Source organism: Pseudomonas sp. Hz4, assembly GCF_054898165.1.
Map to the genome: position 1 here is coordinate 113792 of NZ_CM142719.1, position 57671 is coordinate 171462.

45 protein-coding genes and 2 pseudogenes (2 of these 47 running past the window's edge) are annotated in these 57671 nt (G+C 59.8%); 27 read left to right on the top strand and 20 right to left on the bottom strand.

Features of this window, described 5'->3' with window-relative positions:
• The 6 genes from ACYZTR_RS00520 to ACYZTR_RS00545 form a co-directional block, all read left to right on the top strand.
• A protein-coding gene (locus tag ACYZTR_RS00520; RefSeq protein ID WP_461975555.1) for an asparaginase crosses the window boundary here: on the top strand, positions 1-852 show its 3' portion. It extends 153 nt beyond the left edge of the window; the window shows 852 of its 1005 coding nt (coding positions 154-1005); its start codon lies beyond the left edge, outside the window; its stop codon occupies positions 850-852.
• 162 nt (positions 853-1014) lie between these two features.
• On the top strand, positions 1015-2007 hold the full coding sequence (locus ACYZTR_RS00525) for an AraC family transcriptional regulator (RefSeq protein WP_461975557.1): 993 nt from the start codon (positions 1015-1017) through the stop codon (positions 2005-2007).
• A gap of 269 nt (positions 2008-2276) precedes the next feature.
• On the top strand, positions 2277-3308 hold the full coding sequence (locus tag ACYZTR_RS00530) for a histone deacetylase family protein (RefSeq protein ID WP_461975559.1): 1032 nt from the start codon (positions 2277-2279) through the stop codon (positions 3306-3308).
• 12 nt (positions 3309-3320) lie between these two features.
• A complete protein-coding gene (locus tag ACYZTR_RS00535; protein WP_461975561.1) occupies positions 3321-4436 on the top strand; it encodes a polyamine ABC transporter substrate-binding protein in 1116 nt (371 codons plus the stop codon).
• A 151-nt stretch (positions 4437-4587) separates the two neighbouring features.
• Positions 4588-9156 (top strand): dermonecrotic toxin domain-containing protein, encoded by a 4569-nt coding sequence (locus tag ACYZTR_RS00540; protein ID WP_461975563.1) that lies wholly within the window; start codon positions 4588-4590, stop codon positions 9154-9156.
• 143 nt (positions 9157-9299) lie between these two features.
• The gene (locus ACYZTR_RS00545; RefSeq protein ID WP_461975565.1) at positions 9300-13892 is read left to right on the top strand and encodes a dermonecrotic toxin domain-containing protein; all 4593 of its coding nucleotides are present in this window, start codon (positions 9300-9302) and stop codon (positions 13890-13892) included.
• 14 nt (positions 13893-13906) lie between these two features.
• Here the strand turns inward: ACYZTR_RS00545 and pdxR are convergent, their stop codons facing one another.
• Complete coding sequence (pdxR, locus tag ACYZTR_RS00550; RefSeq protein WP_461975567.1) at positions 13907-15457, bottom strand: MocR-like pyridoxine biosynthesis transcription factor PdxR; 1551 nt, start codon at positions 15455-15457, stop codon at positions 13907-13909.
• 90 nt (positions 15458-15547) lie between these two features.
• On the opposite strand from pdxR, the gene ACYZTR_RS00555 reads away from it, so the two are divergent.
• From ACYZTR_RS00555 to ACYZTR_RS00570, 4 genes are all read left to right on the top strand, one after another.
• Positions 15548-16171, top strand: coding sequence for an FMN-binding negative transcriptional regulator (locus tag ACYZTR_RS00555; RefSeq protein ID WP_461975569.1), 624 nt, complete (start codon positions 15548-15550; stop codon positions 16169-16171).
• Positions 16172-16180: 9 nt separating this feature from the next.
• Entirely contained in the window at positions 16181-16627 is a 447-nt protein-coding gene (locus ACYZTR_RS00560; protein ID WP_461975571.1) for a GNAT family N-acetyltransferase, read from the top strand.
• Between the two features lie 17 nt (positions 16628-16644).
• The gene (locus tag ACYZTR_RS00565) at positions 16645-17316 is read left to right on the top strand and encodes a GNAT family N-acetyltransferase (RefSeq protein WP_461975573.1); all 672 of its coding nucleotides are present in this window, start codon (positions 16645-16647) and stop codon (positions 17314-17316) included.
• A 346-nt stretch (positions 17317-17662) separates the two neighbouring features.
• Positions 17663-19945 carry an autotransporter outer membrane beta-barrel domain-containing protein gene (locus ACYZTR_RS00570; RefSeq protein WP_461975575.1) on the top strand — a complete coding sequence of 761 codons (2283 nt, stop codon included), beginning with the start codon at positions 17663-17665 and terminating at the stop codon, positions 19943-19945.
• Between the two features lie 135 nt (positions 19946-20080).
• Here ACYZTR_RS00570 and oadA read toward each other — a convergent pair whose 3' ends face one another.
• Both oadA and ACYZTR_RS00580 read right to left on the bottom strand, forming a co-directional pair.
• Positions 20081-21904: a sodium-extruding oxaloacetate decarboxylase subunit alpha gene (oadA, locus tag ACYZTR_RS00575; RefSeq protein ID WP_461975577.1), complete on the bottom strand. Its 1824-nt coding sequence runs from the start codon at positions 21902-21904 to the stop codon at positions 20081-20083.
• 11 nt (positions 21905-21915) lie between these two features.
• On the bottom strand, positions 21916-23331 hold the full coding sequence (locus tag ACYZTR_RS00580; protein WP_461975579.1) for an acetyl-CoA carboxylase biotin carboxylase subunit: 1416 nt from the start codon (positions 23329-23331) through the stop codon (positions 21916-21918).
• 189 nt (positions 23332-23520) lie between these two features.
• Between ACYZTR_RS00580 and ACYZTR_RS00585 the strand changes: the two genes are divergently transcribed.
• Complete coding sequence (locus ACYZTR_RS00585; protein ID WP_461975581.1) at positions 23521-24483, top strand: LysR family transcriptional regulator; 963 nt, start codon at positions 23521-23523, stop codon at positions 24481-24483.
• On the opposite strand, the gene ACYZTR_RS00590 is transcribed toward ACYZTR_RS00585, so the two are convergent.
• From ACYZTR_RS00590 to ACYZTR_RS00600, 3 genes are all read right to left on the bottom strand, one after another.
• The gene (locus ACYZTR_RS00590) at positions 24425-24637 is read right to left on the bottom strand and encodes a PA3496 family putative envelope integrity protein (RefSeq protein WP_282376361.1); all 213 of its coding nucleotides are present in this window, start codon (positions 24635-24637) and stop codon (positions 24425-24427) included. The genes ACYZTR_RS00585 and ACYZTR_RS00590 overlap by 59 nt on opposite strands.
• A gap of 235 nt (positions 24638-24872) precedes the next feature.
• Positions 24873-25739, bottom strand: coding sequence for a transcriptional regulator HexR (gene hexR, locus ACYZTR_RS00595; RefSeq protein WP_008156648.1), 867 nt, complete (start codon positions 25737-25739; stop codon positions 24873-24875).
• Positions 25740-25874: 135 nt separating this feature from the next.
• Positions 25875-28748: an EAL domain-containing protein gene (locus tag ACYZTR_RS00600; protein ID WP_461979911.1), complete on the bottom strand. Its 2874-nt coding sequence runs from the start codon at positions 28746-28748 to the stop codon at positions 25875-25877.
• A gap of 258 nt (positions 28749-29006) precedes the next feature.
• Here ACYZTR_RS00600 and uvrD point away from each other — a divergent pair, with 258 nt between their 5' ends.
• From uvrD to ACYZTR_RS00620, 4 genes are all read left to right on the top strand, one after another.
• Positions 29007-31190, top strand: a complete 2184-nt coding sequence (gene uvrD, locus ACYZTR_RS00605; protein WP_461975583.1) for a DNA helicase II — start codon at positions 29007-29009, stop codon at positions 31188-31190.
• A 229-nt stretch (positions 31191-31419) separates the two neighbouring features.
• Entirely contained in the window at positions 31420-32295 is an 876-nt protein-coding gene (locus tag ACYZTR_RS00610; protein WP_461975585.1) for a Tim44 domain-containing protein, read from the top strand.
• A gap of 136 nt (positions 32296-32431) precedes the next feature.
• A complete protein-coding gene (locus ACYZTR_RS00615) occupies positions 32432-32839 on the top strand; it encodes an SMI1/KNR4 family protein (protein ID WP_461975587.1) in 408 nt (135 codons plus the stop codon).
• A 184-nt stretch (positions 32840-33023) separates the two neighbouring features.
• A complete protein-coding gene (locus ACYZTR_RS00620; RefSeq protein ID WP_461975589.1) occupies positions 33024-33506 on the top strand; it encodes an acyl-CoA thioesterase in 483 nt (160 codons plus the stop codon).
• A 145-nt stretch (positions 33507-33651) separates the two neighbouring features.
• Here ACYZTR_RS00620 and pdxY read toward each other — a convergent pair whose 3' ends face one another.
• Positions 33652-34524, bottom strand: a complete 873-nt coding sequence (pdxY, locus tag ACYZTR_RS00625; RefSeq protein ID WP_461975591.1) for a pyridoxal kinase PdxY — start codon at positions 34522-34524, stop codon at positions 33652-33654.
• Positions 34525-34643: 119 nt separating this feature from the next.
• Here pdxY and ACYZTR_RS00630 point away from each other — a divergent pair, with 119 nt between their 5' ends.
• Entirely contained in the window at positions 34644-35057 is a 414-nt protein-coding gene (locus ACYZTR_RS00630) for a DUF3301 domain-containing protein (RefSeq protein WP_461975593.1), read from the top strand.
• Between the two features lies 1 nt (position 35058).
• Here the strand turns inward: ACYZTR_RS00630 and ACYZTR_RS00635 are convergent, their stop codons facing one another.
• Positions 35059-36030 carry a CobW family GTP-binding protein gene (locus ACYZTR_RS00635; RefSeq protein ID WP_461975595.1) on the bottom strand — a complete coding sequence of 324 codons (972 nt, stop codon included), beginning with the start codon at positions 36028-36030 and terminating at the stop codon, positions 35059-35061.
• 27 nt (positions 36031-36057) lie between these two features.
• On the opposite strand from ACYZTR_RS00635, the gene ACYZTR_RS00640 reads away from it, so the two are divergent.
• Positions 36058-36414 (top strand): NADH:ubiquinone oxidoreductase, encoded by a 357-nt coding sequence (locus tag ACYZTR_RS00640; RefSeq protein WP_461975597.1) that lies wholly within the window; start codon positions 36058-36060, stop codon positions 36412-36414.
• A gap of 3 nt (positions 36415-36417) precedes the next feature.
• Here the strand turns inward: ACYZTR_RS00640 and ACYZTR_RS00645 are convergent, their stop codons facing one another.
• Positions 36418-36804, bottom strand: coding sequence for a DUF1826 domain-containing protein (locus tag ACYZTR_RS00645; protein ID WP_461975599.1), 387 nt, complete (start codon positions 36802-36804; stop codon positions 36418-36420).
• Positions 36804-38012 carry a zinc metallochaperone GTPase ZigA gene (zigA, locus tag ACYZTR_RS00650; protein WP_461975601.1) on the bottom strand — a complete coding sequence of 403 codons (1209 nt, stop codon included), beginning with the start codon at positions 38010-38012 and terminating at the stop codon, positions 36804-36806. The genes ACYZTR_RS00645 and zigA overlap by 1 nt, the downstream gene beginning before the upstream one ends.
• A gap of 112 nt (positions 38013-38124) precedes the next feature.
• Between zigA and folE2 the strand changes: the two genes are divergently transcribed.
• The 7 genes and pseudogenes from folE2 to ACYZTR_RS00685 all read left to right on the top strand — a co-directional run bounded on the left by folE2 (position 38125) and on the right by ACYZTR_RS00685 (position 43089).
• A complete protein-coding gene (folE2, locus tag ACYZTR_RS00655) occupies positions 38125-39021 on the top strand; it encodes a GTP cyclohydrolase FolE2 (protein ID WP_461975603.1) in 897 nt (298 codons plus the stop codon).
• Positions 39018-39686: a metal ABC transporter ATP-binding protein gene (locus tag ACYZTR_RS00660; RefSeq protein WP_461975605.1), complete on the top strand. Its 669-nt coding sequence runs from the start codon at positions 39018-39020 to the stop codon at positions 39684-39686. Before folE2 ends, ACYZTR_RS00660 begins: the two co-directional genes overlap by 4 nt.
• Positions 39686-40552, top strand: a complete 867-nt coding sequence (locus ACYZTR_RS00665) for a metal ABC transporter permease (protein WP_461975607.1) — start codon at positions 39686-39688, stop codon at positions 40550-40552. Before ACYZTR_RS00660 ends, ACYZTR_RS00665 begins: the two co-directional genes overlap by 1 nt.
• Positions 40553-40563: 11 nt before the next feature.
• Positions 40564-41439 carry a metal ABC transporter substrate-binding protein gene (locus tag ACYZTR_RS00670; RefSeq protein WP_461975609.1) on the top strand — a complete coding sequence of 292 codons (876 nt, stop codon included), beginning with the start codon at positions 40564-40566 and terminating at the stop codon, positions 41437-41439.
• Positions 41436-41996: a gamma carbonic anhydrase family protein gene (locus ACYZTR_RS00675; RefSeq protein WP_461975611.1), complete on the top strand. Its 561-nt coding sequence runs from the start codon at positions 41436-41438 to the stop codon at positions 41994-41996. The genes ACYZTR_RS00670 and ACYZTR_RS00675 overlap by 4 nt, the downstream gene beginning before the upstream one ends.
• Before the next feature lie 80 nt (positions 41997-42076).
• A pseudogene (locus tag ACYZTR_RS00680) lies at positions 42077-42190 on the top strand (hypothetical protein); the annotation flags it as partial.
• Positions 42191-42207: 17 nt separating this feature from the next.
• Positions 42208-43089 carry a His/Gly/Thr/Pro-type tRNA ligase C-terminal domain-containing protein gene (locus ACYZTR_RS00685; RefSeq protein ID WP_461975613.1) on the top strand — a complete coding sequence of 294 codons (882 nt, stop codon included), beginning with the start codon at positions 42208-42210 and terminating at the stop codon, positions 43087-43089.
• 24 nt (positions 43090-43113) lie between these two features.
• Here the strand turns inward: ACYZTR_RS00685 and ACYZTR_RS00690 are convergent, their stop codons facing one another.
• Entirely contained in the window at positions 43114-43635 is a 522-nt protein-coding gene (locus ACYZTR_RS00690) for a DUF3617 domain-containing protein (protein WP_461975615.1), read from the bottom strand.
• Between the two features lie 131 nt (positions 43636-43766).
• Between ACYZTR_RS00690 and cls the strand changes: the two genes are divergently transcribed.
• Positions 43767-45206, top strand: coding sequence for a cardiolipin synthase (gene cls / locus ACYZTR_RS00695; RefSeq protein ID WP_461975617.1), 1440 nt, complete (start codon positions 43767-43769; stop codon positions 45204-45206).
• Positions 45207-45209: 3 nt separating this feature from the next.
• Here the strand turns inward: cls and cfaB are convergent, their stop codons facing one another.
• The 5 genes from cfaB to hflK (ACYZTR_RS00720) all read right to left on the bottom strand — a co-directional run bounded on the left by cfaB (position 45210) and on the right by hflK (ACYZTR_RS00720) (position 52566).
• Positions 45210-46394, bottom strand: a complete 1185-nt coding sequence (cfaB, locus tag ACYZTR_RS00700) for a C17 cyclopropane fatty acid synthase CfaB (protein ID WP_461975619.1) — start codon at positions 46392-46394, stop codon at positions 45210-45212.
• 220 nt (positions 46395-46614) lie between these two features.
• On the bottom strand, positions 46615-48525 hold the full coding sequence (locus tag ACYZTR_RS00705) for a heavy metal translocating P-type ATPase (protein ID WP_461975621.1): 1911 nt from the start codon (positions 48523-48525) through the stop codon (positions 46615-46617).
• The gene (gene hflK / locus ACYZTR_RS00710) at positions 48522-49580 is read right to left on the bottom strand and encodes a protease modulator HflK (RefSeq protein ID WP_461975623.1); all 1059 of its coding nucleotides are present in this window, start codon (positions 49578-49580) and stop codon (positions 48522-48524) included. Before hflK (ACYZTR_RS00710) ends, ACYZTR_RS00705 begins: the two co-directional genes overlap by 4 nt.
• Positions 49577-50611 carry a protease modulator HflC gene (gene hflC / locus ACYZTR_RS00715; protein WP_461975625.1) on the bottom strand — a complete coding sequence of 345 codons (1035 nt, stop codon included), beginning with the start codon at positions 50609-50611 and terminating at the stop codon, positions 49577-49579. The genes hflK (ACYZTR_RS00710) and hflC overlap by 4 nt, the downstream gene beginning before the upstream one ends.
• On the bottom strand, positions 50608-52566 hold the full coding sequence (gene hflK / locus ACYZTR_RS00720) for a protease modulator HflK (RefSeq protein ID WP_461979913.1): 1959 nt from the start codon (positions 52564-52566) through the stop codon (positions 50608-50610). Before hflK (ACYZTR_RS00720) ends, hflC begins: the two co-directional genes overlap by 4 nt.
• Positions 52567-52779: 213 nt before the next feature.
• Here hflK (ACYZTR_RS00720) and ACYZTR_RS00725 point away from each other — a divergent pair.
• Positions 52780-52878, top strand: a pseudogene (locus ACYZTR_RS00725) (FAD-dependent oxidoreductase); the annotation flags it as partial.
• Between the two features lie 165 nt (positions 52879-53043).
• Here the strand turns inward: ACYZTR_RS00725 and ACYZTR_RS00730 are convergent.
• Positions 53044-53517: an Lrp/AsnC family transcriptional regulator gene (locus ACYZTR_RS00730; protein ID WP_046053936.1), complete on the bottom strand. Its 474-nt coding sequence runs from the start codon at positions 53515-53517 to the stop codon at positions 53044-53046.
• Between the two features lie 144 nt (positions 53518-53661).
• Here ACYZTR_RS00730 and ACYZTR_RS00735 point away from each other — a divergent pair, with 144 nt between their 5' ends.
• Positions 53662-54291: a LysE family translocator gene (locus ACYZTR_RS00735; protein WP_461975627.1), complete on the top strand. Its 630-nt coding sequence runs from the start codon at positions 53662-53664 to the stop codon at positions 54289-54291.
• Positions 54292-54294: 3 nt separating this feature from the next.
• Here the strand turns inward: ACYZTR_RS00735 and ACYZTR_RS00740 are convergent, their stop codons facing one another.
• The 3 genes in view from ACYZTR_RS00740 to ACYZTR_RS00750 are tightly spaced (at most 51 nt apart) and all read right to left on the bottom strand, a layout consistent with a single transcriptional unit that may run on beyond the window.
• Positions 54295-56412, bottom strand: a complete 2118-nt coding sequence (locus ACYZTR_RS00740; RefSeq protein WP_461975629.1) for a hypothetical protein — start codon at positions 56410-56412, stop codon at positions 54295-54297.
• On the bottom strand, positions 56399-57592 hold the full coding sequence (locus ACYZTR_RS00745; RefSeq protein ID WP_461975631.1) for a DUF3142 domain-containing protein: 1194 nt from the start codon (positions 57590-57592) through the stop codon (positions 56399-56401). The genes ACYZTR_RS00740 and ACYZTR_RS00745 overlap by 14 nt, the downstream gene beginning before the upstream one ends.
• A 51-nt stretch (positions 57593-57643) precedes the next feature.
• Positions 57644-57671, bottom strand: partial view of a 2Fe-2S iron-sulfur cluster-binding protein gene (locus ACYZTR_RS00750; RefSeq protein WP_461975633.1) — the end only. 2003 nt of this gene lie beyond the right edge of the window; the window shows 28 of its 2031 coding nt (coding positions 2004-2031); its start codon lies off the right edge, out of view; it ends in the stop codon at positions 57644-57646.

Genomic DNA, 57671 nt, shown 5'->3' on the forward strand with positions numbered 1-57671 from the left:
GTGCCGCAGTGGCGCTTTCGCGAGATGTCGCCGCTGATCGACAGCGCCAACATGAGCCCGGCTTACTGGCGGCAACTGCGGGAAGCGGTGGTCGACGCCGTTGATGTGCAGGGCTGCGACAGCGTGCTGATCTTGCACGGCACGGACACCCTCGCCTACAGCGCTGCAGCCATGAGCTTTCAGTTGCTCGGCCTGCAGGCCCGCGTGGTGTTCACCGGTTCCATGCTACCGGCGGGTGTAGCCGACAGCGATGCCTGGGAAAACCTCGGCGGCGCGCTGGTCGCCCTCGGCCAAGGTTTGGCGCCAGGCGTGCATTTGTACTTCCACGGCGAGCTGCTGGACCCGACTCGTTGCGCGAAGGTTCGCAGTTTCGGTCGTCATCCGTTCAAGCGACTGGAGCGTCAGGGCGGCGGCGTGAAAGCGACTTCGCTACCCGCGCCACTGAACTACAACCAGAACAAGCAACTGGCGAAAATCGCTGTGCTGCCGTTGTTTCCCGGCATTGGCGCCGAGCAACTTGATGGCGTGCTGAACAGCGGCATTCAGGGGCTGGTTCTGGAGTGCTACGGCAGCGGTACCGGGCCGAGCGATAACCCCGAGTTTCTCGCCAGCCTGGAACGGGCACGGGACAAGGGTGTTGTGGTTGTGGCAGTTACGCAGTGCCATGAAGGCGGCGTTGAGCTGGATGTTTACGAGGCCGGTAGCCGGTTGCGCGGTGCAGGCGTGCTTTCGGGCGGCGGTATGACCCGTGAAGCGGCGTTCGGCAAGTTGCATGGCTTGCTGGGTGCCGGGCTCGACAGCGCTGAAGTGCGGCGCCTTGTAGAACTGGACCTCTGCGGCGAACTCAGCTGACCCAACACCAATCCCTGTGGGAGCGAGCCTGCTCGCGAGCGGTATGTCAGACACATTAATGTTGGATGTGCCGACCTCTTCGCGAGCAGGCTCGCTCCCACTGGATCTTCACTGGGCACACAACTTGCTCCTTTTCCAGCCACCCCAAGGCTGGAACACCCCATGCTCCACTCCCACCTCACCACCCTCAACGCCGTCTCTCTGGTGCTCAACGCCTTCAAGGCCGAGGGTCTGCCCAGCGAAGCACTGCTCGCGGGAAGCGGCATCAGCGCGGCGGATCTGAGCCGGGCGGACACGCGCATCACCACGAACCAGGAGATGCAGGTCTGCGCCAATGCCGTCGCCCTCAAACGCGATATCGGCCTGGAACTTGGCCGGCGGATGCACGTTTCGTCCTACGGTATGCTCGGTTATGCGCTGCTCACCAGTGCCACCTTCGGTGACGCTTTACGTCTGGCGATACGCTATCCGGCGCTGTTAGGAACACTTTTCGAACTGAGCCTTGAAGCCGACGGCGAGCGTATCTGGTTTGTCGCCGCTGATTACCGGGAGAATCCGGCGCTGGCGGTATTCAATGCCGAGTTCTGTCTGGTGTCGTTGAAAGTCACCTGCGACGACCTGTTCGGTCACCCGCTGCCGCTGCTGGCGGCTCGTTTCGAACATGCCGCCCCCGACTACGAGGCGACCTACGCCGAACACTTCAATTGCCCGCTGCACTTCGGCGCGCAGAACAACGCCTTTGCCTTCGACAAACGCTGGCTCGACCAACCGTTGCCATTGGCCGACGTCATTACCCACCAGGCAATGACTGAACGCTGTCGTAAACAGAACACCGAGTTCACTGGCCGCCAGGCCTGGCTGGGGCGGATTCGCCAACTGCTCAGTACGCAATTGAATGCAGCGCCGGGCCTTGAAGGATTGGCGCAGCAGATGAATTGTTCGGCGCGAACCCTGCGCCGGCACCTCAAGGACCTGGGTTGCAGCTATCAGGAATTGCTCGACGAATTGCGCTTCGAACAGGCCAAGCAAATGCTCTGTGAAGACCAGATGCCGATCTACCGGATCGCCGAAGCGCTGGGCTTCAGCGAAACCGCGAGTTTCCGCCATGCGTTCGTCCGTTGGAGTGGTGTGGCGCCGAGCCAGTTCCGCCCCTGACTGATCGTTCCCACGCTCTGCGTGGGAATGCAGCCAGTGACGCTCTGCGTCACTGGGACGCAGAGCGTCCCAAGAGGCATTCCCACGCAGAGCATGGGAACGATCGGCTTGGGTACGCCCTACGCCGGGGCACCGTCGCGCCGATAAGGGGCGAATTTCGGTCAGATCTTTTGGCCATTTCAATCCCCTTTTGGCCTTTCCTGCCGTTCTCCGAAACACCTCCTGCCGCAAGACTGTGTTCAACCGAATCAGCCTGCGGAGAACAAGAAATGCTGACGATCTACTCGGACGATCACCACCTGCACCACGGCCGTTGTGAATTGATAGACGGGCAACTCAAGCCCTGTTTCGAAATGCCCTCGCGCGCCGACCATGTGCTGCAACGCGTGCAATACCGCGACCTTGGCCCGGTCGAAGCACCCCAGGATTTCGGCCTTGACCCGATTGCGCGCATCCACAGCCGCGACTACCTCGACTTCTTCAAAGGCGCCTGGGCACGCTGGACCGAATTCAATACCGACGGCGATTTGCTGCCCTACACCTGGCCGGCCCGCACGCTGCGCCGAATCATGCCCACCAGCCTGCACGGCCAGCTCGGCTATTACAGCTTCGACGGCGGCGCACCGATTACCGCCGGCACCTGGCAAGCGGCGTACAGCGCGGCGCAAGTCGCGTTGACGGCTCAAGCCGTCATTCAACGCGGCGCCCGCAGTGCCTTCGCTTTGTGCCGTCCACCGGGACACCACGCCGCCAGCGATTTGATGGGCGGTTATTGCTACCTCAACAACGCCGCCATCGCCGCTCAGGCCTTCCTCGACCAAGGCCACAAGAAGGTCGCGATCCTCGACGTCGACTACCACCACGGCAACGGTACCCAATCGATTTTCTATGAGCGCAGCGACGTGCTGTTCACCTCGATCCACGGTCACCCGGAAGCCGAGTTCCCCTTCTTCCTCGGTTATGACGATGAGCTCGGCGAGGGGGCCGGCGAAGGTTTCAACTTCAACTACCCTTTGCCGGCTGGCAGCGGCTGGGACAGTTGGAGCGCCGCGCTGGAACACGCCTGCAAAGAGATCGAAAAATACGGCGCCGATATCGTTGTCGTCTCCCTGGGTGTCGATACGTTCAAGGACGATCCCATCTCCCAATTCAAGCTCGACAGCCCGGACTACCTGGCAATGGGCGCGCGCATCGCGGGCCTCGGCAAGCCGACGCTGTTCGTGATGGAAGGCGGCTACGCGGTTGAAGAAATCGGCATCAATGCCGTGAACGTTCTCGAAGGTTTTGAAAGCGCCCAATGAGGAATTAGAACAATGAATCGACTCAAGCGTTTTATCGCGCCAGCGCTCTTCCCCACAGTGCTGTGCGCCACCGTGCTCAGTGGAGCTGCACACGCTGAAGAGCGAACGTTGCGCGTCTACAACTGGTTCGACTACATCACCCCCAAAGCCCTGGAAGACTTCAAGACCCAGAACACCCAGACCAAACTGGTCTACGACATCTTCGACACTAACGAAGCGCTGGAGGCCAAGTTGCTGACCGGCAATTCCGGCTATGACGTGGTCGTGCCGTCCAACGTGTTCCTCGCCAAGCAGATCGAAGCCGGCGTGTTCCAGCCGCTTGATCGCAGCAAACTGCCGAACTGGAACCACCTTGATCCCAAGCTGATGAAGCTGATCGAAGCCAACGATCCGGGCAATAAATTTGCCGTGCCGTACATGTACGGGACCATCCTGATTGGCTTCAACCCGGACAAGATCAAGGCGGCATTGGGTGACAACGCACCGGTGGACAGCTGGGACCTGATCTTCAAGGAGGAGAACATCAGCAAGCTCAAGCAGTGCGGCGTGGCCCTGCTCGACTCGCCTTCGGAGATTCTGCCACTGGCTCTGCACCACCTCGGCCTGGACCCCAACAGCGCTAAGCCTGCGGACTACGAAAAGGCTGAAGCGCTGTTGATGAAGATTCGTCCGTACGTCACCTACTTCCATTCTTCGAAGTACATGGCCGACATCGCCAACGGTGACATCTGCGTCGCTGTCGGTTACTCCGGCAGCTTCTCTCAGGCCGCCAACCGCGCCAAGGAAGCCAAGAACGGCGTGATCGTCGACATGCGCCTGCCCAAAGAAGGCGCGCCGATCTGGTTCGACATGCTCGCGATCCCGAAAGGCGCGAAAAATCCGCAAGACGCCTACACCTTCATCAACTACTTGCTGCAGCCGCAGGTGATCGCGCCGGTCAGCGACTTCGTCGGCTACCCGAACCCGAACAAGGACGCCACGGAAATGGTCGACCCGGCGATCCGCAACAACCCGAATCTGTACCCGACCGAAACAGCGATGAGCACGCTTTACACCCTGCAACCCCTGCCTCGCGATGCTGAACGTGCGCGGACCCGGGCCTGGACCAAGATCAAGTCCGGAACCTGACCCGCTGCCTAAAGCCAAGACCCGCGCTGATGCGGGTCTTTTTTTGCCTGCGATATTTATCTACCGCCAAGTGTTCGGTCGAGTTCGCCATCCTGCCCTGATCCGACGCTGCTCACGACAGCGGCCGCCGCCGTCAGACAAGGAAATGGTCATGCCCGAAACTTCAACTCCAAGTGCTGTGGATGTACTGACTCAACTGGTGACAGGCCCTTCGCTCACCGAAGTCGCCGCGCATGCCTTGCGTCCCGCGCTCGCTACGCTTTACCCGCACCTGAAAATCGACCCGGCGCGGGCCATGGTTGCGACACCGACCTGGTTGACCGACGGAGAAACGGTCAAGGCTGGTCCCTGCCGATTCGAATCCCTCACCGATGCACTGGTTCGCCTCGCGCTCTCTGGCACCGCAGCGACCTGCATCGATGGCGAACACTTTCTCACCGAACAACCCGGCGTCGAACCGGTCACCCAGCTTCCGGTAAAGATCGAAGCGATCGCAGCCCGGCTCAACGAACTCGCCCCGCTGCTGTTCATCGCCTATCAGGAACAGCAGCTCGACTACTGGAACGAAACCACCGCGCCCGACCAGCCGCGCTGGCATCAGCTTTCGCACACCTTGCAGCAGCTGTGGAACGTCAGCGCTAACAACGGCTGGGATGAGGATCAACGGGCCATGGCGCACGCTGTGTTCGGGCAACCCGATAAATTACTGCGGCTGGCCACCGACAAGTACAAGACCCGCGTCTGCCTGATCGACCTTGATGACACGGCACACAAGCATCTCAACGTTCTGGACGCCGCTGTACTGGTGGGCACGCTCGGCAAGCGCACATTGATTCTCATGCACTCACTGACGAAAGGATTTCAACGCTTCGATACGTTCGAGGCGCTGGGACAAACGCTGCAATCACTGGTGAAAAACGCTGCAAGCAGTCTGAGCTGGCGATTGTTCGAACCCGAGGGCAACTTTTTCGACCACCAGGCTTGCACCCTGATTGCGCTAGAAGCCGAGGCGATAGGCGCGATTGATTTTTTCCAGCGCTCGGACGAGCCGATTTTAACGACACGGCGCGGTGCGCCCGACAACCAGCAAGCTATGAAGGAGCAGCGAACACCTCATTTCTCGCGGTTGCAACATTCAATTCCGCAGTGGCTTGAAGACGCCACCCCCGCCGACCAAAACCGTTACAGCCGACACCTGCTGAACCTGGCGGTCGTGCAGCAGCAAAACGCTGGCAAAACCTTTCAAAGCGAGCTGCCCGGTATCAAAAAATTCACTCGGGATGAGCTGGAGAAACAAATAAAACAGACACCTGCCCAGACAGAACATGTCGATTTGAAAGACGTGGAGATCACCGTCACCAGCGTCGAAGTCTGGGGCACTTTTGTGCCGCCGGGGCACGTAGACACTCAGACGCTGTCGCTTGTCGACCTTGCACTTGAGAATCTGGGCGCCCTGGCACTGGGAAATAAATCGGTGCGCCACCGGGACGGCGCTGCGCTGCCGGAATGGATGACCATTGGTTACCTGGAAGAATTGGTGACAACGGTCGACATCGGTGAAGTCTATCCGGCCTTGCTGCAAAACAGGCTAATCGACGACACCTCCCAGGCCTCTCGTTTGCAGCAGCTCTTCACCCAGCAGTTGCCGCTCGAGCTGCCGTTGCTGGCCCTGCAATACAAAATCCGCGGCGAAGGAGGCCTGACTGAGCAAGGTTACCGCTACGTCGTCGCGGCGTTGGCAAGCGAGCGGGTGGAACAACAGGTCGACGGCCAACGGATCGTGGTTCGTCCATTGGCCTTCGTCACTGGCGACTCCCCCACCGGGAGCGCCGACGAGGTGGTCAACATGTTTGTGATCGGCCCACAGGATCAAGATAACGGGCCGTGCCTGCTGTACCGTCCGTTGCTTGAACTTGCGCTGTTGCAATACCCGTCGACGGCCAATCTGCTGTATGCCATCAAACACTCAAGGTCACTGCGCCAGTCCGTACTGGCGTGGCTACCCGACAGCGTACGTTTCAATTACTCGCAATACGTTTTTCCAGGCGCGCTGCCTTCGGTGTGGACGGTGCCGCAACTTCTGATCGACCCCACGCTGTCACTGAACCTGCCAGGGCCGGTGACGCTCGGTCATCGCGTGATTGAAAACGATGTGCTGACGACCTTGTTCAAGGCCAATGCCGAGGCACTGATCGCTCAAGCGGACAGCCAATCGGTGTCCAATGCCGAGGCGCGATGGGCTTCTCTCAAGCGTGGCGGATGGGCGCTGTTCAGTGTGGCGCTGCCATTTCTGGGTCGCGGAGTGAACACGGCCGCATGGATCTGGCAGATCATGGACGACCTGCAGGACCTCGCAGAGGCCGCTGAGCAGCAGCAAAAACCTCTGGCCTGGGCGGCCCTGGCGGATCTCTTTTTGACGCTGGGCATGGTGCTCGCCCACCGAGCGGCCACTCGTAAAAAACCTCAAGGAACGGCGTTGGCCATCGACACGGAAAAAGCGCCCGCAGCGACGGAAGAAGTGAAGATAGCTAGCATCAGCGCGACCCGGTTGGCAGACATCCCGGATCATGAGCTGCCGAGCAGCCATGAACTGTCGTTGCACGATCTCGGCGCAGTGGATCGATCCCGACCAGGCCTGGGCACCGTGCTCGACAGCCTGAAAATCACGAAGCCAGAAACAAACGCCAAACCGGCAACCGAGGGCCCCTATAGGCACCTCACTGCCAGCGGCCAAAAATGGTACGCCGGCGTAGCAGAGCGCTGGTTCGAAGTCGAACTCAACGACAACGACGATGTGCAAATCATCGATTCTCGCCAGCGACCGCCGCGCAAGGGGCCGTTACTGATCAGCAACCAGCGCGGCGAATGGTTTGTCGACCTGCGCTTGCGACTGCGCGGCGGCGGCCTGAGGAGCCGGCGCAAACAACTGCAACAACAGAATCACGAGCAACTGCGCAAAAAAAAAGAAGACATCACCGCCTTTGACGCTGGCCTGACCGCCAAGCGATTGCAGCTGGTCGAAGTCCGTCGTGCCATGCTGGAGGCAACGCCTGAAACGGCCGACAGTGCGCGCCAGCACTTCCTCGACACCCTTGATACGCAGATCGGTGAATACACCACCCACATTCAAGAACTGAAAGCGCTGAACATTCTGGAAGCCGTCCCCAATTACCGGACTGCAATGTTGGACCGGATATCCCTGCAACTGTTCCTCATGCAGTCCTGGCTGAGCGAATGCGACACCACGTTCCGCGATAGCCTGCGTGTCACCCTCGAACTGCTCGACGGGACAAACAGCGAATCCACGAGCAACCGTTCCGAGCCTTTTGAAACGATGACCGAGTTGACGCAGAGGGTGATCGACAAAGTCGAATTCGCGCAGACCCGTTTCGCAGAACTCAGCCTGCTGGGCAAAGAGGCCGCCGAGGTCACGCGTCAATACAAAGCCAGACTTCCACCTTTTTCGCTGGATCATCTGAAGATGCTGCAGATCACGTTAGGGCGCAAACTCTGTCTCAAGGGCGCCTCGGGTGCCGCTCGGGAAGAAGCTCAAGTCGCACTGGAAAGCCTGGTCGAAGATGCCGCACTTAACATTCAAAGCGCTTTGGATCTGAGCACGGATGAAAGTTTGAACAATCTGGGTGAACGGACAGACGCGCTGAACAACCTGGTCGAACAGTTCGCAATCATCGACCAGCGTTTTCTCGATTTCGCCGCCGAGTTTGCGGAGCATCAGGTACCCGACCGTCTCGAAAAAGTGCAGAAACGTGTCGCGGAATTTGGCCAACGCACTGCGCAACACTTATCGGATCTATTGCGCGAACAACGACACCTTGAGCCGGTCGCCGGCCCATCGAAACCCGTTGCCTCGACGGCAAAAAAAATCATCATCAAGACCCGTTTCAAAGGCACGCTCGTGGGTCAGCGACGCCAAAGCGCAAAGGGCAAAGACAGCCATCTGGTCGATGTGGTGGCGCCGCTGACGGGAAAGGTGATTGCCACTTTTCATGAGAAAACGCCAGGCGTCTGGCTGGAACGCGTCTCGGAAAAGAACACCCCGTCACCCAAAGCAAAGCCCGATCTGGCTAAAAGCGTGCTCGATGGCAAGGCATTGCTGGAACAATTACCGGCATTTAAACAGCGCACCCAGGCACACCTCAATCGGGCGCAGCGCAATCCAACGGAAACCGAGGAGGTCTATTACCTGCATGCCGATCATCTACGTAACGTCATGGACAGGATTGATCAGGCGCTCACGGCGGGTAATAGCTCCACGACTGAAACGGCCACCGCCACGTTGCGTCAGCAGCTCGATACCGAAGCGACAGCTCTCTACGCCACGGGTCGCGTCACCCGCATCGCGATGACCAAGCAACAGGCCCCCACGGCGGCGCGAGTTGAATGGCTGCACGAGAAGGGTGAATTGCGCATTGCCAAGACTGCCGAGCGACGCCGGCTGAAAGGCCCGCGCAGAGACTATTTGCAGGAGTACGAAATACTCGACAAGAAAACCAACAAGGTTCTGTGGTACGCGCACTTTCACTACGCCAATCCCACAGATCCTCTGCCTTCATTCACCGCCGCGCACCTGAAAACTGCCGATCAGCGACGTCTCGGCGGTGCTTACGATTGGCGCGAAAACCACAGCAACCACGAGCTGATTGCCATCCACCGCAGCGCCATCAGCCGCTCGCAGGCCGCCGCGCTGTTCTTCTCCTGAGCCATCTTTGACTCACAAGCCCGTCGAGCGCGGGCTTCTTTTCAACCCCTATATATCTACCACCTGACCCGGAGGGTGCGCGGGTACTTTCGATTGCAGACGGCAGTCTGCCGTCACGCCCATCCCCAACCGGTGACGATTTCATGAGCAAAACAACCCGAACGAACACCGCCCCACTGCTGTTAAACAAAAGCCGTCTGGTGGAGCAAACCAGCGGTGGTCCGACCCTGCATGGCGCCGCTGCGCATTTACTGCGCAAGGCCTTGTTAAAAATCTTTCCCGAGCAACAGATCGATCCCGACAAAGCCGTGTTGATGTCCCCGATATGGCATGAGCAGGGCGAGGAAATCGTCACCCGCAGCAGCCGTTTCGAATCACTGACGCACGCACTGGTGCGTATGGCCTTTACTCCAGCAACCGCCAACTACATCGAAAGTGAACACTTTCTGACCTTCACACCTCATGCCGCCGATCCGATCCATCTGCCGGTCAGCATGGACGCCATCACTACCTTGCTAAACGAGTACGCACCGTTGCTGTTCATTGGCTTCGAACAAAGCCAGCTGGACTATTGGAATGAAATCACGGAAAACTTGCCGCGCTGGCAGGTGTTGTCCGACACCCTGAAAGTGGCGCCCGATGTTCAGTCGGTCACTGGATGGGACTCGGATGAGTGCAGCCTCGGGCGACTCGTCTCGCAATACCCCGACAAGCTATTGCGCCCGGCTTCCGGCAACGGGCTGTCGAACGTGCGCGCCTGCTTGCTTGATCTCGATCTCGCCGTCGAATCGGCAGAGGACGACAACACCCGGCATCTGATGATCGGCGGCGCCCTGGTGCTGACCGCCACTTCGGGCAGCCGTAAGCTGATCACGATGTACACCATCGTCGACGGCTACGAATCGTTCAGCTCAATGGAGCAACTGGGCACCAGCCTTCCCGCACGGATCGGCATCGATTTGAGCGGCCAGAGCCTGAAGTGGCGACTCTACGAACCTGAAGGCAACATTTTTGATGCCATGGTTTGGGCATTGGTGGGGTGTCAGATCGACTCCATTGATGCTCTCGATCCAGCCAGTCGCTCGCCCTTGGCCGGGTTTACCTCCCGACAGGACGAAAGCAGCACGATCAGCACCGGGGAAAAGGCGCATATCGAACAGCTGGAAAGCTCAATTCCCTCGTGGCTATCAACGGGCTCACTTGACGATATCCAAGCCTACGGCGGGTACTTGACCGAGCTTGGAAACCTCAGAGACGAGACCGGCAATGACGCTTTTGACGCCAACGATATTCCTCTGATTCAAACCTATGCCCAGCAGCGCATGCGTGACGCCATCGTTGTCGACAAAACTGATACAGATGCCGTGAGCCTGCGCCTTGATGACGTTCGGATCACCGTCACCCATAGCTTCGAAGCCGGCGGTTTCACCCTGCCCGACCCGCGCAACGTCAGCGTCGAAACCCTGGGCGAATTCGCCCTGCAAAACACCCGCCCCTATAGCGCGACGGTGGCCTATGCCGATGGCACAGCCGTGCCAGAGTGGATGACGGTTACGTTCCTATTGCGCCTGGCCAACGCGATCAACGTCGGCGAAACCTATCCGCAGCTGATCAAACGCACACTCATTGATGACCCGGTGCAGGCTCGCCGTTACAAAGTCCGCTACTGTCGTCAGCTGCCGTTACTCCTGCCCATGTTGGCGCTGGAGTGCAAACTCAAGCACCAAGGTGAAGTCGATGAGGTGGGTTACCGTCAGGTCTGCCAACTGATGGAGTCGATCAAAAACGACTCACCCTTCACCGAGTGGCCGGTGCAAATCCGCCCGCTGGCGTTCATGCCCCGCTACCGTCTAGGCAACACGCCCGACACCGTCGCGAACATGTACATCATCGAGCCGCGCAAAGGCTTGAGCGGCCCGTGCCTGCTTTATCGACCCTTGCTGGATCAACCGCTGCACCAGTTTCCTTCCAAGCAAAACATGCTGTACGCGTTTTATCAGTCGGGCGAAATGCGCGATTCGATACTGGCCTGGCTGGCTACCCGCGCGTTGAGTTTCGAGTACGCCCAGTATGTGTTTTCCAGCGGCATTCCCTCGTCCTGGACCATTTCCGAACTGGCCTTCGAGCCGTTTATTCACCTGGACCTGACCGCCTCGGTTGAACTGGCAAACACACCTCTGAGCGGCGACGTTCTCACGACCCTCTATACCCAAAATAGCCAAGCCATGGCCGAGCTCGCCGATCGCCAATCGACTTCCAATGGCGAGCGTCGCTGGGCGCTGCTGGCGGACAGTGGCTGGGCGACTTTCTCGGTGGCGGCCAACTTTCTCAGCGGCCCGGCGGGTACCGCGGTCTGGGTCTGGCAAAGCATTGGTCAGATCCAGCAGGCACTGGACGCCGCTGAGCGAGGCGACACGATCGTGGAATGGTCCTCGATCGGCGACGTGCTGTTGACCTTGGGCATTCTTCTCTCGCAACGCGTCGCGACACGGCGAATTCGGCTATCAAGTCCCCTTGATGAGGTCTCTGCGCCGAAACGCGTGCCCATGGACGAACCTCAACTCATTACCTCCTCCGCTCAAGCTGTGATAGTTACGCATGACGCGACCCCGCTAAGCGCTGAACTGCCCGAGGCTCATCTCTGCGCCCTGGCGCCCGCCGGGCCGACCCGTAGCAGTGCAGAAGCCCAATTTTTACAAAAGATCGATCAACTGAAAGTATCGGCTCCGCACCTGCCCAACGGAACACGACCCAATGCCGACCATCTCTATGAGCACGAGGGGAAGCTGTACGCTCAGGTGGGTGTGCGATGGTTTCAGGTCAGCGCCGACGCGGACGAACCGGTGCTCGTTCTCGATCCGAACAATCCCGCCTACCCCGGATTTTGCGTGAAGTACGACGAAAAGGCAGGTAGCTGGCACTGGGATCTCAAGCTTCGGTTACGCGGCGGCGGCCCAACCCGCCGGATCGAAGCGATGCGGCGAGAAAAGATCAAAAAAAAGGACGATGCGTGGGCCGCATTGCATCGGTTCATCGAACAGGAAGCCATTCGAAAGGCCAGCGTGGATGAGGTCTTGAACCCCTTGGAAAGCAGCGACGTATCGTCCGACGAAACGATAGCCAGTTACATCTCCAGGTCCGATGAGGTGGCGAACGGATATGGCCAGGCGCTGGAAGCCCTCGAAACGTGGCGTGAGGCGGGCGGCGCTGGCGTGTTTTATCAGTCTCAGCTAATGCGTTTCACCATTGAACAACATCGCTACCTGAACGGCTGGATGCGAATGAAGTTGCGTGAATACGTGAAAATCATCGCGCCCCAGTTCAGCCAGACGGAACCTTCAACGACGAGATCCCGTGCCGCGCAAATGGAGGCGGCACAGAAGGCCATCGCCGTGAGCGATGAATTGATCGACCGTCTCGGCCGCATGCGCGCCTCACTGGACCGGTTGATGAACCACACCGGCATCACGCGCAAGGTGGCTGGCGATCTGAAAAAGATGCTGCCCGCAATGTCCCAGTACGACCTGAAGGCCAATGAAATCGGCATATCCACGGAGCTTTGCCTGCGTGAGGCGTCGGACAGTGACATGAGTCAGGCACGTCAATCGGTCGTCGATATTTTCGACAATGCGGCCGACGCGGGCCACAGCCTGGTCGAGCGGCGCAGTACCGCACAGCCTTCGCACATCCAGACACTCGATGTCGAGCAACTCACCGTGCTGGTAGACCGTCTGGCAGAAGCCGAGCGGCGTCTGGAGGAGTTGTCTGTCAGCTTGCTCGATCAGCTGGAACCCGTCCGCTTCGAGCGCGTTCGGACGTTGGTTGCCGAATTCCATCAACTGGCGCGCAGCCGTCTGCTCACATTGCTTCCGGAAGCGGAAGAAATACCGGTGGCCCAGATGGCGAGACTTGAGCCGGTGCCCTCTACTTCAAGCGCCATCGGCAAAGTGAGCAAATCACGGCCACGGGTCGTCGAGGCGCAAAAAAAACCGTCTACCGAAACACCGCAGACGGGCGATGACGTTCCCATTATCAAGACGGCTAACAGACGCCCGGTGCAACCGGCGGCGCTAAACGATCAAGACATCATCGGCAACGGGCTGTCTCTGAGTGTCGAACTTGATGCGTTCATTGAACGAATCCGCGCCGATGCGCAACGCCCCTCCCGCGTTCCGGCAGACATGAAAGACCTGCTCGACCAGCAGGCGACCCGACTCGATCAAGCGGCTGATGACGTTGCGCTAATACTGGCTCGCAGAGCCGCCGACTTCCCCGTGGGGAGCCTGAGTGCAGATTTGCGTACGGGGGCCGCAAAAGCCCGGCGCGAAGGGGTGAGCGTCTACGGCGCGATGCTCATCAAACGAAGGCCCCGCGAAACTTACCTGAAATGGCTCATGGAGCACGATCAGGTATCAATCATCAAAGACGCACGCGGTCGTATCAAGACCAAACAGCGCAAAGACTACTTTCAGGAGTACGGCATTTTCGACAAGACACGCCAAAACAAAGCGTTGTGGGTCGCGCATTTCCATTACAACGAACTGACCGATCCGGATGAACGATTCACCGCCGCACATCTCAAGTTCGCCGAAGGCTATTTGAAAGAACTCCCGGCCAAGACCCGTCAGGAACTCGATGTCTTCGATGCGCTGGACAATGCGCTGCGCCGAATTGTCAATCCGACCGTCCGGGATCTGTTTTTGAAACCCGAGCCGAACGTGTCATCTGAGGCGTAAACACCGCTACGGGATCAGTCGCACCAGACGTCGCGCAACCGTGCCAGAGCCGCTTCGATCGCCGACTCTGGCACGGCGGCAAAGCCCAGTACCAGCCCGGCTCGCGAATCCAGCAGTGTCTGCGAATCGGGCAACCAGTAACGACTCAAACCATTGACCTCGACGCCCACGCTTTCGGCTTGTTCAATCAATTCGCGTTCGCGCGCCACGCTGCTCACCGGAACGGTCAAGTGCAATCCGGCCACCACATTGGGCAGATCGCCAACGCCCTCGATGTGTATTGGCCAACGGGCCAACAGACAATTGCGTCGACTCAAGGCGGCACGGCGCATACGTCGGATATGTCGCTGAAAATGCCCGGCAGCCATGAACTCGGCCATTACAGCTTGGGTACTGACTTCGGAATGCCGGACATCGACTGCGCGCCGCTGAGAGAAAGCGTTCACAAGCGCCGGCGGCAGGACCAGGTAACCCAGTCTTAGCGCTGGAAATGCAATCTTGCCAAACGTTCCGACATACAGCACCCGCCCCTGGCGATCCAGCGCAGCCAACGGCGCCAGCGGAGCGCCGCTGTAACGGTATTCGCCATCGTAATCATCCTCGACGATCCAGCCCTGGGTGCGTTCGGCCCAGGCCAGCAACTCCAGGCGTCGCGCCAGACTCATCACCACCCCGGTCGGGTATTGATGCGACGGTGTGACATACGCCAATCGGCAATCGGTAAGCCCGTTCAATTCGGTGCAGTCGATACCCTCGCTGTCCACCGCCACCCCGTGCAATCGCGCACCCGCCACGGCGAACGCATGACCCGCCGCCCGATACCCCGGATTTTCAATCGCCACACCATCGCCCGGCTCGACCAGCAGCTGTGCACAAAGGCTAATCCCCTGCTGTGCGCCACTGGTGATCACTATTTGCTCAGCCGAGCACTGCATGCCCCGCGAACTGCGCAAATACGCGGCAATGAGTCCGCGCAGACGCTCATCGCCCGCCGGATCGCCGTAGCACAACTGTTGCAAGTCCGGTTTACGCCAGAAAGCCGCATTCAGCTTGGCCCAGACGTCGAAAGGAAACAGATCAAACGCCGGAACACCCACCCGAAATGCGCGAGGTGGACCACTCGGCGGCAGGGCCAAATGGTTCTTTTCAACGCGTCCCAGCGCACCGCTGTGGATAACTTTGCTGGATGAAACCACAGGTAAATCCAGCCCATTTGTGGATAAGGCTGTGGGTAACCGTGTTGACAACCCTGTGGATACTTTTGTGGATAGTTTTTTTGCCGGGACCGCGGTTTGCGGTAACTGTGCGACATAAGTCCCATCACCAACACGCCCTTCAATAAAGCCCTCGGCGTAGAGTTGATCATAGGCACGGACCACGCTGTTTCGGGAAATTGACAATGCCGCCGCCAGATCGCGACTGGCGGGTAATCGCGTACCGCTGGCCAGTCTTCCGTCAAGCACTCGTACTCGTAGCGCTTGATAGAGCTGACGACTCAAACCCTGGCGGCGATCGAGCTCGATACCCGCGGGGTTGAATAACAAGGACAGCGGCTCGCTGGTCATGGCAATGGACCTATGAAATTGATCGTTAATGGCTCTTACAACAGACCAATAGCCTGCCTAGGATGCAAGTATTCGCCAAGGAAAATCTCCATGTACAACCCAAGCAGCTTTGCCATAGATGATTTGCATGAACTGCACCAACAGATACTTGGCACCCGCCTCGCTGTGTTGGTCACACACGGGGAAGAAGGTCTGCAAGCCAGCCATTTGCCGGTGCTGTTGAGTTCAGACCAGGGCCCGAATGGCACCCTTTACGGACACTTCGCCAAGGCCAATCCGCAATGGAAGGCATTGCAGAACGGCGCCGAAGCCCTGGTGATTTTTGCCGGTGCCGACGCTTACGTCAGCCCAGGGTTTTACCCGAGCAAAGCCGAGCACGGCAAAGTCGTGCCGACCTGGAACTATGTCGCCGTGCACGCGTATGGCACGACCGAAGTGTTCACTGACGCCGATCGCCTGCGCAATCTGGTCAGCGCCCTGACTGATCGTCATGAAGCGGGTCGCGCCAGTCCATGGAAAGTCGCCGATGCCCCCGCCGACTACATTGATGGGATGCTCAAGGCCATCGTCGGTTTTGCCATGCCGATCCAGCGTCTGGAAGGCAAGCGCAAGCTCAGTCAGAACCGCAACGCTGCAGACATCGCCGGTGTGCGCGAGGGGCTTGCCGCCAGCCCTGATGTGCACGACCAGGCCCTCGCCCATTTGATGCGTTAAGGAACGAAGATGAGTCAGATCGACATCCGCCAGGTCACCGCCGACGACCACGCCGCCTGGTTGCCTTTGTGGCAAGCGTACCTGCGCTTCTACAACACCGAACTGCCTGAGGCCGTCACCCAAAGCACTTGGCAGCGCATGCTCGACCCGAGCGAGCCGACCCATGCCGCGCTCGCCTGGGCCGACGGCAAAGCGCTGGGCATGGTGCACTTCATCTACCATCGTTCGAACTGGAGCATCGAAAACGCCTGCTACCTGCAAGACTTGCTGGTAGTGCCGCAAACTCGCGGCACCGGCGTCGGCCGACAGCTGATCGAATTCGTCTACGCCACCGCCAAAGAGGACGGTTGCTGCAAGGTCCACTGGCTGACCCACGAAACCAACGCCACTGCGATTCAGCTCTATGCGCGCATCGCCGAACGCCCCGGTTTCATCCAGTTTCGCAAAACCCTTTAAGGTTCAAGGAGAACAACATGTCGACTTCACTCGCCGACTGGAAAGGCGTCCTGGCACCGTCGGTTCAAGCCATCGAAGGGCGCTTCATCCGCCTGGAGAAACTTGACCCGGCGCGTCATGGCGACGGTTTGTGGAAGGCCCTGCAAGGCCCGGGTTCCGACCCGAAACTCTGGGACTATTTGCCTTACGGTCCTTTCCCGGAGCGCAGCGCGTTCAACGCTTGGCTGAACAATCATGCGGCCAATAGCGACCCGTATTTCTTCAGCGTGATCGACCGTGCCAGCGGCGATGTGCAGGGCATCCTCAGTTTGATGTCGATTGTCCCTTCACAAGGTCGGATCGAGATCGGCCATGTCACGTTCGGTGCGCCGATGCAGCGCTCGCCGAAAAGCACCGAGGCGGTTTATCTGCTCGCCAAAGAGTCGTTTGCCTTGGGTTACCGGCGTCTGGAGTGGAAGTGCAACAACGGCAACGCCCGCTCCAAGTACGCAGCCGAACGACTGGGGTTCAGTTTTGAAGGCGTGTTCCGCCAGCACATGGTGGTCAAGGGTCAGAACCGGGATACGGCGTGGTATTCGATTCTGGATTCGGAATGGCCGGCGAATGGGGCGGGGTTTGAGCGCTGGCTGTCCGATGAGAACCAGACGGATTCGGGGCAGGTGAAAACGTTGGTGGAGTGCCGCGGGTAAATCTTCGGCGCCTGGACTGACGCCCTCGCGCCCTGAGCCTTTCCGTCAACGCGCTTTTGCCAATCTGCCGCTCGACGGCGGCAGCGGTGATTGGGAGCGACAGCCGCATCCATGGGCTGATTGGGCAGTGGCAGATGAGTTTCTGAGTTTTCGCCAACGGACGCGTCCGGGATCGCTGTAAGGAAAGACGTCTGATGGCCGGGTGAATTCGGCCCCTGCCGAAACCCGTCCATTTTTCGGCTACAGGCGACGTCCCCAAGCCTGTCAAAGCGCCCGGAAACGCCCGGCATCTTCAACCCGGATCAACTTTTAGAGTTTGGCCTCACTTCAAACGAGGCTGAACGCTATGATCGCTCAACATCAGTGCCGACCCCACCACCTCGCCTTGGCGATTGCGCTTGCCCTTGGCTGTACTGACTTTTCGTTCGCCCAGGAGATTTCGACGCAGGCCGATGCGTTGGTGGTCGAAACGGCGGATCCGCCCGTCGATGCGCTTGAAGCCTTCATGAACAACCCCGACACCCGAAAGGCACCGATCACCAAGGCAGCGGAAGGAATTGATCGGACATTCGGTGACGAAAACGACCTGGTCATCGTGTCCGGACGTGGAAGCATCGCCGGGTTCATCGACGGAGGCGCAGGTACCAATTTTCTGCAACTGGATACCGCCAGTGGTGGCAAGTTAGACGATAGTCGTCGCTTCAACGGTTTGGAGATCAAACGCAGCACGTGGACCTCGAACAGTCCCGGCAATTTCGACACCGGCGTATGGGTGCGTCCCAAAGCAACGCTCATAAACGACGGACTGATCAACGGCGAGGCGTTCACTCAGGGAACGCTCGTCAACACCGGCACAATTGGCGCCGGAGTGACGGTGCAATCCGGCGGCACCCTGAATAACTCGGGGATCGTCCTGGGTAACGTCTCTATTGATGAAAAAGGCGTTTTTACCGGCAACGGTACCGTCGGTGCGCTGCAGGTCAGAGGAAAGCTAGCCGTCGATAAAATGCACGGCGCCCCGACGGTCAAGGGTGACTTGACCCTTTCCAACACGGCCGAATTGACCTACGAGGTTGATCCCGACCGTAACAGCGCGACGATAACCGTCGGTGGTACCGCGAGCCTGGGAGGTGCCACGCTCAAGATCGTCACCACAGCGAGCGACTACGCGACACTCAGCGACCAGCGCATTCTTGTCGCCAAGCAAGTCGAAGGAGAATTTGGAAAAGTTGTCAGCAACCTGGCCTTTCTAACGCACAGATTCGATTACCAGAAAGAGCATGTCGACCTGATCTTTACTCGGAATGCCACGCCGTTCGAAAGCGCTGCGAACTCCAGCAGCGGAAAGGAATTAGGCAAAAGCATCATCGATCCGAACGATTTACCCCAGGCACAGGCGCCTGCTGACGATTCTTTTACCCACACCGAAACCCTGCATCCAGCGGTCGATACCGACCCGTCCGCTACGTCAATAACGATCGCAGAAATACCCCCGACAGTGACGCCACCCTCCACCGTCGCGGGTACGCCCGTGTCAACTCGCACAGCAATGGCCAGTCCCGCGCGCACGGTTCCGAAGCTTCGCATACCCATCAATGCCGCGGTCGCCGCCCTGCTGACGGCCGACAAACAAACGGCATCGCGCGCCATCGAGCAATTGGCCGCCAGCAACCACGCCAACCTCGCGAAAGCAACCCTCAATAGCGACAGTCCGATCAGCGCAACCATGCTCTCGGCCATGGGTCAGCTGGACAGCGCCAGCGGCGACAAAAGACCCGGCAATGCCCCTCGCCTCGCCGCCGGCAGTGAAGCCAGTGGCAGGGTCTGGCTGCAGGCGCTAGGCCACGGAGGGACACTGGATCGCGATAACGACGCCCTGAAACATTCGACCCAAGGCCTGGTGCTGGGCGCGGACTGGGGCGGGGATCAGGCATGGCGCATCGGCGTGCTGGGCGGTAAATCCGAAACGCGCCTGGACAGTCGGGGTCTGGATGCCAATCTCGACAGCTGGCACCTGGGCGCCTATGCCCTGCGCCAGAACGGCCCCCTGTCCCTGCGACTCGGGGCGACCTACAGCAATCACGACGGCAACACCAAACGCCGGGTAGCGTTCAACGGTTTCAGCGACCGCCCGGAAGGCCGTTTCGACGCCAACACCCAGCAAGCCTTCGCGCAAGTGGGTTACAACCTGGGCCGTGCCGACGTCAGCATCGAACCGTTCGTCAGCCTTGGCTACCAACGCTATCAGCGCGACGGCTACACCGAAAAAGGAGGCGCCGCAACGTTGAAGGTCCACGGCCAAACCCGGCGCAACGTCAACAGCACGCTCGGCCTGCGACTGGCGATGCTCAATACCCTGGACAACGGCATGCCACTGACGCCGCGATTCAGTGCCGGCTGGAAACATACCTACGGCGAGGTGGAGAGCGACACCCGCCAGCGATTAGTGACGGGCGGGAGGGACTTCACCGTTTCCGGCGCGGCGCTGGACCGTGACAGCCTGCAGGTCGATGCCGGCCTGGACCTTGGGCTGTCGGCCACACACAGCGTAGGGGTCGGCCTCAGCGGCGAAGTCGGCAGTGATAGCCGCAACCACGGCGTCATGGGCCAGTGGCGGATGGCGTTCTGATCACTGACCGAACGCCGCATTCCCCGCTCGCGTTAGCGGAATATCAGCCAACAAACTGGCTGACCAAACGACAGGCGAAAAAAAGGGGAGCACATGCCCCCCCGAGGTTTAAAGCGGTAAATCGAGGCTGTTAACTCAGCCTTCGATCTCGATCAGGATTTCGCCCGGGTTCACCCGGTCGCCCTTGGCCACGTGGATGGCGGTGACTTTGCCGGCGATGGCCGATTGGACTTCGGTTTCCATCTTCATCGCTTCGGTGATCAGCACGGCCTGGCCGGCTTTCACGGTGTCGCCTTCCTTGACCAGCACGTCGACGATGTTGCCCGGCATGGCGGTGCTGACGTGGCCCGGCGCAGTGGCTTGCTTGCGCTTGCTGCTGCCGCCGCTGACGAATTCGTTGAGCGGTTCGAACACCACTTCTTCCGGCATGCCGTCGATAGACAGGTAGAAGTGACGCTTGCCTTCAGCCTTGACGCCGACACCTGTGATGTCGACGCGGTAGGTTTCGCCGTGGACGTCGATGACGAACTCGGTCGGCACGCCTTCGCCACCGGCCGAGGTCACGCCGCCGGCTTCAGGAATCGGCAGCAGCACTTCTGGAGCCAGAGTGCCGGCGGCGCGTTCTTCGAGGAACTTGCGACCGATGTCCGGGAACATGGCGTAGGTCAGCACGTCTTCTTCAGACTTGGCCACCGTGCCGATTTCGGCACGCAGTTTGGCCATTTCCGGCTTGAGCAGGTCGGCCGGACGCACGTCGATCACTTCTTCGCTGCCGATGGCCTGGCGACGCAGTTTTTCGTTCACGATGCCTGGCGCCTTGCCGTAACCGCCCTGCAGGTAAAGCTTCACTTCGTTGGTGATGGTCTTGTAGCGCTCGCCGGCCAGCACGTTGAAGAACGCCTGGGTGCCGACGATCTGCGAGGTCGGGGTCACCAGCGGAGGGAAGCCGAGGTCTTCACGAACGCGCGGGATTTCGGCCAGCACTTCGCTCATGCGGTTCAGGGCGCCTTGCTCTTTCAACTGGTTGGCCAGGTTGGAAATCATCCCGCCCGGCACCTGGTTGACTTGCACGCGGGTATCGACGGCGGTGAACTCGCTTTCGAACTGGTGGTATTTCTTGCGCACGGCGTAGAAGTACAAGCCAATCTCTTGCAGCAGTTCCAGGTTCAGGCCGGTGTCGAACTCGCTCCCTTTAAGGGCGGCAACCATCGACTCAGTACCTGGGTGGCTGGTGCCCGAGGCGAAGCTGGAGATCGCGGTGTCGATGTGATCGGCGCCGTTCTCGATGGCCTTCAGTTGGCACATCGTTGCCATGCCAGCGGTATCGTGCGAGTGAATGAACACGGGCAGCGATTGCTCGGATTTCAACGCCCTGACCAGTTCGCCGGTGGCGTACGGCGTCAGCAGGCCAGCCATGTCCTTGATGGCCACCGAGTCGCAACCCATGGCCTCCATTTGCCGGGCTTGCGCCACGAAGGCTTCGATGGTGTGCACCGGGCTGGTGGTGTACGCGATGGTGCCTTGGGCGTGTTTACCGGCAGCTTTTACTGCTTCGATAGCGACGCGCAGGTTACGCACGTCGTTCATGGCGTCGAAGATGCGAAACACGTCAATGCCGTTGACCGCTGCCTTGGCAACAAAGGCTTTGACCACGTCATCGCTGTAGTGGCGATAGCCCAGCAGGTTCTGGCCACGCAGGAGCATTTGCAGACGCGTGTTAGGCAATGCCGCGCGCAGTTGGCGCAGGCGTTCCCACGGGTCTTCTTTCAGGAAGCGCACGCAGGCGTCGAAGGTCGCGCCGCCCCAGCATTCCAGCGACCAGTAGCCGACTTTGTCGAGCTTGTCGCAGATCGGCAGCATGTCTTCGGTGCGCATGCGGGTCGCGAGCAGCGATTGGTGGGCGTCGCGCAGGATTGTGTCGGTAACGTGGATACGCTTTGTAGGTAAAGAGTTAGTCATTGGAATATTCCTCACAGGCCTGCGTGGGCGGCGATGGCGGCGGCGATGGCCAGGGCCAGCTCTTCGGGTTTGCGCTTGATCGAGTAGTTGGTCAGTTCAGGGTGGCTTTCAACGAAGCTGGTATTGAACTGGCCGCTACGGAATTCCGGGTTACGCAGGATTTCCTGGTAGTACGCGGCGGTGGTCTTGACCCCTTGCAGACGCATGTCGTCCAGGGCGCGCAAGCCACGATCCATCGCCTCTTCCCAGGTCAACGCCCATACCACCAGTTTCAGGCACATGGAGTCGTAGTACGGCGGAATGGTGTAGCCGGTGTAGATCGCCGTGTCGGTACGTACGCCAGGGCCGCCGGGGGCGTAGTAACGGGTGATCTTGCCAAAGCTCGGCAGGAAGTTGTTTTTCGGGTCTTCGGCGTTGATCCGAAATTGCAGCGCGAAACCGCGGTGCTGGATGTCTTCCTGTTTTACCGAAAGCGGCAGGCCGGACGCAATGCGGATCTGCTCACGGACGATGTCGATCCCGGTGATTTCTTCGGTGATGGTGTGTTCCACCTGCACCCGGGTGTTCATTTCCATGAAGTACACCTCGCCCTCGGCGAGCAGGAACTCCACGGTGCCGGCGTTCTCGTAGCCCACGGCCTTGGCTGCGCGAACTGACAGGTCGCCGATGTAGGCGCGCTGTTCCGGGGTCAGCTGCGGGCTCGGGGCGATTTCGATGAGCTTCTGGTTGCGGCGCTGGATCGAGCAATCACGCTCGAACAGGTGCACCACGTTGCCAAAGCTGTCGCCGAGGATCTGCGCTTCGATGTGTTTCGGATTGACGATGCATTTTTCCAGGAACACTTCCGCCGAACCGAAGGCCTTGGTGGCTTCGGAGATCACGCGAGGGAAAGCCTGTTCGAGTTCTTCTCGGCTGTCGCAGCGACGGATACCACGGCCACCACCACCGGAAGTCGCCTTGAGCATCACCGGATAACCGATGCGCTCGCCTTCGATCAAGGCTTCCGCGATGTCCGCTACGTTGCCTTCGGTCCCCGGGGTGACGGGTACGCCCGCCTTGATCATGCTGCGACGGGCTTCAGTCTTGTCGCCCATGCGGCGAATCACTTCAGCCGATGGACCGATGAACTTGATGCCGCGCTCGGCGCAGATGTCCGCCAATTCAGCGTTTTCCGAAAGAAAGCCGTAGCCGGGATGCAAGGCATCACAACCGGTTTCCACCGCCAGATTCACCAGTTTACGCGCGTTCAGGTAACCAGCCAGCGGCTCGGCACCGATGCTGTGGGCCTCATCCGCACGCTTCACATGCAAGGCATGGCGGTCGGCGTCGGAATAGATCGCGACCGAGCGAATGCCCATCTCGGCGCAGGCACGCACGATTCGTACGGCAATCTCACCACGGTTGGCGATCAGGATTTTTTTTATCACTTGGAGGTTCCCTTGAGCCGGTGGTACCCACGACCTGTTAGACCAGGTCGACGCGTGACCAAATGTTTCGATTCAGTCGCAGCCCCACACTAGCCCTCACAAGGGATTAACAAAAATGAATAATAATTGGGTCAGGCATAAGTAAAGACTTATAGTTGACGCATTAGTCTGCAGCGAGAGCGCAAAAAAATGCGTAAGTCATTGATGCGTATGACATTGCGTCAATTACAGATTTTCAATGAAGTCTGTGATTTGAGGTCCTACAGCCGCGCAGCTGAAGAAATGTCTCTCACACAACCTGCCGTGAGCCTACAGATTCGTCAACTTGAGGAGCTGATTGGTCAACCGTTGTTCGATTACGTCGGCAAAAAGCTTTACATGACCGAGGCAGCCGAAGCCCTTCAGCGCGCCAGCCGGGATATTTTCGGACGCCTGGAAAACCTCGACATGCAGCTTTCGGACATGCAGGGATCGCTGCAAGGTCAGCTGAAACTGGCGGTCGAATCGAGCGCCAAGTATTTCGTGCCGCATCTGTTTGCCGCCTTCAAACGCCAGCATCCGGAAGTGAATCTGCACCTGACTGTGGTTAACCGCGGACAAGTGATTCGACGCCTTTCGGACAACCGCGATGATTTGGTGATCATGTCGATGGTGCCTCAAGACATGGGGCTGGAGTTTCTGCCGTTTCTCAACAATCCAATCGTTGCCGTGGCGCCGCCGGATCATCCGCTGTCCCATATGGGGCCGCTGCGCTTGCAGGATCTTGAGCCGTACACCCTGCTACTGCGCGAACCGGGCTCCGGTACGCGGCTGGCTTGCGAGGAGTATTTCAAGGAAAAGCGCGTGCACTTCACGCAGACCCAGGAAGTGGCGTCGGCCGAAGCCCAGCGTGAATGCGTACTGGCGGGTCTGGGCCTGGCGCTGTTGACGCGCCACGCCCTGAACCTTGAGTTGGCGACCGGCGCATTGATTGAATTGCCGGTCGAAGAGCTGCCGCTTTACCGCAGCTGGTGCCTGGTGCAGGCCAAGGCGAAACGGCTGTCGCCGGTGGCGCACGCGTTCCTTGCATTTATTCGCAGCGAGCGGGTGCAGATCAGCGCGCTGGTTGAGCGCTTCGACGGGAAGTTGCCGGTGCGGCCTGCCAGTAATTGAGCTCCAGATCACCAGGAAAATCGCCGATCTCGGCCAGAAGCTGGCGGCGTTCGCAGCGATCCTCGATAGCGCGGCGAAATTCCATGCGGCGCTGGTCTTCCTGCTGACGACGGGTTCTGACAGCGCTGTTGCGTTCTTCGTAGGGCTGGGCCATTTCGAGTCTCCCAAGGCGATTACGGGAGTTACAGGATGGGCGCCAGGGATGACGGTTTGGCGGCGAGTGGGTTACAGGGATGTGAATGTTGCTCTGTGGCGAGGGGATTTATCCCCGTTGGGCTGCGAAGCGGCCCCTAAACCCGCGAGTACGACGCCGCATGCGATAGTTTTGCGACTGCTTCGCAGCCGAACGGGGATAAATCCCCTCGCCACAAGGTCCGTGTCGTCTTGAATCAATCGTCGAGGGCTTTTACTGACTTGGGCGACAGCCGCAAACTGCGAAGGCTGCGCTTGACGCTCTTGAGGTGATTGACCAGGCTCGGCCCGCGCGCCATGGCCACGCCCATCGCCAACACGTCGATCACCACCAGGTGGGCGATCCGCGAGGTCAGCGGCGTATAGATCTCGGTGTCTTCGTGCACATCGATCGCCAGGTTGACGGTCGACAGCTCAGCCAGGGGCGTCTGGCTCGGGCACAAGGTGATCAGCGAAGCGCCGCTTTCGCGCACCAGATTGGCGGTGATCAACAGGTCCTTGGAACGCCCGGACTGGGAAATACAGATCGCCACGTCGGTCGGTTTCAACGTGACCGCCGACATCGCCTGCATGTGCGGATCGGAATACGCCGCCGCCGTCAGCAACAAACGGAAGAACTTGTGCTGGGCATCGGCCGCCACTGCACCCGAAGCACCAAAGCCATAAAACTCGACCCGCTGGGCCTGCGACATGAGCGACACAGCCCGCTGCAACTCCACCGGATCGAGCTTCTCGCGAACCTCCATCAGGGTGTGCAGCGTGGTGTCGAAGATTTTCAGGCTGTAGTCAGCGACCGAATCATCTTCATGGATCGCGAACTGCCCGAAGCTCGCGCCGGCAGCAAGGCTCTGCGCCAGCTTCAGCTTCAAATCCTGGAAACCGGAACAACCGATGGCGCGGCAAAAGCGCACGATGGTCGGTTCACTGATGCCCACGTTGTGGGCCAGGTCGGCCATGGAGCTGTGCATCACTGCCGCAGGATCAAGCAGCACGTGGTCGGCGACCTTGAGCTCCGACTTGCGTAAGAGGTGGCGTGACTGGGCGATGTGTTGCAGCAGGTTCAAAGGGCTGGACTCTTTGTTATTGGCAGGTGCCGGGGATGTAGCGCGCTTGTAGTTATACTACATGAATCGGCTTTTTGCCTGCTCAATGCGTAACTCGATGTCCCCATTCCACGCCACATGCGCTCCATGTAGCCCCTACAAGGGTTTCGCATCCGCACGCAACAGCTCGGCCAGGCCATCGGCCTCGACCGGGCGGCTGATCAAATACCCCTGCACTTCATCGCAGTGCTCGGTTTTCAAAAACTCAAGCTGCTCTGGCCGCTCCACTCCTTCAGCCACCACTTTCAACGACAAGCCGTGCGCCATGGCAATGATCGCCCGGGTGATCGCCGCGTCCTCGCTGCCCTCCCCCAGACCGCGGATAAACGCCTGATCGATCTTCACGTAATCCACCGGGATGCGCTTGAGGTAGCTCAGGGACGAATACCCGGTGCCAAAGTCATCAATCGCCAACTTAACCCCCAAATCACGCAATTGCTGGAAGGTCGCGATGATGTGCTCGACGCTGTCCAACAACTGACTTTCGGTGAGTTCCAACTCGAGGTAGTGCGGCGCCAAGCCGGTTTCTTCCAGCACCTGCCGCACAAGGCTGACCAGCTTGCCCTTGCGCAATTGATGTACCGACAGATTGACCGACACCCGAATCGGCGCAAGCCCCTGACGCTGCCATTCACAGGCTTGCCAGCAGGCCTGACGCAACACGAACTCGCCGATCGGGCCGATCAACCCCGTTTCCTCGGCCAGGCCGATGAAGTCCCCCGGCGGCACGCGGCCCATGGTCGGGTGATCCCAGCGCACCAGCGCCTCGGCGGCATTCAGCCGGCCCGTGGCGAGGCACAGTTTCGGTTGGTAAAACACCATCAACTGCTTCTCTTCGATGGCTTTACGCAGTTGATTTTCCAGCTGCAAGCGCTCCAACGTACTGGCTTGCAGGCTGTCGGTGTAGAACTGGAAGTTATTTCCGCCCAGGTGCTTGGCGTGCTGCATGGCCATATTCGACTGACTGACCAGCGCGGAAATTTCTCGCGCGTTGTCCGGCAACAGGCTGATGCCCATGGACGCGCTAACCACCAGTTCATGGCCATCGACAGTGATCGGCAACCGTAGCTTGGTCGACAGTCGGGTCGCCACCCGCGCCAAACTCGACAGGTTGCCGTAGGCATTGAACAACACGGCAAATTCATCGCCGGATAAGCGAGCGATGGTGTCCGCCTCAGGCAACGCATTGATCAGCCGCCGGGCCATTTTCTGCAAGAGTTGGTCGGCGATTTCATGGCCAAGGCTGTCGTTGAGCAGCTTGAAACGATCCAGATTGATATGCAGCAACGCCAGATTGCGGTGGCCGCCCTGGCGCACCCGCTGATGGGCCTCGCTTAGCCGTTCACGGAACAGTGAACGGTTAGCCAGCCCAGTCAATTCATCGTAATGAGTCAGGTAACGCATGCGCTCTTCGGATTCGCGGCGAGCCGATAGATCGGCGAAGAAGCCCACGATATGACTTACATTTCCCCGAGCATCGCGCACAGAATTGAGTTGCAACCATTGCGGATACACCTCGCCATTCTTGCGGGTTTCTACCAGCTCGCCCTGCCAACTGCCGTGCTGCTCCAGCGCCTGATGAATCGCCGCGTAGTGCCGGCGGGCATCGCGACTGCACGGCAACTCGACCACGTTGCGTCCGATCATGTCTTCAATGTCGTAGCCGGTGACTCGGCTGAAAGCCTGATTGACCGCGATCAGCGCGTAATTCGGATCGAAAATCACGATGCCTTCGCTGGCGGCCTCGAACACCGTCGCGGCCAATTGCCGTTGCTCTTCCAAGCCTTTGCTGACGCTGATGTCGCGACGGGTGCCGACCATGCGGATCACTCGGCCATTTTCCCCGCGCTCAACGGCCCGGCCACGGTCCTCGATCCAGACCCAATGGCCATCGCCGTGGCGCACGCGGTACTCGATTTGGTAGTCCTCGCTGCGGCCCTTCAAATGCTCGACCAGCGCGCGCTTCAGTGACGGCAAATCATCGGGGTGCAGCCGCGGCTTGAGGTGGCGGAGCATCGCCGTCACGAGTTCCGGCTCCAGGCCGAACAGCTCCTGAAGGTGGGTGTGATGGACTTCGTCGGTTTGCAGGTTCCAGTCCCACAAGCCCAACTCACTGGCCTTCAACGCCAGCGCCAGACGCGCTTCACTCTTGCTCAGGGCTTGGTTGGCGGCATCCAGCTCCAGGCTGCGCTGGGCGACGCGGCTTTCCAGCTCGATCTGAATTTGCCGCAGTTCGTCTTCGGCACGACGGCGCTGGTCGATTTCCTGGGCCAGCTTGTGATTGAGCTGGTCACTGCAACGTTGGGCCTGCTGCAAGTGCTCGATCAGTGCCTGATTCTGGAAGCGCCGCAACAGCCCGCGATCGATGAGCCGATTGACCTGCCAGGCAACCACACTCAGCGCGCCCAGTAAAATCAGCCCGAACCAGCCCCATCCCTGACCTTGTTCATCGCCGCCCCAGAACAGATAGCCGATGGCCGGCAACAAACAGGGCAAGGTAAAGGACAGGAACGCCGGCAGGCTGACCGCGTAGGCAACGCTGGCCGAGAGGGTCGCTGCGCCGATCAGGCCGAACACCCAGGCTTGCTGCATGAAATTGTCAGCGGGTACCAAGGCAATGCCGGCGCCGGCCAGGGTCAGGCCGGTCATGGCCGACCCCAGCAAAAACATGCGGCGCCAGATCGGATGGGCCTGACGGTTGGGTATCGCCGAATCGAAGGCTGCGACTTGAATCACCCGCAATGCCACCAGCGACAACAGCCACACCAGCCAGACGCTGACCAGGAAGTAGCGCTGCGGACTCCAAAGCAAGCCAGCGCAGACCAGACCATTGATCAACATGAATAACGTAGGCAGCAACGAACCCTGATAAAGCAGACGCGTGCGTTCGACCGCCATTTCCATGGCGTACTGTTTGCGGATGACCCGGGGCTCCACGACGGGGCCCGACAGGTCGGTGCTGAGGGTTATAGGCAATGTTCTTGTTCTTATAATGATGAGCATGAGCCCGAAACGTCGACGGAGCATACACAAGCAAATGCTCGGACCAAACTGCCTGAGATCATAAAATCGACAAAAAATGCCCCCCTCCTTAGCCGCTGAAAAGGCTTGGAGCGAGCCCCGCCAACGCCTGCAGCCAGTGACCGACCGGTCGTCATCCGTGCTTCTTTCATCGGCTAATGCAAAGCTCGGTTTGCCCGGTGTGACGGCGCACCCTAGAATGCCCCGATGCGCGATGATCTCTCCCTTCTGCTGAACTCCCTCAACGATGCCCAACGCCAGGCCGTAGCTGCCTCCGTGGGTCGTCAGTTGGTCCTGGCCGGTGCTGGATCCGGTAAAACCCGAGTGTTGGTGCACCGTATCGCCTGGTTGATCCAGGTCGAAAACGCCTCGCCCCACTCGATCCTGTCGGTGACCTTCACCAATAAGGCCGCTGCCGAGATGCGTCATCGCATCGAGCAGCTGATGGGTATCAACCCGGCCGGCATGTGGGTCGGTACCTTCCACGGCCTGGCGCACCGCTTGTTGCGGGCGCACTGGCAGGAAGCCGGCCTGAGCCAGACTTTCCAGATTCTCGACAGCGACGACCAGCAACGGCTGGTCAAGCGGGTGATCCGCGAGCTGGGTCTGGACGAGCAACGCTGGCCGGTCCGGCAGGCCCAGTGGTTCATCAACGGGCAAAAAGACGAAGGTCTGCGTCCACAGCACATTCAAGCCAGCGGCGACCTGTTCCTGGCAACCATGCGCAGCATTTATGAAGCCTATGAGGCCGCGTGCCTGCGCGCCGGCGTGATCGACTTCTCCGAACTGCTGCTGCGCGCCCTCGATCTGTGGCGTGATCACCCGGGTCTGCTGGCGCATTATCAAAAGCGCTTCCGGCACATTCTGGTGGACGAGTTCCAGGACACCAACGCCGTGCAGTACGCGTGGCTGCGTTTGCTGGCCAAGGGCGGCGACAGCCTGATGGTGGTCGGCGACGACGACCAGTCGATTTACGGCTGGCGTGGCGCAAAAATCGAGAACATCTATCAGTACTCCGACGACTTCCCGGATGCCGAGACCATTCGTCTGGAGCAGAACTACCGCTCCACCGCTGGCATCCTCAAGGCCGCCAACGCCCTGATCGCCAACAATACCGGACGCATGGGCAAAGAGCTGTGGACCGACGGCGGCGAAGGCGAAGCGATCAACCTGTACGCCGCATTCAACGAGCACGACGAAGCACGCTACGTGGTGGAAACCATCGAAAGTGCGCTGAAAACAGGCTTGGCCCGCAGCGATATCGCGATTTTGTACCGCTCCAACGCCCAATCGCGCGTTCTGGAAGAAGCCCTACTGCGTGAGCGCATTCCGTACCGCATCTATGGTGGTCAGCGCTTCTTCGAACGGGCAGAAATCAAGAACGCCATGGCTTACCTGCGTTTGCTCGAAGGTCGTGGCAACGATGCGGCGCTGGAGCGGGTGATCAACGTTCCGGCCCGTGGCATTGGCGAAAAAACCGTTGAAGCGATTCGCGACCATGCCCGTCACAGCGATGTGTCGATGTGGGAAGCCATGCGCCTGCTGGTGGCCAACAAAGGCCTGACCGGTCGCGCGGCCGGCGCGCTCGGGGCGTTTATCGAGCTGATCGAGAACCTCGCCGCCAAGTGCATGGACATGCCGCTGCACCTGATGACCCAGACCGTCATCGAGCAATCCGGGCTGATTGCCTATCACGAAGCGGAAAAAGGCGAGAAAGGCCAGGCCCGGGTAGAAAACCTTGAGGAACTGGTCAGCGCCGCACGCAACTTCGAAAATGCTGAAGAAGACGAAGACCTGACGCCATTGGCGGCGTTCCTCGGTCACGCGTCGTTGGAGGCCGGGGATACTCAGGCCGACGAGCACGAAGACAGCATTCAGTTAATGACCTTGCACAGCGCCAAGGGCCTGGAATTCCCTTACGTGTTCCTGGTCGGCATGGAAGAAGGCCTGTTCCCGCACAAGATGAGCCTTGAAGAGCCGGGGCGTCTTGAAGAGGAGCGCCGTCTGGCCTACGTCGGCATCACCCGGGCCATGCAGAACCTGGTGATGACCTATGCTGAAACCCGACGCCTGTACGGCAGCGAGACCTACAACAAAGTGTCGCGTTTCGTACGTGAAGTGCCGAAAGGCCTGATCCAGGAAGTGCGGCTGTCCAACAGCGTCAGCCGTCCTTTCGGTGGTGGTCAGCAGCAAAGTTCCAGCAGCCTGTTTGGCGGCAGCGAGATTCCGGACACCGGGTTCAGCCTCGGCCAAGCGGTACGGCATTCGGTGTTCGGCGATGGCGTGATCCTGAATTTCGAAGGTGCCGGTGCTCAGGCTCGGGTGCAGGTGAACTTCGGTGAAGGCAGCAAGTGGCTGATGCTGGGTTACGCGAAGCTGGAAGCGATTTAGGTTCTGATGATCGTTCCCACGCTCTGCGTGGGAACGATCTTTCCGACAGGACACCCTTCCTACAGAACTTATTCACTCGTCCTACAGACCAAAGTTAACAGGCCTTATTGCGCTGACTGAAGCTGAACGCAACCTGTCAAGCAAAAGCCCGAAACACTCTGCCGCTAGCCAGTAACACTTCAGCTGTGCAACATGGCGCGCGTGCCTTCCACAAATGGGAATTCCCTTTATGAAACGTTTTCTTAGCATCGCCATGGCGTTGTGCATTGGCCTGACGATGAGCCTCGACGCCAATGCCGCCAAGCGCTTTGGTGGCGGCAAGAGCTCCGGCGCTGCGCCGACTCACCAAACCAGCCAAATGGCTCCTTCTTCTGCCGCCGGTGGCGCTGCTGCTACTGCCGGCGCGGCCGGTGCCGCTGGTGCTGCCGCCAAGGCCGGCGGTGCTTCGCGCTGGCTCGGCCCTCTGGCCGGTATCGCTGCCGGTGGCCTGTTGGCCTCCATGTTCATGGGCGGCGGCTTCCAGGGCATGCAGATCTTCGACATCCTGATCATGGCTGTCATCGCCTTCCTGGTCTTCCGGTTCATCGCCGCTCGTCGTCGCAAGCAACAGGCGCATCTGTCTCCAGCTGGCGCGCCGATGCAGCGTGAAGTGTTCGAGCAGAAGCCAACAGCCATGGGTTCGATCTTCGGCGGCTCGGCTGCACCTGTTGCCGCTCGTCCGGTGATCAATGCTCCGGCCTGGTTCAATGAAAAGAATTTCATTGAAGCGGCCCGCAACCACTTCCAGTCCCTGCAACAGCATTGGGACGCCAATGAAATGGACAAGATCTCCGAGTTCGTGACCCCGCAGCTGCTGGAGTTTCTCAAGCGCGAACGTGCCGACCTGGGCGAAGGTTTCCAGTCCACCTACATTGATGACCTCAATGTACAACTGGACGGCGTGGATGATCGTGCCGACAAGACCATCGCCACCCTGACCTTCAGTGGTGTGTCGAAGACCTCGCGCTTCGACCAGGGCGAAGTGTTCAGCGAAAGCTGGAACATGGAACGTCCGCAAGGCGATAACCAGCCTTGGCTGGTCGCCGGTATCCGCCAAAACGGCTGATCCCTCCTGCGTTAAGCATGCTGTAATGAAAACCCCAGCCTCGGCTGGGGTTTTCTATTTCGCGGTTGCATCTATAGCGAGCTACTGTATAAACCGCCCCAACTAAACCGCGCCATCAAGCAAGAGGATCCCGGACGTGGAAGAAATCATCGAACAACTGCGTGAAGCCAACGAACCGGTACCGGTCCCCTTGGAGCTGCCCGACGACGATCAATTGGTGGAAATCGAAGAACAACTGTTCATCGACATTCCGTTTGTCTTCAGAGAATTTTTGCTGACCGTCAGCGACGTCGTCTACGGCAGCCTGGAGCCGGTGACCGTTACCGACCCGCAATCCCACACCTACCTGCCGGACGTTGCCGCCAACGCCTGGGATTTAGGTGTTGATCGCAGCATGATTCCGATCTGCCAGGACGGTGACAACTACTACTTGGTCGAAGAAGACGGCACCGTGGTGTTGTGGCAGGCCGAAGAAGAGCTGATCGCCGAAGAAACCTGGGAATCGGTGTGGCACTGGGCGCGGGATGTCTGGCTGGAAAGTTGATCCACCTGAAGCCCCGCGTGGTCAATGCCCGGACGAATCCTTGTGGTTGTCCGGAAACAGATCGATCCGAGCGTGACGGCAGCCACCCGCCCGGCGTCCCGATAACTGTTGATATGAAAAAGCTGACGAGGCCCCCGCAGAGGTGCCGCCCTCCCGAAATTCTGCCTTGAACCGTGAGAACGCTATGGAACCCGGAAACGCCCAACTGTCGATGACGGTATTGATGACCCCCGACATGGCCAACTTCTCTGGCAATGTCCACGGCGGTACATTGCTCAAATACCTCGACGAAGTGGCCTACGCCTGCGCCAGCCGTTATGCCGGCCGCTACGTGGTGACCCTGTCAGTGGACCAGGTGATTTTCCGCGAGCCGATTCATGTCGGCGAACTGGTGACCTTTCTGGCCTCGGTCAATTACACCGGCAACACCTCCATGGAGGTGGGCATCAAGGTGGTGACCGAGAACATCCGTGAGCGCTCGGTGCGCCACACCAACAGCTGCTTCTTCACCATGGTCGCAGTGGATGACGACCGCAAACCGACTGCTGTCCCGCCACTGCAACCGCAGAACAGCGAAGACAAACGCCGCTTCATGCAGGCCCAGCAACGTCGGCAGATTCGTCAGGAACTGGAAAAGCGCTATCAGGAAATCAAGGACGACGCCTGAGCAGGTCAGGCAGACTGATGGTGTTCTTCAGATAGTCTTCGCGAGCAAGCCCGCTCCCACAGTTGATCTTTAGTGAACACATATTTTGTGTACGACAAAGATCCAGTGTGGGAGCGGGCTTGCTCGCGAATGGGGCCAACGCGGTTCAAAGGCTGATCGCCGTCGCCTCGAACCGCACCCGTGGATGAGCAATTCGGTCCTGAGCCCGAACCAATTCCAGCTCATAGCTGGCGCAGGCCTGGGTTTCCAACAGCACTTCATGCACCGCCGACGCTGCAAACTCGAAAGCCGCCACCAGGCTATCGCCCAACAGCACGCGAGCCAGAAACAGCCCGGAGGTCAGATCGCCAACGCCCACCGGCTGACGCGGAAATGCCAACATTGGACGACACAGGTGCCAGCTGCCTTCGGCCGTCACCAGCAGCATCTCGAACACATCCGCCAGCTTACCGGGATAGTCCAGATGCTTGACCAGCACAGCCTTCGGACCGCGCGCCAGCAACGCTCGCGCCATGGCCAGGCAATCGAACAACGATTGCGGCCTGCGCCCCGAAAAGCTGTCCAGTTCCAGCTGGTTCGGGCACATGAAGTCCGCCACCGCAGCCGCCTCCTCCAGCAGGAAATCGCTGACTTCCGCGGGCACGCTGCATCCCTTCTCCGGGTGGCCCATCACCGGGTCACACAGATACAGCGCCTTGGGATTCATCGACTTGATCCGCGCCACACCCGTCAGGATCGCCCGGCCCTGGGCCGCACTGCCGAGGTACCCGGACAACACGGCGTCGCAGTTGCCCAGTTCGCCAATCGCCGCGATGCCTTCGACCAGCTCGGGAATCTGATGCGGCGCCAGCACTTCACCGGCCCACTGGCCGTACTGGGTGTGGTTGGAGAACTGCACGGTATTGAGCGGCCAGACATTCACCCCGGCCCGCTGCATCGGGAAAACCGCGGCGCTGTTGCCAGCGTGGCCGAACACCACGTGGGACTGGATGGCGAGCAGATGGGGCGTACGCTTCATGCGGTGAGTTTTCCGTAAACGATAGAAATTCAAGCCGCGCAGTATGCGACTAAACGCAGCCTGTACGACAGACCGGCCACGCAGTTAAGCTGACACTATCTTGTTGGAGCAACTAGTTAATGCTGACCCTTGGAAATATCTTCGTGCTGATGCTGCTTGCCACCGGTGGCGCGTGGTTGTGGCACAACCATGGCCTGCGCGAGCGTGCGCTGGAGCGGGTCACGCAGCATTGCGCAAAGCTTGGTGTCGAGCTGCTGGACGGCAACGTGGCGTTGAAAAAGATCGCGTTCATCAAAGACGCCAACGACCGGCGGCGTCTCGCCCGTGTGTATAACTTTGAATTCACCGTGACCGGTGAATCCCGTCACAACGGCACCATCACCCAGTTCGGCGCCCACAGTGCGCAGATTGAGCTGGCGCCCTACCCGATGCCGTTCAATGACACGCCTGCAGTGTCCGATGTCGTGAAGCCGCGCGCTGAGGTGATCGAGTTGAGCCAGTGGCGGCAAGAACACACTAAATGGCGTCCTTGATTTAAGTCGGGCTCAATCGGCAGTCGGCTAGATCTCTTTGCAATGAATCAATAGCCTGCGGCTCACTGAAAATCAGTTCGATACGCGTATCACGCCGCCATTCGCTGGGCTGCCAGTCCAGCACCGAGTTTTCCAGCGCATTCGCCGAGACCCAACCGTCGACGCTGTGGATAACCAGCTTCGCCCGCCGCCAGACAAGGCTTTCAAGCCACTGGCCAACGCGCGCCGCATCGAATGTCTGACTCGGATGCCAACGCCAGCCGACGCTCCAGCCGTCCTCCTGTTCCTGACTCAAGCAAATTGGCAGCGCGGGATCCGTCCAGATGGCCGGCATCTGCGCCAATCCTTTGGGCGCGATAAAGTTATCCACACCCGCCACAGCCTGAGCCCCAAGCCCCGGTAATTTGCTCAACGGCAAGAGGGCTTGCTGCGTCCAATACAGAGGGCGAGAAGGCAGCTGCGCGGCGATTCGCTGACGATCAGTGGCGTCGAGACCTTCGGCTTTGTTCAGCAACAACAAACCGGCACTGCACAACGCCTCCTGTTGCGCCTCGGGCAGTGGTTTGCCAGCGGCGAGTGCCTGAGCATCCAATACCAGCACACAAGGCTGAACTGCCAGCACGCCCTGCCACGGCGCCTCACTCAACTGCCTGAGCAACTGCGCCGGATGACCCAGCCCGGAAGGTTCGATGAATAACCGATCCGGGCGCGCCTTGCGCAGCAAACGCCCGAGACCGATCTGAAAAGGTGCACCGTTGACGCAACACAAACAGCCCCCGGCCACCTCACCCAGTGCGATACCATCGGCGTCCTGGGTCAGCAACGCAGCGTCGAGGCCGATCTGGCCGAACTCGTTGATCAGCACTGCCCAGCGTTCACCGACCGGCCGCTGCATCAGCAGATTCTTGATCAAGCTGGTCTTGCCGGCACCCAACGGGCCTGCAATGACGTGAGTGGGAATATTCTGCAACATGGTCGATGTTTTCTGAGGAGGTAGTGGATGCGGTTGAAGGGATTGTCGTTGCTCCTGGCGCTCACTTCAGGTGAGGCACTGGCCCAGGCCTGCGTGGTACATAGCACGGCAACGCGACTCGACGTGAAAGTCTGCCAGCAGAACCGCAACATCCCGGAAAAACTGTTCGCCGATGGTTTCTGCCAGCCGAACCTTCCTGGGCAGAAAGTCGAGGTGCAGTACGTCGATCAATGCCCCACCGGCGCATTCGGCGTGTGCAGCAACGCCCAGGTCGCCAATATGCCTTACCGGCAGGATATTCACTATTACGGCGTGGCCACGGATGCGGCGTATTTGAAGCCGTTTTGCGAAGCCCAGAGCCAGGGAACCTGGCTCAAGCCTTGAGCGCTAGCCTAGCCAGTCGAGCGTTAGAATCAACCGCCGCTCGCCCGACGCAAGCTGTGGCGAACGGTGAATAAGGCCGAGGCCTTCGTTGCCGTGCCATTTCTCGCCTTTGAGCAGCGCGACGTCGCCGCTGGCGATCTGCTCGATCAGCGGACCGTCCTGAGGAAGATTGGGTTCGGTGTCATCGCTGGGCAGGTCCAGAACCAGTGACTCGGCCAACGGCTCGTTCAGGGACAGCAGCAAACTCCCGAAATCAAAGAGGTGTGCCGGCAGTTGGCGCTGCCAAACAGCGAGATTTATGCCGTCATCCAATATTCGGGTGAACGCTTGCGGCGTCTCACCTTGAACCTGATGAATGATCGGCCGCGGTGTCAGGCGGGGTGCCAACATCAGGCTGCCGCCTCTTCATGCCACGGGCCGAATGGATCTGGCAGTAGTCGCCAGCCCTCGACACCCAACGCCATTTCATCGTCGGTCAGCAAGCAATTGTCGAGTTCGGTGGTGAGTTGCGCGAAGTCGATGTTCTGGCCGATGAACACCAGTTCCTGACGGCAATCGCCGGTGGCTGCGGTCCAGTTTTCCATGATCCCGGCCGTGCTTTCTTCGTCCTGCGGCCACTGCGGTTTCGGTACGAAACGCCACCAGCGTCCGGCGAATCCATGGCGCATCAAACCGCCGGCCTGGGACCAGCTACCGGCGTCCATGTGTTTGCTGGCCAGCCAGAAAAACCCTTTGGAGCGCAGCAGTTTGCCGTTCACCCACGGGCGATCGATAAAACTGAAAAAACGCTGCGGATGAAACGGTCGGCGTGCTCGGTAGGCCGTCGAAGCGATGCCGAATTCGTCGGTTTCGGGCACGTGCTCGCCACGTAATTGCTGTAACCAGCCCGGTGCCTGAGCGGCCTTGTCGAAGTCGAAACGACCGGTATTCAGGATCTTCTCCAAGGGAATTTCGCCCATGACCATCGGGATGATTTCTGCCTGGGCATTGAGCCGCTCAAGGATCGCGATCAGCTCCTGGCGTTCACTGCTGCTGATCAAGTCGATCTTGCTGATCAGAATCACGTCGGCGAATTCGATCTGCTCGATCAACAGGTCGGTGATCGAGCGTTCGTCCTCCTCGCCCAGCGTTTCGCCACGAGAGGCGAGGCTTTCGGCGGCCTGATAGTCGAGCAGAAAATTCATGCCATCAACGACCGTGACCATGGTGTCGAGCCGGGCGATGTCAGCCAGGCTCTGCCCTTCTTCATCCCGGAAGGTGAAGGTTTCCGCGACCGGCAGCGGCTCGGAAATGCCGGTGGATTCGATCAACAAATAATCAAAGCGACCCTCCTTGGCGAGTTTGCTCACCTCTTCCAGCAAATCTTCGCGCAAGGTGCAGCAGATGCAGCCATTGCTCATCTCCACCAGTTTTTCTTGCGCACGATTCAGGGTGACATTGCGCTGGACGTCGCCGCCATCGATGTTGATTTCGCTCATATCATTGACGATCACGGCAACGCGCAGGTTGTCTCGATTGCGCAGCACGTAGTTGAGCAGCGTGCTTTTGCCAGCGCCGAGAAAGCCCGACAGGACGGTCACGGGGAGACGATTGGGCATCAGGTATTCCTCACAGGGATGCCCGGTCGCAGTGTCGGGCTGTAAAAAGGCATGGTTGATTCTAATGTAATAACATAACATACAAAAATCGATTCCCACGATGGACCTGCTCATGAATGCGCTGACTCTGCCGGATATTGCCGCGCAGGCCTCACGCCAAGCCCTGCCACTCGACTGGGTGGGCATGTGCGGCATTGCTCTTCCTGTTTTATTCGATGGCCAACGACTGAGTGCAAAGGCCGACGCGGGCGTCAGCCTTGATGATGGAGAGGCGCGCGGGATTCATATGTCGCGGCTGTATTTGACGCTGGAAATGCTTGAGCAAGAAAACCTGACGCCCGCCTTGTTGCGGCGAGTTTTGCAAAGTTTTCTCGACACTCATGAAGGACTGTCCACTAGTGCGTACTTAACAATTCGAACCGATTTACTGCTCAAAAGACCGGCCCTAATCAGTCCATTAGCCGGATGGAAAACGTATCCAGTGAGCATCGAAGCACGTTTGAAAAACGCGATGTTCCACGTGGAACTAAAAATCGATGTGCCTTATTCCTCGACCTGCCCATGTTCAGCGGCGCTTTCCCGACAGTTGATTCAACAGCAATTCGTCGATGACTTCGCCAACAAGCCGCTGCAACACGCCGATGTATTGACCTGGCTCGGCTCCACAAAAGGCATCATCGCAACGCCTCACAGCCAACGGAGCATTGCAACATTACGGCTTCGGCTGGATGACCATCTGGATGACTTGCCGTTGATCGCAATCATCAACGACGCCGAAGCGGCCCTCGGCACCGCCGTACAAACCGCCGTAAAACGCGCCGACGAACAAGCCTTCGCCCTGGCAAACGGTCAGAACCTGATGTTCTGCGAAGACGCCGCTCGACGTTTGAACCTGGCCCTGAAACGCTCCCCCGGCATCAACGCCTTCCACATACGAGTCATCCACGCCGAAAGCCTCCACGCACACGACGCGGTCGCTGAAAGCCGCTGGAATTGGGAGGCCGCATGATTCATTGCCAAGCCTTGCGTTGGGGCGCACCCGGTCAACCGCTCACGCCACCCGTTGATTTCGAATTGCCCACGGGCAGCCTGACCGCTGTGATCGGTGCCAATGGCTCGGGTAAAAGCAGCCTGCTGAAAGTGATCGCGGGTTTACAAAAACCGCTGATCGGCAAAGTCGTACTGGAGGTTCCACGCAAGGGTGGCCTCTCGTTCCTCCCCCAGCAACAACACCTGGATCGCCAATTCCCCATCAGCTTGCAAGAGCTAGTGGCCGGCGGTTTCTGGGGCAGCACGCAGTCTGCAGAAATTCGCAGCCAACGCCTCAAAGCCGTGCTGGAAAACTGGTGCCTGACCGGACTGGAGCAGCGCTCATTGATGGCCTTGTCCGGTGGCGAATTACAGCGTGCCCTGCTCGCCCGTTTGAGCCTCGCGCACGCGCCATTGCTGTTGCTCGACGAACCCCACGCCGCCCTCGACGAACTCGGTCAGGTGCTGCTCTGGAAACACATCCACGCCTGGCATGCCGAAGGCCGGACTCTGGTGATCGTGTGTCATGACTTGGTCGCCGTTCGCCAACACATTCCTCAAACCTTGCTGATCAAAAGCACCGGCTGCGTCCTCGGGTCCAGCGTTGATCTGATCCATCATCAACCGCAAGCGCGGGTGGCCTGATGCTCGCTGCCGTTCAACTTTGGCAACCGTTCCACGAGTTCGTGTTCATGCGCCGAGCGCTTCTTGGTGGATTGGTCTTGGCGTGCAGCACGGCACCGCTCGGTGTGTTTCTGATCCTGCGACGCATGAGCCTGATGGGTGACGCGGTGGCGCACGGTATCTTGCCGGGGGCCGCATTGGGCTTCTGGTTCGCAGGTGTGAGTCTCCCCGCACTGACTATCGGCGGGCTCGGCGCAGGCCTCGGCATGGCCGGACTCGCCGCTTGGATCACCCGTCGCACCGGCCTGCGGGAAGACGCGAGCCTCGCCGCGATCTACCCGATTTCACTGGCCAGTGGCGTGCTGATCCTCGGTATCGCCGGCAAACGCCTGGACCTGTTGCACCTGTTGTTCGGCTCGGCGCTGGCGGTCGATCGCCCGACGTTGACAGGCATGCTCTGGGTCTCCGGCTTCAGCCTGATCACCATGGCCGTCATCTACAAACCTCTGTTGCTGGACACCCTCGACCCACTCTTTCTACAAACTGTTAGCCGCCTCGGACCACTGGCCCACGGTGTGTTTCTGATGTTGGTGGTGCTGAACCTGGTGATCGGTTTCCAAGCCATTGGCGCGCTGATGGTGGTCGGCTTGATGATGTTGCCCGCCGCCGCTTCTCGCTTCTGGAGTCGTCGCTTGCCGATGTTAATAGCCATCGCCGCCCTGCTCGGCTGCCTCTCGGTGTGGCTCGGCTTATTGCTGTCGTTCTACTACTCACTGCCCAGTGGCCCGGCGATCGTGCTGGTGGCCGGCGGCTTGTATCTGCTGTCCGTGGTGTTCGGACCGGTGCACGGTTTACTGCGCCGTCCGCCTTTGCTCACATCCCAATGAGGTGTTACCCGATGCGCGCTTTACTCGTGCTGTTCAGCTTGATGCTGTCGATGTCGCTGTCTGCTGCGGAAAAGCTTCAGGTAGTCACCAGTTTCAGTATCCTCGCCGACATGACCCATCAAGTCGGCGGCGACCATATCCAGATCACCAACATGGTCGGCCCGGACGCCGATGCTCACACTTACGAGCCGACGCCTGACGACGCCAAGGCGTTGCTCAAAGCCAAGTTGATCATCAAAAACGGCTTGGGTTTCGAGCCATGGCTGGACCGTCTGGTCACCAGCACCGAGACCAAAGCGCCAGTGATCAGCGCGAGCCACGGCGTCATCCCGCGCTCCCTGGATGAGGACGGCGAGACGGTTCCTGACCCACACGCCTGGCACAACCTGGCGAACACTGAGCTGTACATCAGCAACATCACCAAGGCACTGATCGCCGCCGACCCAATCAACAAAGCCGACTACGAACACAACAGTCAGGCCTACCTGAAACAGATCTACGCGCTACTTGCCGAAGCCAAGGCCAAACTCAGCTCGCTCCCACCGGGTAATCGTAAAATCGTAACGTCCCATGACGCCTTCGGTTATCTCGGTCAGGCTTATGGCATCGACTTCATGGCGCCTCAAGGCCTGTCCACTGAACGCGAACCGTCCGCCGCCGAAGTCGCTGCTCTGATCACCCAGATACGCCAGGCCAAGGTCAAAGTGGTGTTCATGGAAAACGTCAAAGATGCACGCCTGCTCAAGCAGATTGCCGATGAAAGCGGCGCGCACATCGGTGGCACGTTGTACTCCGATGCCCTCGCGGCTAGCGGTCCGGCCAGCACCTTTGTCGGGTTGTTCGAGTACAACCTCAACACCCTGTACGACGCGTTGAGCCAGCCATGATCCGCAAGAACCCTTCGGGTGATCTGCCAGTGATTGCGGAGTCCGCCTATGTCGATAAAACCGCAATCATCTGCGGCAAAGTGGTGATCGGCGAAAACGTCTTCGTCGGCCCCTACGCGGTGATTCGGGCCGACGAGGTGGATGCCTCGGGCGAGATGGAGCCGATCACCATCGGCGCCAACTCGAACATCCAGGATGGCGTGGTGATCCATTCCAAGTCCGGAGCGGCAGTGACGATCGGCGAGTTCAGCTCGATCGCCCACCGCTCGATCATTCATGGTCCGTGTAAGGTTGGCGACCGGGTGTTTATCGGGTTCAACAGCGTGCTGTTCAACTGCGCAGTCGGTGACGGCTGCGTGGTGCGACACAACTCGGTGGTCGAGGGTCGCGATTTGCCTGAGGACTTCTATGTGCCCTCCACCACCCGCATCGGCCCGCAGACAGATCTATCGCAGTTCCCACCGGTGAGCGTCAGCGCCTCGGAGTTTTCCGAGGACGTGGCGCGTACCAACGTCGACCTGGTGCGCGGCTACAAAGCCCTGCAGAACGAGTTCTGACCATGAGCAGCGTGCTGATTCGCAATGCCCGGCTGGTGAATGAAGGTCACGAGCTTGACGGTGATCTGTTGGGCTGACGAAGACAGCGTTTTCGCCACAGCGTCAGTACCACGATTGTGTCGGGGCAAATTGCCTGGCACGACAAACGTCTTAATGACAACTGTCAGGGTTTACCTCTACGATTTATGTGCTAGCACTCGAGAGCACCGACATGATTCACATCACCCTGAGCGATGGTTCATTGCGTGAATACGACCAGCCATTGTCGGTGTACGAGCTCGCCGCGAGTATCGGACCTGGGCTGGCAAAAGCGGCAGTCGCAGGTCGGGTGAACGGCGTCTTGGTGGACTGTGAGTTCATGATCGAGGGCGATGCGCGTGTCAGCATCGTCACACCTCAAGAGCCCGATGGGCTGGAGATCCTGCGACGCTCCTGTGCACTGATGCTGGCCATGGCCGTCAAACAACTACATCCACACGTTCAACTGCACGCAGGAACGGCGCTGGGTGACGGGTTCTTTTATGAATTTTCTGCCGAGCGATCCCTAACGCAGACAGACCTGCCACTGATCGAAGCGCGCATGCAGGCTCTGGCGGCGACCAATCACTCAATTCGCCGTCAAGGGAAGACGCAGCTGTACCGCTTGGGGAACTTCGAGTCGACGACAGTTGGCCCGCATGTCCCCGCGACCAGAGTGCTGCAAGCGTTCTCCCTCGACCACATCAGCGGGACATTGCAGCAGCGGATTTATGGTACGTGCTGGCCCTGCCAACAGGAGCTGGAAAACTGGCGGACGCCGCCACTTGTCATCATCGTCAACATGGACGAACGTCAGGCGGATTACGCGCAATCGGTGACCGAGGCATTGCGCCGAAGCGGCGTGCGCGCCCGCGCGGATCTGCGTCACGAGAAAGTCCGCCAAAAGATTCGCGAGCACAGTCAGCACGTGCCGTATCTGGTGGTGATCGGGGAGAAAGAAAAAGCAGGCGGGTTTGTCAGTGTGCGTAGCCGCACAGGTGAAGACTTCGGGAGGATGGCGATCGAGGCCATGTGTGAATGGTTGGTTCAAGCCCGCTCCTACACAACCCCGTAGGAGCATGGCTTGCCCGCGAAGCTTTTAAGCTCTGGGCTTAACAGTCCCGCAATCCTGCCCCAACCACACGGCGCGGCTATCGAGGCTGCCCTTCTGCTGAATGCCGGTGGCATTGAACGTGCCGTTAACCTTGGTGGTGAACTCACGATCATTGAGGAAAGTGGCGACACCGGTGCCCTGCGCTTTCGGACAGCTGAAGCGGAATTTCCACTGATTCCCGGTGCGGTCGGTGATTTCCTGCTTGCAGCCCGACTGTGGATCGGTCAGCGGAATATTGTCTGTCTTCACCTGCTCTGGAGTCAGACAAGCCCGAATCCCTTTGCCGCCCATGGTGATGCCCTGCTTTTCGAGCTGCGCGCGCTGTTGAGGGGTCATCTGGCTCTGTATCTGACCAAGGATCAGCTGCAGATCCGGGAGATTCTGGTCATCGACCTTCATGTTGCTTGTGGTCATTTCCCACAAACCAGGCTGCAGCATCTGCGCCTGAGCGGCCACAGGAAGTGACAAACCTATAGCCATGGCCAAACCCAGCAGACGAACGTTCATCGAGTAACTCCTGATCAGTAGTGGCCGTTAGACGTCAGCCAGGGGCTTCGGTTCAGGGGCCAATTAAATAGCGACATTCTGCACGGAACATGGTCTGTTAAGCATTGAATATTCAGGAGCAAGGCTGCCTCATGGATTACTTTGGACAGCATATTTTCGGCTACACGATTGCACTGCTACACACGCTGGGCCTGATCGCTGCCATCCACGCCGTGCTCACCGTGCGCACCGCCCAGGGATCGATCGCCTGGGCCCTGTCGTTGCTGTTTATTCCCTACCTCACACTCATCCCGTATCTGGTCTTCGGCCGTAGCACCTTCGATGGCTACATCAAGGCTCGGCGCGAGGCCAACGAAGAAATGCGCAAGGCTATCTCCGAACTGAACTGGCGACCTTGGGTAGAAGAGGCACTGACCGCTCGCGCCTCGAATGCTTACGCGTCCTTGAGGGCGATGCCGAAACTTGGGCGCATGCCCTGTTTGGCGAACAACGAAGTGCGCTTGCTGATTAACGGTCAGGCCACCTTCGACGCCATTTTTGAAGCCATCAGCAACGCGAGGGAAGCGGTGCTGATTCAGTTTTTCATCATCCACGACGATCGCCTCGGCCAACGCCTGCAAACCTTGTTGCTGAAAAAAGCCGCCGAAGGCGTGGCGGTTTATTTGTTATACGACCGCATCGGCAGCCACTCCCTGCCTCACAGTTACGTGCAGCCGTTGCGCGATGCCGGCGTCGAGGTCAAAGCCTTTGCGTCCCGCAGCGGCTGGCTCAACCGCTTCCAGGTCAACTTCCGCAACCACCGCAAGATTGTGGTGGTTGATGGAATATTGGGCTTCGTCGGTGGACACAATGTCGGCGACGAATACATGGGCGAGAAACCACCCCTGGCGCCGTGGCGCGATACCCATGTGCAAGTACGCGGGCCGGTGGTGGCCTGCATGCAAGAGTCTTTCGCCGAAGACTGGTTCTGGGCAGCGCGATCGTTACCACCGCTGATCCTGCCGGACGTTTATCCGGACGATGGCGTGCTCTGCCAATTGCTGGCGAGCGGCCCGGCAGATTCCTACGAAACCTGTTCGTTATTCTTCGTCGAAGCGATCCATGCTGCGACAGAACGGGTCTGGATCACCAGCCCCTATTTCATCCCCGACGAAGCCGTGTTCGCTGCGTTAAGGCTGGCGGCTATGCGTGGCGTAGATGTGCGGCTGCTGCTGCCCTCACGACCGGACCACCGGATCGTCTACGCCGCCTCCAGCCTTTATGCCTTCGAAGCCGTGCGCGCCGGCGTGCGGGTGTTCCGCTACGAGCCTGGATTCCTGCATCAGAAAGTGGTGTTGATCGACAGCGAAATCAGCGCCATTGGCAGTGCCAATCTGGACAACCGCTCATTTCGGCTGAATTTTGAAGTGATGTTGTTGACGGTCGACAGCGCGTTTGCCGCCGAAGTAGAACAGATGCTCAATGATGACTTCGCCCAAGCCCACGAGATCGCCAAAGAAGAAAGCCGGCAGACCCACCGCCTGCAACAGGTCGGCATGCGGATCGCCCGGCTTATTTCACCGATACTTTAGGCACTACGGGGTGTAGATATCGTCGCGAGTCCATGGCAGTTCATGGCTACCATCGGGGTGGGCTTTCACCGCGAGAATCTGGTGCAGATTGATCCAGCCCTTGGCGAACGCGTAAGCGCATCCCGCCAGGTACAGCCGCCAGATCCGTAAGGCCTGCTCTGGCACCAGCCGGGAAGCAGCTTCCAGATTGTCTTCCAGGCGTTCGCTCCAGTGGTCCAGGGTACGCGCGTAGTGCAGGCGCAGACTCTCGACGTCGACAATCTCCAGCCCTGCCTCGCTGATCTCGGCAGAGATCATCGACAGATGCGGCAGCTCGCCATTGGGGAACACATACTTCTCGATGAATTCACCGAAACCGCGCCCCACCGGACGGCCATCGATGTGCTTGGCGGTGATCCCGTGGTTCATCACCAGGCCGCCCTCTTTCACCGCACCGAACAAAGTTTTGCAGTACTCGGCCAGATTGGCGTGGCCAACGTGTTCGAACATGCCGACACTGACCACTTTGTCGAAGCGACCGTCCTGAGGCAGGTCGCGGTAGTCGAGCAGTTGCAGTTCCACCAGATCATCCAGGCCTTCGGCCGTCACGCGTTCACGGGCAAGTTCCAGTTGCTCTTTACTGAGTGTGATCCCGAACACTTTCGCGCCAAACTCCCGGGCGGCATACCGTGCCAGCCCGCCCCAACCGCAACCGACATCCAGCAAGTATTCGCCGGGTTGCAGCCGCAGTTTGCGGCACAGGTGGCGGAATTTGGCCTGTTGGGCTTGCTCCAGCGTTTCGCTGCCGGTCTCGAAATAGGCGCAGGAATACGCCATGTCGCTGTCGAGCCACAGCTGATAAAACACGTTGGAAAGGTCGTAGTGGTAGGAAATCGCCTTGGCGTCGGTCTCCTTGTCGTGAGCGGTGCGCACTGGCTGACTGTCCTGGTCTCCGAGCAACGCCTGGCTCCATTCATCACAGACGCGAATCACCTCGCTGATGGAACCTTCCAGCTCAAGTTTGCCTTCGACAAACGCCGCTCCGAGCGCGTCCAGGCTTGGATGAGCGAACTGGGTAACCATTTGTGGGTCCTTGACCACAATTGTGACGCTGGGTGTCGGCCCCAGATTGAATTCATGGCCGTCCCAGAGTCGCAGGCGTAACGGTAACTGCAGATTCTGTAAGGCCGGTGGAAGGTGCGCGACCATGGAGAGTCCCCTTGTTTCAGACGTCTGATGTGAGGGTAGACCATCCTGAAAAAATAGCTGGCTATCGATTTAATAACCGTTTCTATGATTCGTAGCGTTCGAACCATACGCCGCGCATTCGCAGAAGTGATTGCCCTCACCTAGATGACTACGCACTCGGCCTACAGTTCTGAAATTAGAAATCGCCCGTGATCACTGTTTAGAGCATTAACAGGCGTACTCAATCCCCATCCTTCAGTTTGAGCAATGGCTCCTGAAACCGAAGTAGTCGCCCAGCGTTACCGAGTACCAGCAATGTGCTGAGGTTGTGCAGCAATGCAGCAATCATCGCCCCCGCAGCGCCGAGCCAGCCAAATGCAGCGAAGGCTACAATCGCCAACGTCCAGCACAAACCAATGATCACGTTAACCTGCAACGTCTGCCGACATTGGCGACTCAACCGAACACACGTGCCGAGCCGTCGCAGATCGCTGCCAATCAACACGATGTCGGCCGAGGCCAGCGCGATGTCTGCCCCGCCCGCCCCCATCGCCACGCCGACCACACCCGCTTTGAGCGCCAATGAATCGTTTATGCCATCGCCTACCACCATCGGCCGAAAACCACTGCCGATTTCCTTCAGCACGCGATTGAGTTTGTCCTCGGGCAAGGCTTGAGCTTCGACATCGCTGATTCCGACATCGCGCGCCAGTGTGTGCGCAACGCTTTGCCGATCACCCGTGAGCAGCAGCTGCCTCCCCAACCCCAGTTCACGCAGCTCGCTCAACGCAAATCGAGCCTCGGGTTTGACGCTGTCGGCCAGCAACAGCCAGGCGAGGAATTCACCGTTGAGCGCCAGTCCGGCAATCGGGCCATCGTGGTCGGGGACACTCGAAGTGGCGATACCCAATTGCGCGAACAGCTCCGGACGACCGAGCGCCGCCTCGCCCTGCTCCGTCATCGCCACCACGCCCAGCCCCTGACGCTCGTGGATGTCCGAGAGCAGCAGAAAATGTTCCTGAGTGACCAACCCGGCGAGCGCACGGCTGACCGGGTGACTGCTAGCGGAGCCGAGGCTGGCGGCAAGTTTGAGAACGTGACCGCGATCCTCAAGAGGACTGTCGATGGATTGCAAACGCAAGGTGCCGAAGGTCAGGGTCCCGGTCTTGTCGACCACCAGCGAAGTCAGGTCTGCCAACTCTTCGAGGAATGCGGAGCTGCGAATCAGAATCCCGTGACGAGCGGCCACCGCCACCCCGGCAATCGCCGTGGCCGGTGCCGACAACACAAGCGCGCAAGGACAGGCCGCCACCAACACCGCAAGCATTGCCTGGGCATCGTTAGTGATGAACCAGGTCACGGCGGCCAGCAGCAACACCAGCACCATGTAGCTGCCGGCGTAGCGTTCCAGCAAACGCGTGATCGGTGGCTTGGAACGCTCGGCGCTTTGCATCAGTGCGATGACTTTGCCGAGGGTCGACTCATTGCCAGTGCGGGTCACTTCGATGCGCAGCAGACCGTCGAGGTTGATCGCGCCGCCGAAGACTTGCATACCGACGTCCGCCTCGATTGGCACCGATTCGCCGGTAATCGAGGCGGTGTCCAGGCTCGCCTGACCGGACAACACCCGACCATCCGCCGGCACTCGATCACCCGCGCGCACCTCGACGATGTCGCCGGCCTTGAGTGTGCCGTTATCGACTTCGACGATGGCGCCATCGGCCTGAACCTTGCGCGCGTGGCTGCGAGTCAGTTTGCCGAGGGCGCGAATCGCCTCCTGGGAGCCGATCACGCTGCGCTCTTCCAGCACGTGGCCGAAGATCATGATGATCGGCAGCAACGCCGCGGTCAGCAAATCCCCCGTGGCCCACGCCCCCAGCATGGCCAGGGCGATCAATTGATCAGTGATCCCATGCAGGCTCGGATAACGCAGGCTGTACCAGGCTGAACGCATCACTGGCACGGCCACCAATAACGACGCAAAGCCCAGCAGCAATTGACTGACGCCAGTCTGCTCCGGTGACATCCAGCGCCAGGTCAAGCCGAGCGCTAGCAGGCCAAGTGCGAGCATGGCCAGCGTCAATTGCCGCGCGGCGCTGCGTTGTTCAGCCGAGGACAACAGGCTCGGGGCGGCGGCGGTTTGGGTCGTCATTGTGCAGCTCCCTGAATGATCAGGCGGGAATCGTCTTTAGGGTTGACCGTGGTCACCGAGCCGGCCTGACCGAGAATCTTCGGCACCCGCTCGCGGTAGATACGCAGCAGCATCTGGGGGTCGGTGCCCTGTTGCTGCGCCTTGGCCAGACTCAACACGGTGGCCGTGTCCGTCGAGGCTTTGGCCAGCCGTTCACTCGCTTGGGCATGGGCGACTTGCAGCGTGCGATCGGCTTGTTCGTTGGCGGTCTGAGTCAGTTTCTCGGCTTCAGTGCGAGCGTTGGCCACGACTTTGTCGGCTTGCTGACTGGCGGTCAGAACCGCGTTGAAGGCGTTGACCGCTGGGCCGGGCAGACTCGATTGCACGTCGACCCGCGCCACTTCTATGCCTATCCCCTGCCCGGACGCGGTCAGTTCCGCCAGGCGCTGATTGATGCCTTGCACCAGATCACCGCGCAACCGTTCGCGGCGTTCGGCAGCCTGGCTATCGGCGCCCATCAGCTCCGGCCGAGCAACCAGAATAGTATCCAGATCGCGTGCGGCGGTGAGGGCCACCGCGCTGCGAGTGACCAATCGATCCAACGCCGGCAACACATGTTTGCCTTGAAGGACGAAGGCATATGGCTCGGTAACTTTGTAGAAAACCCGCACATCCAGTTGCACTACGCCCGCGTCACCGGTGAGCAAGTAACCGGAGCCGGCGAGTGCATCACTGATCGGTGTGGCGAAACTCGCCACTCGGTCTGCCTGCAACGCGGCATCGGTGCGCAGCAGGTTTTCCACCCGACGCTCGATCACCCGATCCGCCGCGGGCAACAACATCACCTGCTCAAACGGACGGGGCCAAGCCAATAAAAGGCCAGCACTCTGAATTCGATCCAACGCGCCGAAGTGCAAAACCACAGCGCGATTTTGCGGATCGATCTGCCGCACATTGGAAACCGCCCACGCCAAAGCGGCGAGCACGGTAACGGCGTAAAGCGCCAAAAAAGCCAATCGCCCCGCCTGAATCCAGGGACTGCTTAACTCATTTGTTCCACGTGGAACTAATTTCATGGCTGCGACCCGGACTTGTTATCGAGGGTCGGCGGGCCGTCAACCAACACCCGGAACGGCGCAGCGTCGGTACGCAGAATCAACTTTGTGCCGGGCGTGACGATCGTGCCCAACGTGTCGAGGGAGCGCAGCAGGTTGTAGAGCTGCGGCGAACCGGCATAGGCGCGGCCGTAAATTTGCGCGGCTTCGACGCGCGATTGTGCTTCGATGTCCGCCGCTTTTACCGTGGCGTCGGCCTGCAAGATTCGTGCGTCACGCTCGGCAGCGGAACGGATTTGCGCCGCTTCACGCTTGCCGATGGCCGTGCGTTCGGTGGCGATTGTTTCACGCTCGGCGCGCATGCGATCGACCGTAGCGGTGAGGGTTATCGACGGTAAGGTCAGACGCTCAATGCCAACTTGCAGCACCCGCACACCGTAAGTCGTGAGCAACTGCTGATCGATTTGCTGACGCAGTTGCGCTTCAAAATCAGCGATGTGAACTTGGTTGGCGTCGGTGTTCACCAGGTTAGCCAGATCAAAGCTGCTGGCCGTGGTTTCCAGAGCGGAGCCAACAAACGTGCGAATCTGCCGCGCCGCCTCGACCGGCTGATTCTGTACGGCACGCATGAAGCGTTGCACGTTGTCCGGATCGCCCTGAACCTGCCAAGCCACGTAAGCCTGAACGATGATGCGCAAACCATCCCGCGTACCCACGTCCTGCAAACCGCTGGACGTGGTGCGCAGTCGTAGATCCACTGGAATCGCCGCTTCAAAAGGAGCAGGCCAACGCCAGCCAAGACCCGGCTCCAGCAATACCCGCGAAGGATTACCGAAACGCGTGATCACCGTGGCCTCCCCTGAACGCACTTGCACCAGGCTCGCTGCCGCGATGGCGAACGCCACCAGCAACGCCGCCCAGCCCATTCGCCGCCACGGGAACGGGCCCGCTTCTTGTGGATCACCGTGGTGGTGGTGTCCGTGGTGATGCCCACCATGGCCGTGATCGTGGCCAGTGTGGTCATCGTGATCGTGAGTGTGCGACTGGCTCAATTGGCAGCTCCTGGCTGAGCGGTCTTACGCGGCGGCGCGGGGTCAGCCGGCAGCGTGAATGTACGGAGGTCGATGGTCGGCGCGTTAATGCTGTCGCCCAGACGATGATCGAGCACCAGCAACTTGGCATTGGCCAAGCCCTGGGACAGTTGGCTGAAGTACTGCTCCAGCACGAAGGCCTGGCCGGCGCTGGCGTAAGCCTTTTGCTCGGCGCCGAATCTCAGGTCCGCCGCTTGGGCGGTGGCGTTGATTTCACGAGCGCTGGCCGTCGCTTGATCGCGAGCGATGCTGGCCTGCAGTTGCGCCTGATTGGTGGCCTCCGCCGCCGCACCGCGCTCGCGGGAAATCAATGCCTGGGCGCCAATCTGCGCAGCCTGCACACCGTGATAGGCATTGGCGGCACCGGCCGGCGGATGAATTGCCTCGACCACCGTGGCGAGAATTTCCACGCCACTGTCGAGTTTCTGCAAGTCAGCCTGCACCGCCCGGCCAATCTCTTCGGCGAGCCCTACCCTGTCCTCGCCAAGCAACCCATCGAGGGTTCGCGAAGCGAAGTCATGAACCAGAATCCGGCTGGCCGTGCTGCGGATCAGCGTCGGGACGTCGGCGTTGTTGTAGGTCGCGGCCAACGCCGCTTGGTCGCTCAGGCCAATGCGATAGACGAAACGCACGTCCATGTTGACGATCTGAAAGCTTTGTTTGTCGGCTCGGCTGCTGGCAATGACCTGGGATTTGTCGTTCACATGGCTGGCGTCCCACAAGCGATTGGCAATGGCGGGCGCCGGACCTTCGGCGGGTTCGGCCACGACCGGCGCCGGTGTTTCGCCAACACTGGTGGCCAACTCGTGGACCACACCGTTCTCGACGCTCAACACTCGGCCCAGAGGCCAGGGTAAACCCGCGTGCAAACCGGGACCGAACACTTCCACCGGTCTGCCGAAACGCTCATAGATGCCCCGCCCTTGCAGCGGTATTTCGTGAATACCGGTCAGCGACCAACCCACAATCGAGACCACGACCAGCACCGGCAACAATGCCCGACGCATGTAGGTGAAGGCCCAGATCTGCCGCAGGTCGATGCCGAAGCGGTTGTGCAATTCGTGCTGCAATGCCAGCAAAGGTTGCGGCGGCCAGCGCAGCATGTCGGCGACGAAGCTTCGCGCCAACAAGGCAGGTTCGAGTTGTTCGCGCTGCGGACTGAACAACGACAGCATGGCGCGCAACAGTAGTTCGGCGGCGACGAGCCCCGGCAGCAGGCCGATCAGTACCGCAAGACGCGCCGGCCAGACCGAGGTTTCGCTCCCCAACAACAGGCACAAAGCGCCGACCACCAGGCAAATGATCGCCACCCGTGTCAGCTGCGCCAACGACCCCGCTTCGGGCCATTGGGCGGTGTTTTCCTGGGCCAGTTGACGTTCCAGCACCAACAAACCGAAGGCTAGCAACAACGATAGCGCCGCACCGACACTGGCCGACACTCCCAGCGCGGTCGGCGGCAGTGCCAGGTTCCAGACTTGCTCGATGCTCAATAACGTCAACAGCGACCAGCCGCCAAGCCACAGTGTCGGCGGGCCAATCTGCACCAGCATTCGCAACCATCGCTGACTGATCCGATCGAGCAGACGTTCGTACCCGCCAACCGGGGCGACGACTTCGTCTGCAACGAGCACCTGCACCACGGGGTTCATCGCCCGCGCACGCCACTGCGTCCCCCACCAGGCCGATTGCAAACCAGCGACCAGCACCAGCAAACCGGCGCTTTGATTAACCAGCCACGCAGGCCAGAGCGACTGCGGCGCAAACAGCCCGACAAAAAACGCCAGTAGCCAACCGGTCGACGCAAGCGCGCCCAGACCGATGGCGAGCTGACGCAATCGTCGCCCTTGAAAAACCGCTTGCTGAAATCGCGGCAGACCGGCTACTTGCGTCTCATCGACATCGAGATCGACTTGCATACCACCCCAGTGTTTATCGTTGCTCATATCGCAATTCGTTACGATATAACGAAAGCCGTGAAATTTCCGTTCATAAATGCGCACTCTGAAGGCGCGCAACCTGTCGCTTGGCTGAAGCCTTGACCGAAATACCGCGGAACGCACATTACGTTCGTAATTTTACCCAGACACTACGTTTATCCTCCGATCCCCTTTTACTCCAGGAGTACAACCATGAGCACCTTTGACGTCATGATTCTGGGCGCAGGCCCCGGCGGTTATAACGCGGCGATCCGCGCCGGACAGTTGGGCCTGAGAGCGGTTTGCGTAGAAGCAGCGCCTTTGCCGAAGACATAGCCCTGACCCGCCATCCACACCTGACCCGCTCCGAGGCCTTGCGCCAGGCGGCGATGAATGTGGAGGGAATGGCGACGCAGATGTAAGCCTGGAGATTGGCGGTGGCTGGTCTACCGCTATCGCGAGCAAGTCGAATCGGTCTCAGGCCGGCAAATGCCCCAACGGCAACGCCCCCGGCGTCTTCACCGTATGAATCGCAAAGTTGCTTCGGATATCACTCACACCTGGCAACTTCAACAAACGCCCCGTGAGAAAACGGTCATAGGCGCGCAAGTCCGGCACCACCACTTGCAGCAGAAAATCCGACTCCCCTGACACCAGAAACGCCGAAATCACCTCGGGTAACGCCGTCACGGCCAGGCGAAAGGCTTCGGCCTGTTCATCGTTGTGCCGTTCAACCTTGACCCCGACAAACACCGTCAGCCCGAGCCCTACTTCGTCGCGATCCAGATTGGCCTGGTAACCGCGTATCACCCCGGCTTCTTCGAGCATCCGTACCCGGCGCAAACAAGGCGAAGCGGACAGACCGATCTCGTCAGCCAGTTGCACATTGCTCAGGCGCCCGTCCCGCTGCAGGGCTGCGAGAATCTTGCGGTCGTAGGCGTCCAGTTTCATGGTTTGGCAGATCCTGATGGTTCAATGCAATTCAGTGGCAGGTTATGCCAACCCGAAGCAGTTTAGCAGCGAACTACGCAACCACCTGCTCTGCCTTTCAGCCCTAGACTGCCCGTACCGAATCGACAACGAATGGGGTGCGACGTGGCAGGACTGTGGCTGTTTTTCATGGCGCTGGCGGTGGTCTATCTGTTGCCGGGCCCGGACATGATCCTGCTGTTGCAAACCGGTGCCCGTCAGGGCAAAGGCGCGGCGCTGGCCACCGCTGTGGGACTGGGCATTGCCCGAGGCTGCCATGTGGCGTTGGCGGCGCTGGGGCTGGCGGCACTGTTTAAGGCAGCGCCCTGGGCTTTTGACGTGGTGCGCCTGGCCGGGGCCGCGTACTTGCTGTGGATCGGCATTCAATGCCTGCGAACCAGCATGTTGCCGAACCTTAACGGCGCAGACACGACGTTCGAAAAACCTCGCTGGAGTGCAGCGATCCGGCGCGGTTTGCTGACCAACCTGCTCAATCCCAAGGCGCTGCTGTTCTGCTCAGTGCTGCTGCCGCAGTTCATTGATCCACACGCCGGGCCGGTGCTCGCGCAATTCGCGACACTGGGTGTGGTGTTGGTCGGTGTCGGTTTGTTGTTCGACAGCGCTTACGCACTGACCGGCGCAGCGCTGGGCCGTTGGCTGCAACGCAGTCCTTCAGCCCAGCGCCTGCAACAATGGTTGTTTGGCAGTTTGTTAATTGGATTCGCCGTGCGGCTGACCTTCGTGCAACAGGCTTGAGCCCTACCTCTCCTTACGCCGGCGGCGATTGACCAGCAACAGCGCCGCTGCCGTGACCGCGATCACACCGCCAATCTGCAGCGGTTTTTTGTAGGGATGCAGCTGCGAGCGCGCGGCGTCGGTAACCTGGGTTACATAGCGCTTGTCGGCGCTCTGGAAGTCCGGGTCCTGGCATTGGTGTCCAAAATCGCCGGCCCAGACCACATACGGACCTTCCTCGACATAACGACGGTAGAACGCGCTTTGCTCTTGCAGGCTGGTGCCCCACGACGAAGCTTTGCACAGCACCGAAGCAAACGCCTGACTGCTGTGGGGCAGATGATCAGCGGCCTTGCTCGCCAGCGCCGTGGCGACAAAACGGTAATGGAAACGCGCATCGGGTTGCGCCACCGTGGCGTGCTGGCGCTGCACCTCCCCCTCGGCCATCAGCAATCCGACCTTGAGCTCGGGCGCTTCCAGACTGTAATTGCCACCGAAGGTCGCGTAATCCGGGGACATCTCGTAGCCCAACAGCTCCATTCCGTCGAAACGGGCCATTGTCGCGGCATGGTAGTAAGCGAATGCCCGTTTGGTCGGCCACCATTTTGATTCGGCGTCGTTGCGCAGCTGCCCGTACCACTTGGCTCTGGCCTGCAAGTCGGCGTTATCGAAATAGGCTGGCGCTTCGTCGTATCGCTCTTCGCGCAACAAGCGCCGCCCAAGCACATTGCGCAGTTTCGCCGCCACAGGCAGCTGCACATAGTTATCGCGATCCTCCTGAGTCAGAGGTGGCGGCGCCGGCACTTGAGTGTCGACGTACTGCTTGAGCTCATCGGCGGTCAACACGCGCTCGGCGACCGTCGCGGCGTCGGGCCAGTAAATGCCGTTGCTGCGATAGAGCTGATCGAACGCTTGCAGGTAGTCCCCGCGTTGCAACGCCAGGATCGCGCTTTCACCCTCAACCCGGCACTTGGGCTGAAGCGTTTCGAAGTCCCAATCCGGCGTGCGCCGCTCACCCCAGGATTCATTCTGAGGAAAGGCTTGGGCAGCCTTGGCATACGCTGCGGCAGCCGCGCTTTTATCGCCATCACGCAACGCCAGCTTGGCCCGCAGCCACCACGCCAGTCCGCCATCACCGGCGTGTTCGAGGAAGGCCTTGGCGCTCGCGTAGTCGCCCTGTTGATAATTCACCGCCGCCAGGCGATCAGCGTTATCGAGGCTACCGCGAGTGCTGTTTTGCAGCAGTTTGATCAGTTTCAATTCGTTCGGCGGTTGATCACCGAATGACCAGCCCAGTCGGCTGATCAAGGACGCCGTGACCAGTTGCTGCACCGGTTTGCCGTTGAGCAAACCGGCCAGTTGATCCTCAGGCAACGCCGCCAGATCGGCCATCAACAGCTTCAGCGAGGTGTAACCCACCGCCGATCCCTGAAGGTTTTGCGTGGCGTAGAGTTCGATGGCGCTGTTCCAGTCGCCGGCCGTGCGGGCGACGCGGGCCTCTTCGCCAAGACTGGCGACACCCAGTTCCTGTGGGTCACTGAAGCCGTCGATGCTTAGCTGACGGGTCTGCTCGAAGGCCTTTCGGGATTGAGCCAACAGGTCAGGGCCCGCGTCCGCTTCGGAGCTCATGGCAAACAGCGATCGACCCAACGAGTAAGCCGCCCAAGTGCTGCGCAACGCCCGTTGATCCGCCGGCAATGCCAACACCTTCTGGAAGTACTCGGCTGCCAGCCCAAATTCACCGGCATTGAATGCCACAGCGCCGGCCAGATAAAGATTAAGCTCAGCCGGCAGGCTCGCGCCCTGAATCTCGACCTGATGCGCCTCGGTCAGGCTGCGCAGCTGTTTGACCAGCACCTGCTGTTCAGCCGTCAAACCGGCCTGCTCAGCCTTATCCCGCTGTTCTGCGTAGTCGGGCGCATCCATGTCATAGGCGGTTTCGGTGACGTACTTCAGCCCGGCGACCGCCTGCCCGAGGCGACTGATTTCAAATCTGAAGTGACCTTCCGGCAGCTCCGCCAGGGACTGGCCACGGTTATCCAGCAGACGCATCGGGAAGTCCGGCCCACAGGCCAGCGCCGAACCCAGCGGCAGACTGAGGCTCAGACACAGCAGATGGCGGGGCCAGTTACGGGTCAACATTCGAACCTCCTTGATCAATATGTGCGCAACGAGCCCAACCCATGGCGCGCTGCTCGCCGGCCGGTATTCGACCGTCGCGCAGGCGGGTGAAGGTAAGCAGATCCGGACGCTGTTGCAACGCATAACCGGCCAACGCATCGGCGCCATCACAGCCCTGAACCGCGAGTGTCAGGCGTTCGGGCCAGGCGTTGTCGAGGTTGCCCTGATTGCTGAGGCTGATGTCATACAGGCCGTCTTGCTCAGAGAGTTTCAGCGCCAGGTGGCTGTCGAGGGCATCGCCACGCGCCACCGCGCCCAGGGTCGTCAGGCTCCAGGCCCGGCGGTCGCTGGCCAGCGGCAGACGAAACCAGATCAGGCCCGCCAGATGAGCCGGTGGATCATTGCGCAACTCGCTCCCGAGCCGGCTCAGTTGCTGCGGATCGGCGAGCAATTCCCGGCGTTTGCCCCCACGTTCGATGGGCACTTCGCTTTCCACGACCGGCGCACCGCCGCCCGGCAACAACGCCACACCATAGGCGGGCAGCGCCAGATAGAAAGGTTTCGAAGTGATACGGCTCCAGGCCCTGGTCCATTGACGGGCCTGATCCGGGTTGAACAAGCCAAGGCGCGGATCGCTCACCGCGTGCACCTGCAATACGCTGCTGTCGACTGTGGATAACAGCGCCGGCAATTCGGGACTGTCGAGCCAGGCCGGCAACGCGGTGATGCTCAGCGGAATAGAGACCGGCAGAATCGTGCGCAAATGCGTGAGGAATTCCCGATAGGCCGCAAGCCGGCCATTACCCGCATCGTGGTCGATTTCCACGCCGGAGAGAGTCAGCCCCTGCCCTTGCCAATCACCGAGCACCTGCTGGATCTGCGCGGTGACTGCGTCCTGATCCAGCGACTTGAGTTGGCCATCAAGACGAATCACCGCGATCAGCGGCCGACCATCCCGTTTGAGCAGCGCCGGGTCAATCCGCGCCCGGCTCCAACCCGCCTCAGGGAATGCCTGCAAGGCCAGCACCCGCAGGGTGGAAAAGTCAGCGCGGCTGTCCCTCAGCGCCGCTTCGTGGGCCGGTGTCCATTGTCGTTGCCAGACGTAGAGTTGCTGATCGAGCGGTGGCGCGTCCTGTCGTTCGCAACCGTTGAGCAACGCCACCGCGACAATCAGGGCCGACAGACGAGCGAAAAAATACATAACCGAATCTGATCCTTTGTCGCAGCGGCCAGACGCTGCGTTCGGCAGATGCTACAGGTCGAGGACCAAAGGCTGCGAG

Coding starts and splice junctions, on each gene's coding strand:
- ACYZTR_RS00540 (WP_461975563.1), top strand. CDS start 4,588: ATGCCCGAAACTTCAACTCCAAGTGCTGTGGATGTACTGACTCAACTG.
- ACYZTR_RS00590 (WP_282376361.1), bottom strand. CDS start 24,637: ATGGCCCAGCCCTACGAAGAACGCAACAGCGCTGTCAGAACCCGTCGT.
- ACYZTR_RS00525 (WP_461975557.1), top strand. CDS start 1,015: ATGCTCCACTCCCACCTCACCACCCTCAACGCCGTCTCTCTGGTGCTC.
- ACYZTR_RS00560 (WP_461975571.1), top strand. CDS start 16,181: ATGAGTCAGATCGACATCCGCCAGGTCACCGCCGACGACCACGCCGCC.
- uvrD (WP_461975583.1), top strand. CDS start 29,007: ATGCGCGATGATCTCTCCCTTCTGCTGAACTCCCTCAACGATGCCCAA.
- ACYZTR_RS00675 (WP_461975611.1), top strand. CDS start 41,436: ATGATCCGCAAGAACCCTTCGGGTGATCTGCCAGTGATTGCGGAGTCC.
- ACYZTR_RS00630 (WP_461975593.1), top strand. CDS start 34,644: ATGCTGACCCTTGGAAATATCTTCGTGCTGATGCTGCTTGCCACCGGT.
- ACYZTR_RS00745 (WP_461975631.1), bottom strand. CDS start 57,592: ATGTATTTTTTCGCTCGTCTGTCGGCCCTGATTGTCGCGGTGGCGTTG.
- ACYZTR_RS00670 (WP_461975609.1), top strand. CDS start 40,564: ATGCGCGCTTTACTCGTGCTGTTCAGCTTGATGCTGTCGATGTCGCTG.
- cfaB (WP_461975619.1), bottom strand. CDS start 46,394: ATGGTCGCGCACCTTCCACCGGCCTTACAGAATCTGCAGTTACCGTTA.
- ACYZTR_RS00665 (WP_461975607.1), top strand. CDS start 39,686: ATGCTCGCTGCCGTTCAACTTTGGCAACCGTTCCACGAGTTCGTGTTC.
- oadA (WP_461975577.1), bottom strand. CDS start 21,904: ATGACTAACTCTTTACCTACAAAGCGTATCCACGTTACCGACACAATC.
- ACYZTR_RS00585 (WP_461975581.1), top strand. CDS start 23,521: ATGCGTAAGTCATTGATGCGTATGACATTGCGTCAATTACAGATTTTC.
- ACYZTR_RS00730 (WP_046053936.1), bottom strand. CDS start 53,517: ATGAAACTGGACGCCTACGACCGCAAGATTCTCGCAGCCCTGCAGCGG.
- pdxR (WP_461975567.1), bottom strand. CDS start 15,457: ATGACCAGCGAGCCGCTGTCCTTGTTATTCAACCCCGCGGGTATCGAG.
- ACYZTR_RS00645 (WP_461975599.1), bottom strand. CDS start 36,804: ATGTTGGCACCCCGCCTGACACCGCGGCCGATCATTCATCAGGTTCAA.
- ACYZTR_RS00565 (WP_461975573.1), top strand. CDS start 16,645: ATGTCGACTTCACTCGCCGACTGGAAAGGCGTCCTGGCACCGTCGGTT.
- folE2 (WP_461975603.1), top strand. CDS start 38,125: ATGAATGCGCTGACTCTGCCGGATATTGCCGCGCAGGCCTCACGCCAA.
- ACYZTR_RS00535 (WP_461975561.1), top strand. CDS start 3,321: ATGAATCGACTCAAGCGTTTTATCGCGCCAGCGCTCTTCCCCACAGTG.
- hflK (WP_461979913.1), bottom strand. CDS start 52,566: ATGCAAGTCGATCTCGATGTCGATGAGACGCAAGTAGCCGGTCTGCCG.
- pdxY (WP_461975591.1), bottom strand. CDS start 34,524: ATGAAGCGTACGCCCCATCTGCTCGCCATCCAGTCCCACGTGGTGTTC.
- hflK (WP_461975623.1), bottom strand. CDS start 49,580: ATGAAATTAGTTCCACGTGGAACAAATGAGTTAAGCAGTCCCTGGATT.
- ACYZTR_RS00660 (WP_461975605.1), top strand. CDS start 39,018: ATGATTCATTGCCAAGCCTTGCGTTGGGGCGCACCCGGTCAACCGCTC.
- ACYZTR_RS00740 (WP_461975629.1), bottom strand. CDS start 56,412: ATGTTGACCCGTAACTGGCCCCGCCATCTGCTGTGTCTGAGCCTCAGT.
- ACYZTR_RS00530 (WP_461975559.1), top strand. CDS start 2,277: ATGCTGACGATCTACTCGGACGATCACCACCTGCACCACGGCCGTTGT.
- ACYZTR_RS00545 (WP_461975565.1), top strand. CDS start 9,300: ATGAGCAAAACAACCCGAACGAACACCGCCCCACTGCTGTTAAACAAA.
- ACYZTR_RS00705 (WP_461975621.1), bottom strand. CDS start 48,525: ATGACGACCCAAACCGCCGCCGCCCCGAGCCTGTTGTCCTCGGCTGAA.
- ACYZTR_RS00620 (WP_461975589.1), top strand. CDS start 33,024: ATGGAACCCGGAAACGCCCAACTGTCGATGACGGTATTGATGACCCCC.
- ACYZTR_RS00690 (WP_461975615.1), bottom strand. CDS start 43,635: ATGAACGTTCGTCTGCTGGGTTTGGCCATGGCTATAGGTTTGTCACTT.
- ACYZTR_RS00635 (WP_461975595.1), bottom strand. CDS start 36,030: ATGTTGCAGAATATTCCCACTCACGTCATTGCAGGCCCGTTGGGTGCC.
- cls (WP_461975617.1), top strand. CDS start 43,767: ATGGATTACTTTGGACAGCATATTTTCGGCTACACGATTGCACTGCTA.
- ACYZTR_RS00640 (WP_461975597.1), top strand. CDS start 36,058: ATGCGGTTGAAGGGATTGTCGTTGCTCCTGGCGCTCACTTCAGGTGAG.
- zigA (WP_461975601.1), bottom strand. CDS start 38,012: ATGCCCAATCGTCTCCCCGTGACCGTCCTGTCGGGCTTTCTCGGCGCT.
- ACYZTR_RS00610 (WP_461975585.1), top strand. CDS start 31,420: ATGAAACGTTTTCTTAGCATCGCCATGGCGTTGTGCATTGGCCTGACG.
- ACYZTR_RS00685 (WP_461975613.1), top strand. CDS start 42,208: ATGATTCACATCACCCTGAGCGATGGTTCATTGCGTGAATACGACCAG.
- ACYZTR_RS00555 (WP_461975569.1), top strand. CDS start 15,548: ATGTACAACCCAAGCAGCTTTGCCATAGATGATTTGCATGAACTGCAC.
- ACYZTR_RS00570 (WP_461975575.1), top strand. CDS start 17,663: ATGATCGCTCAACATCAGTGCCGACCCCACCACCTCGCCTTGGCGATT.